60 protein-coding genes and 1 tRNA gene (2 of these 61 running past the window's edge) are annotated in these 53983 nt (G+C 71.9%); 31 read left to right on the top strand and 30 right to left on the bottom strand.

What is annotated here, in order from left to right; translation table 11 throughout:
• A protein-coding gene (locus tag AB0E91_RS16275; protein ID WP_361781248.1) for an NUDIX domain-containing protein crosses the window boundary here: on the bottom strand, window positions 1–132 show its 5' portion. The gene continues 378 nt to the left of window position 1, outside the view; 132 of the gene's 510 nt are visible here — the first part of the coding sequence; it begins with the start codon at window positions 130–132; the stop codon falls past the left edge of the window.
• Between the two features lie 210 nt (window positions 133–342).
• On the opposite strand from AB0E91_RS16275, the gene AB0E91_RS16270 reads away from it, so the two are divergent.
• From AB0E91_RS16270 to AB0E91_RS16260, 3 genes are all read left to right on the top strand, one after another.
• Window positions 343–837 (top strand): helix-turn-helix transcriptional regulator, encoded by a 495-nt coding sequence (locus AB0E91_RS16270; protein ID WP_361781245.1) that lies wholly within the window; start codon window positions 343–345, stop codon window positions 835–837.
• 81 nt (window positions 838–918) lie between these two features.
• Entirely contained in the window at window positions 919–1536 is a 618-nt protein-coding gene (locus AB0E91_RS16265; RefSeq protein ID WP_361781242.1) for a hypothetical protein, read from the top strand.
• Between the two features lie 103 nt (window positions 1537–1639).
• Entirely contained in the window at window positions 1640–1987 is a 348-nt protein-coding gene (locus AB0E91_RS16260) for a DUF2516 family protein (RefSeq protein ID WP_361781239.1), read from the top strand.
• A gap of 41 nt (window positions 1988–2028) precedes the next feature.
• On the opposite strand, the gene AB0E91_RS16255 is transcribed toward AB0E91_RS16260, so the two are convergent.
• The 3 genes from AB0E91_RS16255 to AB0E91_RS16245 form a co-directional block, all read right to left on the bottom strand.
• A complete protein-coding gene (locus tag AB0E91_RS16255) occupies window positions 2029–3336 on the bottom strand; it encodes a fused response regulator/phosphatase (protein ID WP_361781236.1) in 1308 nt (435 codons plus the stop codon).
• Window positions 3337–3700: 364 nt separating this feature from the next.
• On the bottom strand, window positions 3701–4837 hold the full coding sequence (locus tag AB0E91_RS16250) for an NlpC/P60 family protein (protein WP_361781233.1): 1137 nt from the start codon (window positions 4835–4837) through the stop codon (window positions 3701–3703).
• A gap of 278 nt (window positions 4838–5115) precedes the next feature.
• Complete coding sequence (locus AB0E91_RS16245; RefSeq protein WP_361781230.1) at window positions 5116–5931, bottom strand: class I SAM-dependent methyltransferase; 816 nt, start codon at window positions 5929–5931, stop codon at window positions 5116–5118.
• A gap of 311 nt (window positions 5932–6242) precedes the next feature.
• On the opposite strand from AB0E91_RS16245, the gene mshA reads away from it, so the two are divergent.
• A complete protein-coding gene (gene mshA, locus AB0E91_RS16240) occupies window positions 6243–7580 on the top strand; it encodes a D-inositol-3-phosphate glycosyltransferase (RefSeq protein WP_361781227.1) in 1338 nt (445 codons plus the stop codon).
• 250 nt (window positions 7581–7830) lie between these two features.
• Window positions 7831–8331: a YbjN domain-containing protein gene (locus AB0E91_RS16235; RefSeq protein WP_361781356.1), complete on the top strand. Its 501-nt coding sequence runs from the start codon at window positions 7831–7833 to the stop codon at window positions 8329–8331.
• Window positions 8332–8338: 7 nt separating this feature from the next.
• Here the strand turns inward: AB0E91_RS16235 and AB0E91_RS16230 are convergent, their stop codons facing one another.
• Window positions 8339–9136: an AraC family transcriptional regulator gene (locus AB0E91_RS16230; protein WP_361781224.1), complete on the bottom strand. Its 798-nt coding sequence runs from the start codon at window positions 9134–9136 to the stop codon at window positions 8339–8341.
• A gap of 49 nt (window positions 9137–9185) precedes the next feature.
• Between AB0E91_RS16230 and AB0E91_RS16225 the strand changes: the two genes are divergently transcribed.
• Window positions 9186–9632 carry a DUF2000 domain-containing protein gene (locus AB0E91_RS16225; RefSeq protein WP_361781221.1) on the top strand — a complete coding sequence of 149 codons (447 nt, stop codon included), beginning with the start codon at window positions 9186–9188 and terminating at the stop codon, window positions 9630–9632.
• Between the two features lie 24 nt (window positions 9633–9656).
• Here the strand turns inward: AB0E91_RS16225 and AB0E91_RS16220 are convergent, their stop codons facing one another.
• A complete protein-coding gene (locus tag AB0E91_RS16220) occupies window positions 9657–10991 on the bottom strand; it encodes an MFS transporter (protein ID WP_361781218.1) in 1335 nt (444 codons plus the stop codon).
• 205 nt (window positions 10992–11196) lie between these two features.
• On the opposite strand from AB0E91_RS16220, the gene AB0E91_RS16215 reads away from it, so the two are divergent.
• On the top strand, window positions 11197–11958 hold the full coding sequence (locus AB0E91_RS16215; RefSeq protein WP_361781215.1) for a phosphoglyceromutase: 762 nt from the start codon (window positions 11197–11199) through the stop codon (window positions 11956–11958).
• Between the two features lie 123 nt (window positions 11959–12081).
• Here AB0E91_RS16215 and AB0E91_RS16210 read toward each other — a convergent pair whose 3' ends face one another.
• The 7 genes from AB0E91_RS16210 to phoU form a co-directional block, all read right to left on the bottom strand.
• A complete protein-coding gene (locus AB0E91_RS16210; RefSeq protein WP_361781212.1) occupies window positions 12082–12753 on the bottom strand; it encodes a YdcF family protein in 672 nt (223 codons plus the stop codon).
• Window positions 12754–12830: 77 nt separating this feature from the next.
• Window positions 12831–13646, bottom strand: a complete 816-nt coding sequence (locus AB0E91_RS16205) for a methyltransferase domain-containing protein (protein WP_361781209.1) — start codon at window positions 13644–13646, stop codon at window positions 12831–12833.
• A 132-nt stretch (window positions 13647–13778) separates the two neighbouring features.
• Window positions 13779–14513 (bottom strand): hypothetical protein, encoded by a 735-nt coding sequence (locus AB0E91_RS16200; RefSeq protein WP_361781206.1) that lies wholly within the window; start codon window positions 14511–14513, stop codon window positions 13779–13781.
• On the bottom strand, window positions 14513–14986 hold the full coding sequence (locus AB0E91_RS16195; protein WP_361781203.1) for a hypothetical protein: 474 nt from the start codon (window positions 14984–14986) through the stop codon (window positions 14513–14515). Before AB0E91_RS16195 ends, AB0E91_RS16200 begins: the two co-directional genes overlap by 1 nt.
• A 444-nt stretch (window positions 14987–15430) precedes the next feature.
• A complete protein-coding gene (locus AB0E91_RS16190; RefSeq protein ID WP_361781200.1) occupies window positions 15431–15772 on the bottom strand; it encodes a hypothetical protein in 342 nt (113 codons plus the stop codon).
• A gap of 126 nt (window positions 15773–15898) precedes the next feature.
• Complete coding sequence (locus AB0E91_RS16185) at window positions 15899–16051, bottom strand: hypothetical protein (RefSeq protein ID WP_361781197.1); 153 nt, start codon at window positions 16049–16051, stop codon at window positions 15899–15901.
• A 222-nt stretch (window positions 16052–16273) separates the two neighbouring features.
• Window positions 16274–16969, bottom strand: a complete 696-nt coding sequence (gene phoU / locus AB0E91_RS16180) for a phosphate signaling complex protein PhoU (RefSeq protein ID WP_361781194.1) — start codon at window positions 16967–16969, stop codon at window positions 16274–16276.
• 245 nt (window positions 16970–17214) lie between these two features.
• Here phoU and AB0E91_RS16175 point away from each other — a divergent pair, with 245 nt between their 5' ends.
• Window positions 17215–18513 (top strand): ATP-binding protein, encoded by a 1299-nt coding sequence (locus AB0E91_RS16175; RefSeq protein WP_361781191.1) that lies wholly within the window; start codon window positions 17215–17217, stop codon window positions 18511–18513.
• Entirely contained in the window at window positions 18510–19190 is a 681-nt protein-coding gene (locus tag AB0E91_RS16170) for a response regulator transcription factor (RefSeq protein WP_018548425.1), read from the top strand. The genes AB0E91_RS16175 and AB0E91_RS16170 overlap by 4 nt, the downstream gene beginning before the upstream one ends.
• Before the next feature lie 73 nt (window positions 19191–19263).
• On the opposite strand, the gene AB0E91_RS16165 is transcribed toward AB0E91_RS16170, so the two are convergent.
• On the bottom strand, window positions 19264–19962 hold the full coding sequence (locus tag AB0E91_RS16165; RefSeq protein WP_361781187.1) for a DUF461 domain-containing protein: 699 nt from the start codon (window positions 19960–19962) through the stop codon (window positions 19264–19266).
• 809 nt (window positions 19963–20771) lie between these two features.
• Between AB0E91_RS16165 and AB0E91_RS16160 the strand changes: the two genes are divergently transcribed.
• The 7 genes from AB0E91_RS16160 to AB0E91_RS16130 all read left to right on the top strand — a co-directional run bounded on the left by AB0E91_RS16160 (window position 20772) and on the right by AB0E91_RS16130 (window position 27620).
• Window positions 20772–21254, top strand: a complete 483-nt coding sequence (locus tag AB0E91_RS16160; protein WP_003953493.1) for a CarD family transcriptional regulator — start codon at window positions 20772–20774, stop codon at window positions 21252–21254.
• Between the two features lie 333 nt (window positions 21255–21587).
• On the top strand, window positions 21588–22352 hold the full coding sequence (gene ispD, locus AB0E91_RS16155; protein ID WP_361781184.1) for a 2-C-methyl-D-erythritol 4-phosphate cytidylyltransferase: 765 nt from the start codon (window positions 21588–21590) through the stop codon (window positions 22350–22352).
• Window positions 22342–22848 carry a 2-C-methyl-D-erythritol 2,4-cyclodiphosphate synthase gene (ispF, locus tag AB0E91_RS16150; protein WP_361781181.1) on the top strand — a complete coding sequence of 169 codons (507 nt, stop codon included), beginning with the start codon at window positions 22342–22344 and terminating at the stop codon, window positions 22846–22848. The genes ispD and ispF overlap by 11 nt, the downstream gene beginning before the upstream one ends.
• A 73-nt stretch (window positions 22849–22921) precedes the next feature.
• Entirely contained in the window at window positions 22922–23326 is a 405-nt protein-coding gene (locus tag AB0E91_RS16145) for a PPOX class F420-dependent oxidoreductase (RefSeq protein ID WP_361781178.1), read from the top strand.
• A gap of 78 nt (window positions 23327–23404) precedes the next feature.
• Complete coding sequence (gene cysS, locus AB0E91_RS16140) at window positions 23405–24808, top strand: cysteine--tRNA ligase (protein WP_361781175.1); 1404 nt, start codon at window positions 23405–23407, stop codon at window positions 24806–24808.
• Between the two features lie 85 nt (window positions 24809–24893).
• Window positions 24894–25835, top strand: a complete 942-nt coding sequence (gene rlmB, locus AB0E91_RS16135; protein WP_361781172.1) for a 23S rRNA (guanosine(2251)-2'-O)-methyltransferase RlmB — start codon at window positions 24894–24896, stop codon at window positions 25833–25835.
• A 129-nt stretch (window positions 25836–25964) separates the two neighbouring features.
• Window positions 25965–27620 (top strand): DoxX family membrane protein, encoded by a 1656-nt coding sequence (locus AB0E91_RS16130; protein ID WP_361781169.1) that lies wholly within the window; start codon window positions 25965–25967, stop codon window positions 27618–27620.
• Window positions 27621–27735: 115 nt separating this feature from the next.
• Here AB0E91_RS16130 and AB0E91_RS16125 read toward each other — a convergent pair whose 3' ends face one another.
• From AB0E91_RS16125 to ugpC, 3 genes are all read right to left on the bottom strand, one after another.
• Window positions 27736–28470: a nucleotidyltransferase family protein gene (locus AB0E91_RS16125; protein ID WP_161180918.1), complete on the bottom strand. Its 735-nt coding sequence runs from the start codon at window positions 28468–28470 to the stop codon at window positions 27736–27738.
• A gap of 115 nt (window positions 28471–28585) precedes the next feature.
• Window positions 28586–29068, bottom strand: coding sequence for a hypothetical protein (locus AB0E91_RS16120; protein ID WP_361781166.1), 483 nt, complete (start codon window positions 29066–29068; stop codon window positions 28586–28588).
• Between the two features lie 214 nt (window positions 29069–29282).
• Window positions 29283–30422 carry a sn-glycerol-3-phosphate ABC transporter ATP-binding protein UgpC gene (ugpC, locus tag AB0E91_RS16115; protein WP_161180916.1) on the bottom strand — a complete coding sequence of 380 codons (1140 nt, stop codon included), beginning with the start codon at window positions 30420–30422 and terminating at the stop codon, window positions 29283–29285.
• Between the two features lie 215 nt (window positions 30423–30637).
• On the opposite strand from ugpC, the gene AB0E91_RS16110 reads away from it, so the two are divergent.
• Window positions 30638–30711, top strand: a tRNA-Thr gene (locus AB0E91_RS16110).
• A 54-nt stretch (window positions 30712–30765) separates the two neighbouring features.
• On the opposite strand, the gene AB0E91_RS16105 is transcribed toward AB0E91_RS16110, so the two are convergent.
• Window positions 30766–31035, bottom strand: coding sequence for a hypothetical protein (locus AB0E91_RS16105; RefSeq protein WP_361781162.1), 270 nt, complete (start codon window positions 31033–31035; stop codon window positions 30766–30768).
• A gap of 89 nt (window positions 31036–31124) precedes the next feature.
• Between AB0E91_RS16105 and AB0E91_RS16100 the strand changes: the two genes are divergently transcribed.
• The gene (locus AB0E91_RS16100; RefSeq protein ID WP_361781159.1) at window positions 31125–31898 is read left to right on the top strand and encodes a glycosyltransferase family A protein; all 774 of its coding nucleotides are present in this window, start codon (window positions 31125–31127) and stop codon (window positions 31896–31898) included.
• A gap of 81 nt (window positions 31899–31979) precedes the next feature.
• On the opposite strand, the gene AB0E91_RS16095 is transcribed toward AB0E91_RS16100, so the two are convergent.
• Window positions 31980–33620, bottom strand: a complete 1641-nt coding sequence (locus AB0E91_RS16095; protein WP_361781156.1) for an FAD-dependent monooxygenase — start codon at window positions 33618–33620, stop codon at window positions 31980–31982.
• Window positions 33621–33820: 200 nt separating this feature from the next.
• On the opposite strand from AB0E91_RS16095, the gene AB0E91_RS16090 reads away from it, so the two are divergent.
• From AB0E91_RS16090 to AB0E91_RS16060, 7 genes are read left to right on the top strand one after another with little or no spacing between them, the layout of a single operon-like run.
• Window positions 33821–34909: a SchA/CurD-like domain-containing protein gene (locus tag AB0E91_RS16090; protein WP_361781153.1), complete on the top strand. Its 1089-nt coding sequence runs from the start codon at window positions 33821–33823 to the stop codon at window positions 34907–34909.
• Window positions 34910–34966: 57 nt separating this feature from the next.
• A complete protein-coding gene (locus tag AB0E91_RS16085) occupies window positions 34967–35422 on the top strand; it encodes a cupin domain-containing protein (protein ID WP_361781150.1) in 456 nt (151 codons plus the stop codon).
• On the top strand, window positions 35419–36678 hold the full coding sequence (locus AB0E91_RS16080; protein WP_361781147.1) for a beta-ketoacyl-[acyl-carrier-protein] synthase family protein: 1260 nt from the start codon (window positions 35419–35421) through the stop codon (window positions 36676–36678). The genes AB0E91_RS16085 and AB0E91_RS16080 overlap by 4 nt, the downstream gene beginning before the upstream one ends.
• A 7-nt stretch (window positions 36679–36685) precedes the next feature.
• Complete coding sequence (locus AB0E91_RS16075; protein ID WP_361781144.1) at window positions 36686–37924, top strand: ketosynthase chain-length factor; 1239 nt, start codon at window positions 36686–36688, stop codon at window positions 37922–37924.
• 22 nt (window positions 37925–37946) lie between these two features.
• Window positions 37947–38204 (top strand): phosphopantetheine-binding protein, encoded by a 258-nt coding sequence (locus tag AB0E91_RS16070; RefSeq protein WP_361781141.1) that lies wholly within the window; start codon window positions 37947–37949, stop codon window positions 38202–38204.
• A gap of 1 nt (window position 38205) precedes the next feature.
• Entirely contained in the window at window positions 38206–38685 is a 480-nt protein-coding gene (locus AB0E91_RS16065) for an SRPBCC family protein (protein WP_361781138.1), read from the top strand.
• A gap of 32 nt (window positions 38686–38717) precedes the next feature.
• A complete protein-coding gene (locus tag AB0E91_RS16060) occupies window positions 38718–39041 on the top strand; it encodes a TcmI family type II polyketide cyclase (RefSeq protein ID WP_361781135.1) in 324 nt (107 codons plus the stop codon).
• A 134-nt stretch (window positions 39042–39175) separates the two neighbouring features.
• Here AB0E91_RS16060 and AB0E91_RS16055 read toward each other — a convergent pair whose 3' ends face one another.
• The 3 genes from AB0E91_RS16055 to AB0E91_RS16045 form a co-directional block, all read right to left on the bottom strand.
• The gene (locus tag AB0E91_RS16055) at window positions 39176–40204 is read right to left on the bottom strand and encodes a methyltransferase (protein WP_361781132.1); all 1029 of its coding nucleotides are present in this window, start codon (window positions 40202–40204) and stop codon (window positions 39176–39178) included.
• A 45-nt stretch (window positions 40205–40249) separates the two neighbouring features.
• The gene (locus AB0E91_RS16050) at window positions 40250–41317 is read right to left on the bottom strand and encodes a right-handed parallel beta-helix repeat-containing protein (protein WP_361781129.1); all 1068 of its coding nucleotides are present in this window, start codon (window positions 41315–41317) and stop codon (window positions 40250–40252) included.
• Between the two features lie 111 nt (window positions 41318–41428).
• Window positions 41429–41614 (bottom strand): hypothetical protein, encoded by a 186-nt coding sequence (locus AB0E91_RS16045; RefSeq protein WP_361781126.1) that lies wholly within the window; start codon window positions 41612–41614, stop codon window positions 41429–41431.
• Window positions 41615–41645: 31 nt separating this feature from the next.
• On the opposite strand from AB0E91_RS16045, the gene AB0E91_RS16040 reads away from it, so the two are divergent.
• Both AB0E91_RS16040 and AB0E91_RS16035 read left to right on the top strand, forming a co-directional pair.
• Window positions 41646–42317: a rhomboid-like protein gene (locus AB0E91_RS16040; protein ID WP_361781354.1), complete on the top strand. Its 672-nt coding sequence runs from the start codon at window positions 41646–41648 to the stop codon at window positions 42315–42317.
• Window positions 42318–42327: 10 nt separating this feature from the next.
• Window positions 42328–42810: a GNAT family N-acetyltransferase gene (locus tag AB0E91_RS16035; RefSeq protein WP_361781123.1), complete on the top strand. Its 483-nt coding sequence runs from the start codon at window positions 42328–42330 to the stop codon at window positions 42808–42810.
• Here AB0E91_RS16035 and AB0E91_RS16030 read toward each other — a convergent pair.
• Together AB0E91_RS16030 and AB0E91_RS16025 are read right to left on the bottom strand one after the other, a co-directional pair.
• A complete protein-coding gene (locus AB0E91_RS16030) occupies window positions 42799–44313 on the bottom strand; it encodes an MFS transporter (RefSeq protein ID WP_361781120.1) in 1515 nt (504 codons plus the stop codon). The two genes, AB0E91_RS16035 and AB0E91_RS16030, sit on opposite strands and share 12 nt — an antisense overlap.
• A 77-nt stretch (window positions 44314–44390) precedes the next feature.
• On the bottom strand, window positions 44391–45365 hold the full coding sequence (locus AB0E91_RS16025; protein WP_361781117.1) for a zinc-binding dehydrogenase: 975 nt from the start codon (window positions 45363–45365) through the stop codon (window positions 44391–44393).
• 113 nt (window positions 45366–45478) lie between these two features.
• Here AB0E91_RS16025 and AB0E91_RS16020 point away from each other — a divergent pair, with 113 nt between their 5' ends.
• Window positions 45479–46183, top strand: a complete 705-nt coding sequence (locus AB0E91_RS16020) for a pentapeptide repeat-containing protein (protein WP_361781114.1) — start codon at window positions 45479–45481, stop codon at window positions 46181–46183.
• An 18-nt stretch (window positions 46184–46201) separates the two neighbouring features.
• On the opposite strand, the gene AB0E91_RS16015 is transcribed toward AB0E91_RS16020, so the two are convergent.
• The 3 genes from AB0E91_RS16015 to AB0E91_RS16005 form a co-directional block, all read right to left on the bottom strand.
• Window positions 46202–46702 (bottom strand): hypothetical protein, encoded by a 501-nt coding sequence (locus AB0E91_RS16015; RefSeq protein WP_161180900.1) that lies wholly within the window; start codon window positions 46700–46702, stop codon window positions 46202–46204.
• A 238-nt stretch (window positions 46703–46940) separates the two neighbouring features.
• Window positions 46941–47915, bottom strand: coding sequence for a bifunctional GNAT family N-acetyltransferase/NUDIX hydrolase (locus tag AB0E91_RS16010; RefSeq protein WP_361781109.1), 975 nt, complete (start codon window positions 47913–47915; stop codon window positions 46941–46943).
• A gap of 91 nt (window positions 47916–48006) precedes the next feature.
• Window positions 48007–48582: a TerD family protein gene (locus AB0E91_RS16005; RefSeq protein ID WP_361781106.1), complete on the bottom strand. Its 576-nt coding sequence runs from the start codon at window positions 48580–48582 to the stop codon at window positions 48007–48009.
• 186 nt (window positions 48583–48768) lie between these two features.
• Here AB0E91_RS16005 and arfB point away from each other — a divergent pair, with 186 nt between their 5' ends.
• Window positions 48769–49197 (top strand): alternative ribosome rescue aminoacyl-tRNA hydrolase ArfB, encoded by a 429-nt coding sequence (gene arfB / locus AB0E91_RS16000; RefSeq protein WP_361781103.1) that lies wholly within the window; start codon window positions 48769–48771, stop codon window positions 49195–49197.
• A 33-nt stretch (window positions 49198–49230) separates the two neighbouring features.
• Here arfB and AB0E91_RS15995 read toward each other — a convergent pair whose 3' ends face one another.
• Window positions 49231–49752, bottom strand: a complete 522-nt coding sequence (locus AB0E91_RS15995; protein ID WP_361781100.1) for a hypothetical protein — start codon at window positions 49750–49752, stop codon at window positions 49231–49233.
• 42 nt (window positions 49753–49794) lie between these two features.
• Complete coding sequence (locus AB0E91_RS15990) at window positions 49795–50379, bottom strand: flavin reductase family protein (RefSeq protein WP_361781097.1); 585 nt, start codon at window positions 50377–50379, stop codon at window positions 49795–49797.
• A 352-nt stretch (window positions 50380–50731) separates the two neighbouring features.
• Between AB0E91_RS15990 and cdgB the strand changes: the two genes are divergently transcribed.
• Window positions 50732–52387: a diguanylate cyclase CdgB gene (gene cdgB / locus AB0E91_RS15985; protein ID WP_361781094.1), complete on the top strand. Its 1656-nt coding sequence runs from the start codon at window positions 50732–50734 to the stop codon at window positions 52385–52387.
• A 152-nt stretch (window positions 52388–52539) separates the two neighbouring features.
• Entirely contained in the window at window positions 52540–53466 is a 927-nt protein-coding gene (locus AB0E91_RS15980; protein ID WP_361781091.1) for a carbohydrate-binding protein, read from the top strand.
• Between the two features lie 22 nt (window positions 53467–53488).
• Here the strand turns inward: AB0E91_RS15980 and AB0E91_RS15975 are convergent, their stop codons facing one another.
• A protein-coding gene (locus tag AB0E91_RS15975) for a 1-phosphofructokinase family hexose kinase (RefSeq protein ID WP_361781088.1) crosses the window boundary here: on the bottom strand, window positions 53489–53983 show its 3' portion. 435 nt of this gene lie beyond the right edge of the window; the window shows 495 of its 930 coding nt (coding positions 436–930); its start codon lies off the right edge, out of view — the gene reads right to left on this strand; it ends in the stop codon at window positions 53489–53491.

Genomic DNA, 53983 nt, shown 5'->3' with positions numbered 1-53983 from the left:
ACGCGCATCACGACACACCGTCACGGCGACCCGGTGCAGCCAACCCTCCCGGATGGCCTCCCGACGGCTGACCACCCCCAGCACACGATCTTGACCGTCGACACGCTCCACCCATTCATCCACGACGCACACCCTGGCAGAGCCCACCGACAACGCCGTTTCTCGGCGACTCGCGGAGGCCGGCCCCCAAGGCGCCTGCACCAGGAGGCTGCACCCGGATGGCGACAGTTGTCCTGCACATACGACACCTGTCGTGCTCGGACTCACCCGCGCCGACGACACACGCACACTCCTGCTAGCGGATGCTTGCAATAGTTAGCAAGGGTGAGGCATGGTGGAGGCATGGCATCGCTCAACGTCGGCAATCTCGGTGAGTATCTGCGCGAGCAGCGGCGCAACGCACAGCTGTCGCTGCGGCAGCTCGCCGATGCCGCCGGGGTGTCCAATCCGTACCTGAGCCAGATCGAGCGCGGGCTGCGCAAGCCGAGCGCGGAGGTGTTGCAGCAGGTCGCCAAGGCGCTGCGCATCTCCGCCGAGACGCTGTACGTCCGCGCCGGAATCCTCGACGCCGAACGGGACCGGGACGAGGTCGAGACGCGCGCCGTCCTCCTCGCCGATCCCTCGCTGAACGAGCGGCAGAAGCAGGTGCTGCTCCAGATCTACGAGTCCTTCCGCAAGGAGAACGGATTCGGGGTCGGCGTATCGGAGCCGGAGGCAGGGGCAGAGGGGGAGGAGCGGCCCGGCAGCGCCGAGGACGACACGGGCGACACCACCGCACGCGGCACCCGCACGGCCGGCGGCAGTGATGCCGGTCCGCGGCGGACGGCCGGACAGTAGCCGGACCAGGGCTTCGGTCGCCGCACGCGGACCAACAACAACCTCAGCCGAACGCGAATCGAATCCGGGAGGACCATCACCATGGCCATCACCGACGACCTGCGCAAGACCTTCAGCGACCCGACTCCGCTCTACTTCGCCGCCGGAACCGCCGATCTCGCTCTGCAGCAGGCCAAGAAGGTGCCCGCACTGGTCGAGCAGCTCCGCGCCGAGGCCCCGGCGAAGATCGACAAGGTGCGCGCCACCGACCCCAAGGAGGTCCAGGCGAAGGCCACCGCGCGCGCCAAGGAGGCGCAGGAGGGCCTGCAGACCCGGCTCAACCAGCTCATCGGCACCCTCGACGTGGACATCAAGAAGCTCGGTGAGTCCGCCCAGGACCTCGCCCTGCGCGGTGTCGGCGTCGCCGCCGAGTACGCCGTCAAGGCCCGCGAGACCTACGAGAAGGTCGCCGAGCACGGCGAGCAGGCCGTGAAGACCTGGCGCGGCGACGCGGCCGAGGAGATCGAGGACTTCGCCATCGCCGTCGAGGGCGCGCCCGAGCCGGCCCCGGCCCCCGCCGCGACCCCGCTCACGGCGCAGCCCACGCCGGTCACCCCCGAGTCGGCCGCCGCCGCGAAGAAGCCGGTCGCCCCGAAGAAGTCCCCGGCTGCCCGCAAGACGCCGCCGACCGCGAAGAAGACCACGCCGCCGGCCAAGTGACACCGCCGGACACCATGGGGAACGGGCCGGGCACCTTCGGGGTGCCCGGCCCGTTCTCTGGGTACGGTGGCTTTACCGACGATTCGAACCGGGTGGTGGCATTGTGCTGATGACGGCGTTCGGCGACGTGATGTGGCTGATCTACACCGCCATGCTCGTCCTGGCCGTGGTGGCCTTCGTCCTGGCACTCCTGTTCCGCGAGGACGCCTACCGCGCGGCCGACAAGCAGAACAAGGGCTTCTGGCTGATCATCCTGGGCGTCGCCGTCGCGGTGAACCTGCTCGTCCCGATGCTGTTCCTCCAGCTCGCGGGCCTGGTCGCCACGATCGTCTTCTTCGTGGACGTCCGCCCCGCCCTCACCCGCGTCTCCGGCGGCCGCGTCTGGAGCCGGAACCGCCGCCGCGGCGGCAACAGCGACGGCCCGTACGGCCCGTACAACGGCGGCCGTTGACCACACGCGGGAACCGCACGCGGGGAGCCCCGGCGGCAGCGTTACCGCTGCCGCTCCAGCAACACCACCGCCACGTCGTCGGTGAGGTCGCCCCCGTTGAGGTTCCGTGCCTCGTTGACGGCCGCGCGCAGCAGTTCCTCGCCGCGCAGGCCCTCACAGAGCTGGCGGTGGATCATCGCCGTCATGCCGTCCTGGCCGAGCCGGTCGCCGTCGGTGCCGACGCGGCCCTCGATCAGACCGTCGGTGTAGAGCATCAGGCTCCACTCGGCACCCAGCTCGACCTGCATCCGGGGCCAGCGGGCGCCGGGCAGGAGGCCGAGGGCGGGGCCGTTGTTCTCGTACGGCAGCAGGCGTGGCACGGGGGCGGTGCCGCCGGGGCGTACCAGCAGCGGGGAGGGGTGGCCGGCCAGGCACAGGCCCGCGCGGCGGCCGTCCGGGGAGATGTCCACCGTGCAGAGGGTCGCGAAGATCTCCTCGTGGGCGCGCTCGTGGATCAGTACCTCTTGGAGGGTGTCCAGGAGCTGGTCCCCGCACAGCCCGGCCAGGGTCAGCGCCCGCCAGGCGATGCGCAGCTCCACGCCGAGCGCGGCTTCGTCCGGGCCGTGGCCGCAGACGTCGCCGATCATGGCGTGCACGGTGCCATCGGGGGTGCGCACCGCGTCGTAGAAGTCGCCGCCCAGCAGCGCGCGGGAGCGGCCGGGGCGGTAGCGCGCGGCGAAGCGCAGCCCGGAGCCCTCAAGCAGCGGGGTCGGCAGCAGGCCGCGCTCCAGGCGCCGGTTCTCCTGCGCGCGCAGCCTGCCCTCGGCCAGGCGCCGCTCGGCGGTGTCGGAGCGCTTGCGCTCGACGGCGTAGCGGATGGCGCGGTTGAGCAGCCGGCTGTCCAGCTCGTCGCGGAAGAGATAGTCCTGGGCGCCCACGCGTACGGCCTCGGCGCCGCGCTCGGCGTCACCGGAGGCGGTCAGCGCGATCACCGCCTGCCGGGGGGCCAGCTCAAGGACCTGGCGCAGTACGGCCAGCTCGTCGGGGTCCTCCGGACGGCCCGGGACGGGCAGCGCGAGGTCCAGGAGGATGCAGTGGACGTCGTCGGTGAGCAGCCGTCCGGCCTCGGTGAGGTTGCGGGCGGTGCGGACGCGGATCGGCTTGCCGGAGGAGTCCAGCAGCTCGGGCACGATCGGCCCCGCCGGGTCGTCCTCGATCAGCAGCAGGGTGAGCGGTGCGGCGGTGGCGCCATGGGGCGTGGTGTCGCGGCCGGCCTCCTGTTCGAGGGGGCCGCCGAGCACGGTGGCGGCCCGAGCCTGACCACTTTCCACGGCCGGGATCGCCCTCTGCCGCGGTATGGGTACGGGCATCTTCCTGGGTTCCTTCGCTCCCCCCGAGGGTGGTGGTGTCGAGGGGTCTCGATCCACCGTCGGGTGACCATAGCGGTTGCGGCGGTTCCGGCGGAATGGTGTGAGCCGCGTCGCTCGGGTGCGAGGGGCAGCCATGTGCCGTGCCGCGCAAGGGGGTTCGGGGTGCGCGGGGCCACGCCGGGATGACGAAGCTCACTCGGCGAACGGGGGCTCGCGTGGAGTCGGTCACACGGGCGCGGGGGTGCTCGGCGTGACGGGGGTCACGGGTGCGGGCGTACGGCGGTGCGGGTCACGGGTACGGGCGTACGGCGGTGCCGGCCGCGGGTTGCGCGTCCCGGCCGTACGGCGACGCCCGGGGCCCCGATCAGGCGTGCGGCCGTACGACGCCCAGGATCGGCATCGTCCCCGCCCCGGTCACCGTCACCGTGCGCCCGGGGCGCGGCGCGTGGATGATCTTGCCGTCACCGGCGTACATCGCGACGTGCGTGGCGTCGCCGAAGTAGATGATCAGGTCCCCGGGGCGCATGTCCTTCACCGCCACGTGGGGGAGCTGCCGCCACTGCTCCTGCGAGGTGCGCGGGATCGGGTGCCCTGCCGCGGCCCACGCCTGGGAGGTGAGCCCGGAGCAGTCGAAGGAGTCGGGGCCCTCGGCGCCCCACACGTACGGCTTGCCGAGCTGGGCGGTGGCGAACGCGACCGCCTTCTTCCCCTCGGCGGAAGCCTTGTCGCTGATGCCGTCGAGGACGCCGCTGTCCAGCCAGGCGGTCTGCGCCGCGCGGGCGGCCTGCCGCTCCAGCTCGGCCAGCCACTCCTTCTCCTTCTTCTCCAGCCGGGACTCGAGGAGTTCGGCGTCCGCGATCCGCTTCTCGATCTTCTTCTTCGCCGCGTCCTTGGCCGCGCGGTCGGCCTCCAGCTTCTTCATGCGGGCGGCGGCGTCGTCCGCGTATCCCCGCAACTCGTCCTGGGTGCGCGCCGTTTCGGTGAGCAGCTTCCTGGTCGCCCGCTCGCCGTTGAGGATCGTCGCCGCCGAGTCCGCGAACCGCTGCGGGTCGTCGGTGAGCAGGAACCGCGCCATGGGCGGCAGGCCGCCGTCGCGGTACTGGGCCCGCGCGGTCGCGCCCGCCTGGTCCTTGAGCCGCTCCAGCTTCGCCTTGCCCTCCGCGATCCGCGCGTTGAGGTCGTCGAGCTCGGCGGACTGCTTCTCGGCCTTCTCCTCGGCCGCGTTGTAGGCGTCGGTGGCGACGGCGGCGTCGTGGTAGAGCCGGTCGAGCTGCTCGCGGATCTTCTCCAGATCCTTGTCGGGGGTGGGCGCGGGTGCGGGCGTCGTACCCGGCGTCGTGCCCGGCACCGGGCTGCCCGCGGGCGCGGGTGAGCCGGACGCGGTCGCCACGGACGGTTCGGGCGGCACCGACGCGAACGCCGTACCGGCACCCGCCAGCACGGTCACCGCGCACACCACGGTCACGGCGGCGGCGAGCAGGCCGCGCTTGCCCGAACCCATACATTCCCCCAAGCTGATTTACCGTCAGTAATGCGTGCTGCCCGAGGGATCGTGTCACGAATGGGCTCGAAGTGACAGAGGTGGTACGAAGTCGCACTCCCTGTTGCCTCTTTCGGCCCTTTGCGACTCCCGCCCCTCCCGTACTCCCCCCGGCGCGGGCGGTTGACGACGATCTTCCGCCGGTGTGACGTACGGCGCGCGGAGATCGTTCCCCCGCGATCGTTCCCCCGCGATTCCGGAGGGGACCGGCGGCTCAGTACGGGCGGGGAGTCGGCGGCTCAGTGCGTGCGGGGCGCCAAGGCCGCCCAGTCCACGGTGACTTCGCCCTGGCGCCAGCGCGCGGGGCCGTCCGTCACCGGCCAGTCGGCCGTCAGGTCCCGGACCGTACGCAGCCAGCGCTGACGGGCGCCGTAGGAGGCGAAGGGTGCGGCGGCGGCCCACGCGCGGTCGAAGTCGCGCAGGAAGGCGTACACCGGTTCGCCGGGCACATTGCGGTGGATCAGCGCCTTCGGCAGCCGCTCGGCGAGGTCGGAGGGGCGCTCCAGGGAGCCGAGCCGGGTCGCGAAGGTCACCGTGCGCGGGCCCTCGGGGCCGAGCGCGACCCACACGTGCCGCCGCCCGATCTCGTCGCACGTCCCCTCGACGAGGAGCCCGCCGCGCGAAACCCCAGCAGCCGGGGCGAGCCGCGCGCACAGCCGCTGCCACACGGCCGCGACCTGGTCCTCGTCGTACTGCCGCAGCACGTTCGCCGCCCGGATCAGGGCCGGCCGCCCGGGCACCGGGATCTCGAAGCCGCCGTGCCGGAAGGTCAGCCCCTCGCGCTCGTACGGCCGCGCCGCCGCGACCCGCTCCGGCTCGATCTCGACGCCGACCACCTGGGCGCGGGGTGCGGCGGTCCGCAGCCGTCCGAGCAGCTCGACGGCGGTCCAGGGCGCGGCGCCGTACCCGAGGTCGACGGCCACCGGCGCGTCCGCGCGGCGCAGCTCGGCGCCGTGCGTGGCCGCGATCCAGCGGTCCATGCGGCGCAGCCGGTTGGGGTTGGTGGTGCCGCGCGTCACCGTGCCTACGGGTCGGGAGGTCGCGCGGGTTGCCATGGATACGAGGGTAAGCGGGCGCGGAGGGCCTCCGGCCGGGTGCGTGCCGGTTTGGGCCGGTGCCGGTCCGGGGCGTGTGCTGGTTTGGGGCGCGTGCCGGTCCCGGAGGCGCGTGCCGGTCCCGGAGGTGCGTCGGTCCTGGACTCACACCAGGCCCGAACGGTTGAGCGAATCATGGTCATGATTCGGTAAAGCCGCTTGATCGGGGCCGTCAACGGGAAATGGCCGGATACCCGTCCGGTGTTGCACGTCCGGGAGGGCTGGGTCGGTCCTCCGGTCGTCATGGCCGCGCCGAGGAGGAGGAACGCCACGTGAGCCAGTACGTCAGCAGGCTCGGGCGTCGCTCCCCGGCGGCTCCGCCCCGGCTGAGACTGCACCGCAAGCCCCGCCGGGTCGCCATGCTCTCCGTGCACACCTCGCCGCTCCACCAGCCCGGCACCGGCGACGCGGGCGGCATGAACGTCTACATCGTGGAGCTGGCCCAGCGGCTCGCCGCGATCAACATCGAGGTCGAGATCTTCACCCGGGCCACCTCCGGCGACCTCGCCCCCACCGTCCAGCTCGCCCCCGGCGTCCTGGTCCGGCACGTGGACGCGGGCCCCTACGAGGGCCTGGCCAAGGAGGACCTGCCCGCCCAGCTGTGCGCCTTCACCCACGGCGTGATGCAGGCCTGGGCCGGACACCGCCCCGGCCACTACGACCTCGTCCACTCCCACTACTGGCTCTCCGGCCACGTCGGCTGGCTCGCCGCCCAGCGCTGGGGCGTCCCGCTGGTCCACGCCATGCACACCATGGCCAAGGTCAAGAACGCCAGCCTGGCGGTCGGCGACACTCCCGAGCCCGCCGCGCGCGTGATCGGCGAGACCCAGATCGTGCACGCCGCCGGGCGGCTCATCGCCAACACCGCCGAGGAAGCCGCCGAACTCGTCCGGCACTACGAGGCCGATCCCGCCAAGGTCGCCGTCGTCCACCCCGGCGTGAACCTCGCCCGTTTCCGCGTGGCGACGGGCCGCGCCGCCGCCCGCGCCCGGCTCGGGCTGCCGCAGGACGCCCTGATCCCCCTCTTCGCCGGCCGGATACAGCCCCTCAAGGCCCCCGACGTGCTGCTCCGCGCCGTCGCCCATCTCCTGGACGAGCGCCCCGACCTGCGGCCGAGGATCGTCGTACCCGTCGTGGGCGGGCCCAGCGGCAGCGGCCTCGCCAAGCCCGAGGGGCTGCAGAAGCTCGCCGCGCGGCTCGGCATCACGGACGTCGTACGGTTCCGGCCGCCGGTCGGGCAGGAACAGCTCGCGGACTGGTTCCGGGCCGCGTCCGTCCTGGTCATGCCGTCCCACAGCGAGTCCTTCGGCCTCGTCGCCATCGAGGCGCAGGCCACCGGCACACCGGTGATCGCCGCCTCGGTCGGCGGCCTCCCGGTCGCCGTGCGCGACGGCGAGACCGGCTTCCTGGTCGACGGCCACGACCCGGCCGCCTACGCCCACGTGCTCCGCCGCTTCGCCGACGACCCCACCCTCTCCGACCGCATGGGCGCCGCCGCCGCCCACCACGCCCTCGCCTTCGGCTGGGACGCCTCGGCGGCGGCGACGGCGGACGTCTACACGGCCGCGATGGCGGCACACCGGCGTCGCGTACGCTCGCCGCATGGGTGAGGCGGACCTGGGGCCGGCCGACATGGGCGCTGCACACATGGGCGTTGCGCACATGGACGTCGCCGACATGGGCGGGACGGACACGGGTCCGGAGGACATGGGCGGTGCCCACATGGAGGCCGCCGACATGGGCGGGACGGACATGGGTCCGGAGGACACGGGCCGAGCCCACATGAGGGCCGACGACATGGGCGAGTCGAACATGGGTAGCGGGGCGGACATGGGTGAAGCGCACACGGGCGAGACGCACATGGACGATTCCGACAGGCCCGCGCGCGTGATCGAGGACGCCCTCAAGGACGCCGAGCTGGAGTGGGAGAGCCCCGAGGCCGGGTCCTACGTCGTCAAGCTCCCCGGCACCCGCAAGCTCTCCACCACCGTGTCGTTCCTCGTCGGCCGCCACACCCTCTCCGTGAACGCCTTCGTCATCCGGCACCCCGACGAGAACGAGGCCGGCGTCCACCGCTGGCTCCTGGAGCGCAACCTCAAGCTGTACGGCGTGAGTTACGCGGTCGACCACCTCGGCGACATCTACGTCACCGCCCGCCTCCCCCTCGCCGCCGTCACCCCCGACGAGATCGACCGCCTCCTCGGCCAGGTCCTCGAAGCGGCCGACGGCGCCTTCAACACCCTCCTGGAACTGGGCTTCGCCTCCGCGATCCGCAAGGAACACGCCTGGCGCGTCGCCCGCGGCGAGTCCACCCGCAACCTGGACGCCTTCGCGCACCTGTTCCGCCGGGAAGAAGGCTGACGATTCGTCAGCTCCGGCCCCGGTAGCGCCCCGGCGTCACCCCCACCAACCGCTTGAAGTGCCGCGTGAGATGGGACTGGTCGCAGAAGCCGGTCGCCGCCGCGACCTCGCTCGGGGTCAGGCCGTCGAGCAGGAGGCGGCGGGCCCGGCCGACGCGGCGGGAGGTCAGGTACTGGTGCGGGGGGATGCCGTAGGCGGTGCTGAACGTCCGTACCAGGTGGGCGGGATGGGCGTGCAGGAGCCGGGCGGCGTCCGCGAGGGTGAGGCGGCCGGCGACCTGTTCGTCCAGCAACTCCCGTAGCTGCCCGGCCAGTAGGGGGTCGGGCCGGGAGGACGGCCGTTCCCGGCGCCGGAGATGGTCCCGCAGGCGCTCGCCGACCAGTGCGAGCCTGCTCTCCGCCTCCAGTTCGTCCCCGGCCCGCCGCAGTGCCCCGTGCAGCCGTCCCACCCGCTCGCGCAGCAGGGCGTCCGCGAGGTCGGGGCCGTCGACGGCGGCGCCGATCAACTCGGCGCCGAGCAGGCTCTCGTCGAGGTACAGCACCCGCTTGCGGAAGCCGTCCGGGGTGGCGGCGGCGCCGTTGTGCGGCACATGCGGGGGCAGCAGGGTGACCGTGTCGCGCGGGGTGCCGTGCTCGTGCCGTCCGAGGTCGTACCGCACCGCGCCGTCGTCCACGATCAGCAGCGTCCAGGCGTCGTGGACGTGCATCGGATACGCGTACTCCGTGAAACGGGCGTGGAAGACCTCCACGACACCCGGTACGCGCGGGCGCCAGGCGGCGACGTCACCACGTCGGTCGGAGACCATGCAAACAACGTACAAGACGGCTCCGCGCCCCGGTCGGCAGTCTCGGGGCATGAACGAACAGCCCCTCCCCGCCGACGGCCCCGTCACCCGGTTCGACACCAAGATCGCCGTACTGCTTCGGGACGACCTGGAACCCTGGCAGCGCCTCAACGTCACCGCGTTCCTGGTCAGCGGCCTGGGCAGCCAGGTCCCCGAGGTGGTGGGCGCGCCCTACGAAGACGCCGACGGTGTGGGTTACCTCCCCATGTTCCGCCAGCCCGTCCTGGTCTTCGAGGGCTCCAAGGAGACCCTGTGTGCGGCCCACACACGTGCGCTCGCCCGCGCCCTGCCCCGCGCCCTCTTCACCGCCGACCTCTTCGCCACCGGCAACGACCACGACAACCGGGCAGCCGTACGGGCCGTACCCACGGCGGAACTCGACCTGGTCGGTCTCGCGGTGTACGGCCCGAGGAACGGGGTGGACAAGGTGACGAAGGGGGCGCGGATGCATCCGTAGGGGACGCGGGGCGCCCCAGGAGGGTCAGGCGGTACGCAGCCCGGCGGGGGCGTCGGCGTCGGTGTCGGCGTCCTTGCCGACGGTGTCCGCCGGGGCGGATTCCGCCTGACTCTTCGGGGCAGCGTCGGTCTGAAGGGCGATGCTCTCCTCCTTCGGCAGCCTCCGCATCAGCACCCCGTACCCGATCCCCGCGACCGTGCCGACCGCCGCGCACCCGGCCCACAGCCACGCCGCCCCGAACCGGTCGATCACCGTGCCGGACACCAGCGGGGCGACCAGGGCGGCCGCGGACCAGGACAGGCCGTAGACGCCCTGGTAGCGGCCGCGCCCGTGGACGGGGGAGAGGCGTACGACGAGCCCGGTCTGGGTCGGCGCGTTCACGATCTCGGCGAGGGTCCACACGACGACTGTCAGCGCGAAGAGCCCGACCGATCCGGCGAAGGCGGTGAGCCCGAAGCCGTAGCCCGCGAGGAGCGAGGAGACGACCAGTAGCATGCGGGCGTCGCGGTGCTTGATGAAGCGGGTGACCGGGATCTGGAGGACGACGATGAGGATGCCGTTGACGGCGATGGCCATGCCGTAGTCGGCGGGGGAGAACCCGGCGCGGCCCATGGCCACCGGCAGACCGACGGAGCCCTGCTGGAAGACCAGCGCGATGAGGAAGGACAGCCCGACGACCGCCATGTACCGCCGGTCGCGCAGCACGGTTCCGAGGCCGACCTCGCTCCCGGCCTCCTTGGCGGTGGGCGCGGGGCGGGACTCGGGCAGCTTGAGGAAGACGACGATCGCGCAGACCAGCGTCATGCCGGCCTCGATGAGGAACCCGGCGCGGTAGCTGTAGCGGGCGATGAAACCGGCGCCCATGGAGGAGACGGCGAAGCCGAGGTTGATCGCCCAGTAGTTGAGCGAGAAGGCGCGGACCCGGTCCTCGGGGCGCACGATGTCGGCCATCATCGCCTGCACGGCGGGCCGGGAGGCGTTGGAGGCGGCGCCGACCAGGAAGGCGACGCCCGCGATGGCGACCGGGTCGCGCATGAAGCCGAGCAGGGCGACCGAGGCGGCGGTGGCGAGCTGCGCGACGAGCAGGGTGGGCCGCCTGCCGAACCTGTCCGCCATCACGCCGCCGCCCAGCGAGGAGACGACGCCGCCGAGCCCGTGCAGGGAGGCGACGAGACCGGCGTACGAGGCGGAGTAGCCGCGGTCGAGGGTCAGATAGAGCGCCATGAAGGTGGCGACGAAGGCACCGAGCCGGTTGATCAGGGTGCTGGTCCACAGCCACCAGAAGGCGCGGGGCATGCCGGAGACGGAGGCGCGGGCGGCCGATGTGAGACGGCCGACGGGCGCGGCGAGCGCGGACATGTGGACGAGACCCCCCGGTAAGTGGTGCTTTCGGTGTGCGCAACTTACTCCGGGCGCGTTGTCGGGGGCCACTCAATTAACAGATGCCGTCAACTGTGGGTGTCTTTCGGCTCCTGTGGGCGGCTGGGACGGTCGTCGTGGGCGGGCGGGGCGGTCGTCCGGGCGGCTGGGACGGTCGTCCGGGGGGTGGATTACGCTCTGACTCATGGCCGACGCACCGTACAAGCTGATCCTCCTCCGCCACGGCGAGAGCGAGTGGAACGCGAAGAACCTGTTCACCGGCTGGGTGGACGTCAACCTCAACGAGAAGGGCGAGAAGGAGGCGGTCCGCGGCGGTGAGCTGCTGACGGACGCCGGCCTGCTGCCCGACGTGGTCCACACGTCGCTCCAGAAGCGCGCGATCCGCACGGCCCAGCTGTCGCTGGAGGCCGCGGACCGCCACTGGATCCCGGTCCACCGCAGCTGGCGCCTGAACGAGCGCCACTACGGCGCGCTCCAGGGCAAGAACAAGGCGGAGACGCTGGCCGAGTTCGGCGAGGACCAGTTCATGCTCTGGCGCCGCTCCTACGACACCCCGCCGCCGCCGCTCCCGCGCGACGCGGAGTACTCCCAGTTCAACGACGCCCGCTACGCCGACCTCCCCCCTGAGCTGCGCCCCCAGACGGAGTGCCTCAAGGACGTCGTCGTCCGGATGCTCCCCTACTGGTACGACAACATCGTCCCCGACCTCCTCGACGGCAACACCGTCCTGGTCGCCGCCCACGGCAACTCCCTCCGCGCCCTGGTCAAGCACCTGGACGGCATCTCGGACGAGGACATCGCGGGCCTGAACATCCCGACGGGCATCCCGCTGTACTACGAGCTGGACGCCGACTTCAAGCCGGTGACGCGCGGCGGGAAGTACCTGGACCCGGAGGCGGCCGCGGCTGCGATCGAGGCTGTGAAGAACCAGGGCAAGAAGAAGTAACGCGGTCCTTGGCTTTTCCGGAGGCCCCCACCGGCTGTTTTGCTGCCGGTGGGGGCCTTCTCTCATGCTCTGGGGCGCCCATGGTCCGATACGGCTGCCTTCGGTCTTCGGCCTTCGGGCAGGTCAGGGAGCGATGAGTCGACTCGTGAAGCCGTCACGGATGAGGGATTCGTACGCTCCGAGCACGTTCTCTGGGACCTCTTGCTCGATGGCGAATCCGAGCTGCGGGTATTCGATGACTCGCTGGAGGTCGCCGACGAGCATGTCCAGGACGAGTTTCTCGTCGCCGATGGACTTCACGTAGTCGGCGAGCTCCAGTGGCTCCGAGGCGCAGAGGATCTCGACGTCGGGCCACAGCTTGCGGGCGGTCGCGTAGGAGCGGCGTTCCATGTAGGGCTTGGAGACGAGCAGGACCGTGGTCGGGGTGATGCCTGCGGCGGCGAGGACCTCGCGGGAGAGGGTGATGTTCTGGCCGGTGTTGCCCGCAACCGGTTCCAGGAGGATCGCCTCGGCGGGAACGCCGAGATCGATGGCGTGCTCGCGGAAGTGGACGGCCTCGCCGCGGGGGAAGACCTTGGCGGTGGTGGGGCTGTTGCCGCCGGTGAAGACGAGGGTGGGGAACAGTCCGGCGCGGTACAGCTCGGCGGAGTGGGTGGCGACGCCGAGGTCATGGCTGCCCAGGCCGATCGCCACGTCGACGGGGCGCAGTGGGTGGTGCATCTGGTGGTACTCCCAGATCAGCTCGGCCCGCTGCCACTGGTCCTCGGTGATGGCCTGCTGGCTCTCGCCGCTCACGTGTCTCTCCCTGGTCACCGTCGCCGGGCCCGACCGGCCCCGCGCTCATGGCTTTGATGCCTGCAAACCGCAGGTGCTCAGGCCGGTCGACGCCCGATGCTCAGGAGATGCGAGCTGGCCGCCAGGAGCTCGGGGTACGGCTCGGCCAGGCGCGCTGCGGTCAGTGCTGATTCGAAAAGCGGGGTGTCCCGGAAGTCGCCGCCGGTGTTCCGTTCGGCTGCGGCGAGCATGGACCAGGCCGGTCCTTCGATGCCGAAAACCTGGGTCTCGGCGAAGCCCGCGGCCGCCACTTCGTCGCGCAGTTGCTCGCCGGTGTGGAAGTAGGCCGCGGTGAACGCCTTCTTCCCGTCGTGAATCTGCGAGGCCAGGATCTGGCCGATGCTCTTCCGCATCGGTTCCTTGTGGAGGTGTCCGAACGCGGCGTGCTCGAACAGGCTGGCGTACCGGTTGATCCCGGCCGCCGCCAACAGGCCGCCCGGCTTGAGCACACGGTAGGCCTCGGCGAGTGCCTGGTCGCGATCGGTGCGAGCGACCAGGTGGTACAGCGGTCCGAGCAGCAGGACCACGTCGAATGAGGTGTCGGCGGCCGTAAGACTGCGGGCATCGCCGATTTCGACGACGGCGCCGGTCGCCCTGGCCTGATCGACGTGCTGGGGGATCGGGTCGACGAGGTGCACGCTGTAGCCGTCCTCAACCAGCCAGCGGGCGTGGGCGCCGGGGCCGCCTCCGACATCCAGGACGCGGGCCGGCGGTGTCGGCAGGTACCGGCGCAGCAACTCCCGGGTGCGCACCATCTCCAGGCGGCCGTCTGCCGTAGTGGTCAGCCTGTCCGCCTCGTCGACGGTCTCGGTGTAGAACCTCGTGATCTCCGGCGCTAGCTCGGGATGCGTCATGCGGGCATTCTGGTTCGTGGCAGGCTGCTCGACCATGGTGTCGCCAGGAAGTGGTGGGACATGGAGGAGGGCTGCGTCACTGCGCGATGGCGGGCGGTCTCCGCGGGCTGACGCCGTTCACAGGAACCCAGGTCATCCAGTCGTCAGTGCGACCGCGATCTCCGTCTCCCCGCGGACGCCATCCGCTCGGAGGGCGTCGATCACGATCTCCGTGATCCAGGCTGCCGCCTGGGGCGTCCACTCCGGGGCGGTGCCCTGAAGGAGCAAGGGGCTGGGCGACGGGCTGAGGCGTACGTGCCCTTGAGACAACCGTACGACTTGGGCGGCGAGTTGCTCGGCGGCGAAGGGCGGCTGCGGGGAGACGCTCAACGTGATGTCCGTCCTGGCCACAGGGTCGCAGAGGGCGAACCAGTCCGCGTCGCCCCGTAGATCGAAGCCTGTGTCGGGAGCCAGGGCTACAGGGACGCGAGACCGCAGGCCGGTGAAGCGGACCTCGCCGATCCGGTGCAGGGCGTCTGTCAGGACCTGGGTCATCGGGAGCACCGGGAGGTGCTGGGCCGGGAGATCCGTGGCGGGGTAGACCGTCAGCCAGGCCAGTTGGCGGACCGCGCCGTCCTGGGACCAGTCGCCTCCGGCGTCCGCGTGCTCCCAGCGCAGGGCGCCGAACTCCCGGCGCGGGCTCAGGTTCGTGGAGCTCCAGCCGTACGCCGCCGCCCGCTTCACGGCCAGGCTGTACACATCCTCGTCCAGATCGTGATCCACACTGACCTGGCCGATCCACGGGTGCCGCCGCAGCACGCCGTGGATCTCCACGGTCATGGTGAGGCTGTCGGCGTCTTCCGTCGCGCTCTCGCTCTCCTCGTTCATCAGGCGCCGCAGCTGAACGACTTGGCAGGGGTGGTCAGTTTGTTCGGGGAGTCGGCGACTCCGATGATGTCGACGTCGACTCTGCTGCGCCACTTGGTTCTCGCGTCGCCCACACACGTCTTGCGGGCGTTGGCACGACGTGAGCTGCCGCCTCCCTGCTTGATGACCTTGGAGCCCCTGGCCACGGTCCGCCAGTGGCCGCCTCGATCCTGGACCTGGAGTTCCACGGTGACCTTCGCCTTGTGACCTCCGCTGTTCTTGTCGAGCCACCAGCCGTGGGCCGAGATGGTGGGAGGCGGTGTGCTGGAGTAGTGCACGGAGTCACCCGCGGTCAGGAATCCGTCGACCGATCCGCTCCGACCGCTGGCCGACACGACAGGTCCGGGCGTGTCTGCCCAGGCCGGAGGCGCCGCGGAGAGGCCGCCGACCAGGGCCGCCGCGAGAGTCACCAGGGCGAGGGGCTGTGCGCGCAAGGAGCACTCCAGAGGGAACGGGGTGTCTACGTCTTCCTGGATCTTCCCCAGGAGGCCCCACGCACCGAGCCCGCCGCCCCTAGGACATCCGCTCGAAGGGTGAGGTCGTTGCCGCACCTGGCAGGTTGCCGCTGCGGTCGCCCGGCAAGGAGACCGCGGAGATGGACGCGACGTACCGACTGGCCCGTCAGGCGCACTGTTGGGCACGGTTCGCGCAGGTGAGTGTCGAGGTGACGCCGACCGACGAGTGCGCTGTTGGTGCGGGAGCCGACTCCTTCCACCGGCGGCGGACACCGGTCCCGGTGATGTGAAGTTCGTGGCGGCGTACGCAGTCTGGCGTGCGGTGGGGTTCGAACCGGCCGACCCTCCGCGCATTGACCGTGACGGGACGCCGGTTTCTCGCACGGGGACGGGGACGGGGATCGTGGGTAAGACGGCTTGGCACTACGGCTGTTTCCGCCGCACACCCGTACAGGCCACCAGATCCGCAGCGTCCTCGGTGAGCAAGAGCATGTAGATCCACGCCCCGTCCACGGAGTCGATCCGCCCCAGGCGCACCGGACCGCCATGTCCGGTCAGGAGTCCTACGGCGCGTTCCAGGCCGAGGGTCGCCGTGCCGTCGCGACGGGTCAGGCGGAGGCGGCGGGCGTAGGTGTGGGCGAGAACCTGGGCAGGAGTGGTGCCGTCCCAGACGACGTACGAGGCGCCCTCGCGAAGAGCGGACAGCGCGGCCGCGGCAGCGTCGTCCGCCGTGGTCAGGAGCCGTTCGAGTTCGGCGCGTTCCATGGGGCCATCATCCATATGGCTCAGCACCATGGTGTCGCTCTCACCGCACCCGCCCGGCATCGCCGCACAGGCAAGTGAGAAGGCCCCGCCCCCGGAAGAGCCGGCCCCCTCACCGCCCGTGCATCCTCAGCCGCACTGGCAAGGCGCCCCCGACTGGCAGCCGCAGCCGCAGCCCGAGCCGCAGCCGCAGGCGGCGACGAGGGGGAGGTTCTTCAGGGTGGCGGGCTGGTCGGTCGGCTCGGGCTGGGTGGGGTCGGGTGTGGTGGGGGATTCGGGCATGGGTCCTCCTCGACACGGGGGCCAGGTGGCCCCGACCGTTCCATGCCCAATTCCAGGGCCGTCCCTACGGGGTATCAACGGCGCATTCAGGGCGCATGGGGGCGTCCGCACGCCCCCGGGCAAGTACCGGCACGGGCAACGTGGTTCACCGTGTCTCGCCCGGCCCACCAACAACCCCCGCCCCACCAGCACCCCGCGCCCTGCCGACAACCCCCGCCCCCCTCAGCCCTGTTCTGTCCCGCCCACCGCCGGAGGCACATCCTGCTGCTGGAGTTCGTCCGCGTGCTCGCCCGTCACCAGGTACACCACCCGCTTGGCGACGGCGACCGCGTGGTCCGCGTACCGCTCGTAGTAGCGGCCCAACAGCGTGACGTCGACCGCCGTCTCGATGCCGTGCTTCCAGCGGTCGTCGATGAGGTGCTGGAAGAGGGTGCGGTGGAGGAGGTCCATCTCGTCGTCGTCCTGCTCCAGTTGGAGCGCGAGGTCGACGTCCTTGGTGATGATTACCTCCGCCGCCTTCGCCATGAGACGCTGCGCGAGCTGGCCCATCTCCAGGATGGTGGCGTGCAGGTACTGCGGGACCGCGCGCTCGGGGAAGCGCAGCCGGGCCAGCTTGGCCACGTGCTGGGCGAGGTCGCCCGAGCGCTCCAGGTCGGCGGACATGCGCAGCGACGTGACGACGATGCGCAAATCGGTGGCCACCGGCTGCTGGCGGGCCAGCAGGGCTATCGCCCGGGCCTCCAGGTCGTGCTGGAGTTCGTCGACCTTCTGGTCGGCCTCGATCACGCTCTCGGCCAGCTTGAGGTCGGCGTCCAGGATGGCGGTGGTGGCGCGTCCGATCGCCGAGCCGACCAGCCGGGCCATCTCCACCAGACCGTCGCCGATCGAGTCCAGTTCCTCGTGGTACGCGTCCCGCATCAGATCCCTCTCCTACGTACAGTCCTACGTACAGTTCTTCGCACAGTCCTACGTACGGCCGGGGGCCAGCCGTGCGGACCCCGTGTCCACACCGCCCCACGCTCCCACGTTCCGCCCCGTACGCGTCCGTTTCCGCCACCCGGTGTGAACGTCCACTGGCCTGAAGGTGAACTCTGGGCGACGAGTGTCCGAGGTCGCACTCCGGTGGCTGTGGGCAGGTCGTACCCCATGCCTAACCTGGTCACATGGACGTGAACGCGGCGGTCGCCGCAGCGGCGGCGATCGCCGGGGTGCTCACCGGCGTCATCGCCGTGCTGGCGTTCCGCTGGAGCGAGCGCGACCAGAAGCGGCACACCCGGACCTCTCTGCACACCGACGCGGTGCTGCCGCCCGGCGTGGACACCGTGCTGTCGGTGCTGCGCTCCTCGGCGGTCGTGCTGGACGAGGCGGACGCCGTGGTCAAGGCCAGCTCCGCGGCGTACGCCCTCGGCCTGGTCCGGGGCGGCAAGCTCGCGGTCGAGCCGATGCTCCAGATGGCCCGGGACACCCGGCGCGACGGCGAGATACGCCAGGTCGAGCTGGATCTGCCCCGGCGCGGCACCGGACGCGGCGAGGCCCTCGCGGTCTCCGCCCGCGTCGCCCCGCTCGGCTCCCGGCTGGTCCTGCTGCTGGTCGAGGACCTGACCGAGGCCCGCCGCATCGAAGCCGTACGACGCGACTTCGTGGCCAACGTGAGCCACGAGCTGAAGACCCCGACCGGCGCCCTCTCCCTGCTCTCCGAGGCCGTCATGGACGCCTCCGACGACCCCGAGGCGGTCCAGCGCTTCGCGGGCCGGATGCAGATCGAGGCGACCCGGCTCACCAACCTGGTCCAGGAACTGATCGACCTCTCCCGGGTGCAGAACGACGACCCGCTGGAGGACGCCGAACCGGTCCGCGTGGACGAGCTGGTCGCGGAGGCCGTCGACCGCTGCCGCCACCAGGCCGGTACGAAGCAGATCACCATGGCCGCCGCGATCCAGGGCCCCGAGCGCCCCGCCTCCGAGGGCGGCGGCCGCCGCGCCGGCACCGAACTGCGGGTCTGGGGCAACCGCGGCCAGCTCGCCGCGGCCCTCGGCAACCTGGTCGAGAACGCCGTCAATTACTCCCCGGCCCGTACCCGCGTCGGCATAGCCGCCCGCCGGGTCGCCGCGCCCGGCGGCGACCTCATCGAGCTCGCGGTCACCGACCAGGGCATCGGCATCTCCGACAAGGACAAGGAGCGCATCTTCGAGCGCTTCTACCGCGTCGACCCGGCCCGCTCGCGCGCCACCGGAGGCACCGGCCTCGGACTCGCGATCGTCAAGCACGTGGTCGCCTCGCACGGCGGCGAGGTCTCGGTCTGGAGCGCCGAGGGCCAGGGCTCCACCTTCACCCTGCGACTGCCGGAGGCGGGCGCCGCCCGCGCCCGCGCGGCACAGCCCCCCGGTCTCGACGACGAGGACGGGGACATCGACGACTCATCCCCTTACGAACCGCTTCCCGCCCCGGAGGTCCTTCCGTGACCCGAGTGCTCGTCGTCGAGGACGAGGAGTCCTTCTCCGACGCCCTGTCGTACATGCTCCGCAAGGAGGGCTTCGAGGTCGCCGTGGCGGCGACCGGCCCCGACGGACTGGAGGAGTTCGAGCGCAACGGCGCCGACCTCGTCCTCCTCGACCTGATGCTGCCGGGGCTGCCCGGTACGGAGGTGTGCCGTCAGCTGCGCGGCCGCTCCAACGTCCCGGTGATCATGGTGACCGCCAAGGACAGTGAGATCGACAAGGTCGTCGGCCTGGAGATAGGGGCCGACGACTACGTGACCAAGCCCTTCTCCTCGCGCGAGCTGGTCGCCCGTATCCGCGCGGTGCTGCGCAGGCGGGGCGAGCCGGAGGAGGTCACCCCGGCCGCGCTGGAGGCGGGCCCGGTCCGCATGGACGTGGACCGTCACGTGGTGACCGTCGGCGGCGCGAAGGTCGACCTCCCGCTGAAGGAGTTCGACCTGCTGGAGATGCTGCTGCGCAACGCGGGCCGGGTGCTCACCCGCATGCAGCTGATCGACCGGGTGTGGGGCGCCGACTACGTGGGCGACACCAAGACCCTCGACGTCCACGTCAAGCGCCTGCGCGCCAAGATCGAGCCGGACCCGGGCGCGCCGCGCTTCCTGGTGACCGTGCGCGGCCTGGGCTACAAGTTCGAGCCGTAAGCCGTACCGCCGTATGACAAAGGGTGGGCCCCCGGTTTTCCGGGGGCCCACCCTGCGTCCGTCGTACGACCGCTCAGTGACCGGCGGCCGACTGCGAGGCCGAGTCGCTCGGGGTCGCGCCCTCGGCCGGGGCGCCGGAGGTCTTGTCGTCCGGCTTCGCGCTCGCGGAGGCGGTGCTGCCCGGCTCGCCGGCGGCCGGGGCCGAGGCGGAGGAGGAGGCGGTGGCGGACGGGGAGGACGTGGCGGCCGGGGCCGACGGGATCTCGCTCGGGCCCCACTTGGTGAAGTAGCTGGTCGCCGGGACCACGAAGGCACGCAGGCTGACCGCGCCGGTCTGGCTGAAGGTGAAGGTGACCTTCTGCGCATTGCCGTTGCGGACGATCTCGCCGCCGCTCGCGAGCATCGCGGAGGCGTTGTCCTTGCCACCGATGACCAGGGAGCCGTGGGCCGGGACGGTCAGGCTCTGGCCCTTGGCGGCCTTCAGCTCGACGCTGTCGTTCGCACCCGGGACGGTGATCGACTGGAGCGTCTGGGCGGTCTTGCCAGAGTTGAAGAGCGTCGCGGAGATGGCGAGCGGACCCGTGGCCTTGGCGTCGGGCTGGGTGATCACCAGGGCGTTCTGGACCTTGATGGTGCCGACGCTGGTCGCCGCGTTGTCGGGCCTGATCTCCAGGGTCTGGGCGTCGTTGCCGGCGCCGCAGGCGGCGAGCATGGCCAGCGGGAAGGCGATGGCGGAGGCGGCGAGGGCGCCGCGTCGAAGGCTGCTGCTCACGGCGGCGGCAACTCCTTGAACGCACGGACGGCCTTCTTTGTAAAGCCGCCCTAAGTATCAGTCAGCGGACTTAGGCTACCGAGCCGTTCCCGGGCGGCCGCACCCGACCCTCCCCAAGGCCGCGGCGTCCCTCCGGGTGGGCGAGCGGGAGACCCTCCCCGGCATGCCGACGACATGCCGCCGCCCGTGACGCACCGCCCGTGACGTGGCGCCCGTGACGCACCGCGTGTGCCACACCCCGTGACACGGCGCGCGAATTTCCGGTGAAGGAATGTGGTGCCCGAGATTTCGGCCGGCCGATTGACCCGCGTGATTGACCAGGATTGAGCCACTTGATTGAGCCACTTGTTTGACCGGCTCCTATTGGCGCGCCGTATTGCCGGACGGCATTGAGCGTTCCGGGTGATCCTTCGGATCATCGGAGTGCCCCATCCGTCTCTTCATCCGCTTCATCATCATCAGCAACATCCGCCACTGATCCACCGCGCGCCCGGCCCCCTGTGATCAATTCCGGATTCGTCTCGTACCGGCCCCTCGCCGTCGAACGGAGCGCTGGAAGTCGTACGCTTGAGAGTGGGCAAACCGGGACATTCGTCCGCTCGGGGCGGGTCTGGGGAGCGTGTGACGTACGCGTTTCATGCCGCCCAGAGAGCCGCTCCGACCTGCGAATACCCGGTTCCGCAGGTGGCCCGCAGCACGTTCCGGTCGCTGTTGTCAAGCCCCGAGATATGCCCTGACCTGCGAAAACGCCATTCAGAAGACGCCGTATCCGTGTTACCCTGGATAGCCACGGAAGGGGTACCTGTCACATGACGTTCAAGGTTGGCGACACCGTGGTCTATCCCCATCACGGGGCCGCGCTGATCGAGGCCATCGAAACTCGCCAGATCAAAGGCGTGGACAAGACCTACTTGGTGCTGAAGGTCGCCCAGGGTGATCTGACGGTACGTGTGCCAGCGGACAATGCGGAGTTCGTCGGCGTACGTGATGTGGTCGGTCAGGACGGGCTGGACCGGGTCTTCGAGGTGCTGCGCGCGCCGTATGCCGAGGAGCCCACGAACTGGTCGCGTCGTTACAAGGCAAATCTGGAGAAGCTCGCCTCCGGCGATGTCATCAAGGTCGCGGAAGTCGTGCGTGACCTGTGGCGTCGCGAGCGCGAGCGCGGTCTCTCCGCCGGTGAGAAGCGCATGCTCGCCAAGGCCCGCCAGATCCTGGTGAGCGAGCTGGCTCTCGCGGAGAACACGAACGAGGACAAGGCCGAGGCGCTGCTCGACGAGGTACTCGCCTCCTGACGTCCCGGCAGGCAGTCCCCTGTCTGCTTCCGACGCGCGCACTTCTGAGCCGCCGCTCACGAGTGGGCGCGCCAGGCACAGCCACGATGCCGCGGTGCCCGACGACACTGAACCTGTCGCGGGTGCTGCGGCGTTTTCGTACCCCTCCGCCGCCAAGGCCCGCCACGCCGTGCGCAGAGCCTGCTCCACGTCTCGGAGAACCCCCGATACTGGTGTGCCGGGTCCGGGCGATGGCTCGACCAGGGTCACGGAAGGGTCCGGTCAAGGCGTCCCGCCCGGCACTCCTCCAGGCCATACCCACCCAGGACGAGCACACAAACCTGACAGGAACCGATGTCTGACGAATCGCGTCCCGCACCCGCCGAGTCCCCTTCCGGGAGCCGTGTCGCCGCCGTGATCCCCGCCGCAGGGCGGGGCGTACGCCTCGGTCCGGGCGCCCCCAAGGCGCTGCGCGCGCTGAACGGCACGCCGATGCTGATCCACGCGGTCCGTGCCCTGGCCGCCTCCCGGTACGTCTCCCTGGTCGTCGTCGTGGCCCCGCCGGACGGCGCCGCCGAGGTCAAGTCCCTGCTCGACGCGCACGCGCTGCCCGACCGCACCGACTTCCTGGTCGTCCCCGGCGGGGAGAGCCGCCAGGAGTCCGTCCGGCTCGGCCTCGACGCGCTGCCGCCGGAGTACGACGTCGTCCTCGTGCACGACGCGGCCCGTCCGCTGGTCCCGGTGGACACCGTGGACGCGGTCGTGGAGGCGGTGCGCGGCGGTGCTCCCGCCGTGGTCCCGGCCCTGCCGCTCGCCGACACCGTCAAGGAGGTCGAGCCCGCGGCCGTGCCCGGCGAGCCCGAGCCGGTGCTCGGCACGCCCGAGCGGGCCCGGCTGCGTGCCGTGCAGACCCCGCAGGGCTTCGACCGGGCGACGCTGGTGCGCGCCCACGAAAGCGTCACCGAGGACGTCACCGACGACGCGTCCATGGTCGAGCGGCTCGGCGCGCGGGTCGTGACCGTCCCCGGCCACGAAGAGGCCTTCAAGGTCACCCGCCCCCTCGACCTCGTCCTCGCGGAGGCGGTCCTGAACCGCAGGAGGCTCAACGATGGCTTCTGACCGCCCCCCGCTCATCCCGGCCCTGCCCCAGGTCGGCATCGGCACCGACATCCACGCCTTCGAGGAGGGCCGCGAGCTGTGGTGCGCGGGCCTGAAGTGGGAGAACGCCGGTCCGGGCCTGGCCGGACACTCCGACGCGGACGTCGTCGCGCACGCCGCCTGCAACGCGCTCTTCTCCGCCGCCGGTCTCGGTGACCTCGGGCAGCACTTCGGCACCGGGCGGCCCGAGTGGGCCGGCGCCTCCGGGGTCGCGCTGCTCACCGAGGCGGCCCGGATCGTGCGCGAGGCCGGATTCGCCATCGGGAACGTCGCCGTTCAGGTCGTGGGACCGCGCCCGAAGATCGGCAAGCGCCGGGACGAGGCGCAGCAGATCCTGTCCGCCGCCGTCGGCGCCCCCGTCTCGGTCTCCGGCGCCACCACCGACGGCCTCGGCTTCCCCGGCCGCGAGGAAGGGCTGATGGCGGTCGCCACCGCACTTGTCGTGCGCGCGGCCTGACCGATTCGTCGTGCGGGTGGGCGGAGGGCGTGCGAGGGTACCCGCAGAGTCATCGCCGACCCAGGAGGTACCCATGTCCGCCGCCCTGTCCGACCGGCTCAAGGCCCTGCTGGACGGTCCCGTCTTCATCGTCGTCGGAACCGTCCAGCCCGACGGCAGCCCCCAGCTGTCGCCGGTATGGGTGAAGCGGGACGGCGACGACGTGCTCTTCTCCACCACCGTGGACCGGCGCAAGAAGAAGAACCTGGACCGCGACCCGCACGTGTCCGTCGTGGTCATGGATCCCCAGCGCCCCTACGAGTACGCCGAGATCCGCGGCACCGCCGAGATGACCACCGGCGGCGGCCAGGAGCTGATCGACGAGCTGTCCGAGAAGTACACCGGCAAGAAGTACGCGGACTTCAACCCGGCCTCCGTCCAGGACGCCGAGCGGGTGGTCGTCCGGATCACCCCGCGCAAGGTGGTCGGCAGCCTCTGACGGCGGCGGGCGGCACGGTACGGCGCCTTCACCGCCGTACTGTGCATGGCACGGTGACACGCCCACTACCCTGGGGGGGTGACTATTCGCCTGTACGACACCAACGCCCGGCAGATCCGCGACTTCACCCCGGTCACGCCGGGCTGTGTCTCGATCTACCTGTGTGGTGCCACCGTGCAGGCGGCCCCCCACATCGGGCACATCCGCTCGGGCCTGAACTTCGACATCATGCGCCGCTGGTTCGCGTACCGCGGCTACGACGTCACGTTCATCCGCAACGTCACCGACATCGACGACAAGATCATCGCCAAGGGGCGTGAGCAGAACCGCCCCTGGTGGTCGATCGGGTACGAGAACGAGCGCGCCTTCAACGACGCGTACACCGCCCTCGGCTGCCTCCCGCCCAGCTACGAGCCCCGCGCCACCGGCCACATCACCGAGATGATCGAGATGATGCAGGGCCTGATCGAGCGCGGTCACGCCTACGCGGCGGACGGCAACGTCTACTTCGACGTGCGTTCGTTCCCGGACTACCTGGAGCTGTCCCGGCAGGAGCTGGACAACCTGCTCCAGCCCTCGGGCGACGGCGAGACCGGCAAGCGCGACCCGCGCGACTTCGCCATGTGGAAGGCGGCCAAGCCCGGCGAGCCGAGCTGGCCGACCCCGTGGGGCCCCGGGCGCCCCGGCTGGCACCTGGAGTGCTCGGCCATGGCGCACAAGTACCTGGGCTCGGTCTTCGACATCCACGGCGGCGGCCTGGACCTGATCTTCCCGCACCACGAGAACGAGATCGCGCAGGCCAAGGCCTACGGCGACGAGTTCGCGCGGTACTGGGTGCACAACGCCTGGGTCACCATGGCGGGCGACAAGATGTCCAAGTCGCTGGGCAACAGCGTGCTGGTCTCCGAGATGGTCAAGCAGTGGCGCCCGATCGTGCTGCGCTACTACCTCGGCACCCCGCACTACCGCTCGATGATCGAGTACAGCGAGGAGTCGCTGCGCGACGCCGAGACCGCGTTCGCGCGCATCGAGGGCTTCGTGCAGCGCGTGCTGGAGAAGGCCGGGGGCACGGTCGAACCGGCCGCCGAGGTGCCGCCCGCCTTCGCGGAGGCCATGGACGACGACCTGGGCGTCCCGCAGGCGCTCGCCGTCGTGCACACCACGGTCCGCCAGGGCAACAGCGCCCTGGCCGCCGACGACAAGGAGGGCGCCGTCGCCCGCCTCGCCGAGGTCCGCGCGATGCTCGGCGTGCTCGGCCTCGACCCGCTGGACCCCCAGTGGGCCGGGGAGGGCGGCGAGCGCGGGGAAGACCTCCACGGCGTGGTGGACAGCCTGGTCCGGCTCGTCCTCGACCAGCGCGAGTCGGCCCGCGCCCGCAAGGACTGGGCCACCGCCGACGCCATCCGCGACCAGCTCGGCCAGTCCGGACTGGTCGTCGAGGACAGCCCGCAGGGTCCGCGCTGGAGCCTCGGCGCGCGCTGACCTCTGCTTGATCGAGTGTGCCGCCCGGCTCTCCGGGCGGCACACTGCATACATACGTACGAAAGCTCACGGAGACGGGTAACTCATGGCGAACAACCGCCGCATGTCCGGCAAGAAGGGTGCGCAGGTCGGCAGCGGCGGCAACCGGCGCCGCGGCCTCGAGGGCAAGGGCCCCACGCCCCCCGCCGAGATGCGCAAGGGCCACGTCAAGCAGCGCGCCGCCGCCGCCAAGGCCCGCCGCGCCCAGGGCGCCCGCCCGCAGCCGCGCCGAGGTGGCGGCAAGTCCTCCTCGGAGCTGGTGGTCGGCCGCAACCCGGTGTACGAGGCGCTGCGCGAGGGTGTGCCCGCCAACACGCTCTACATCCAGCAGTTCATCGACAACGACGAGCGGGTCCGCGAGGCCATCCAGCTCGCCACCGAGCGCGGCAACATCAACCTGATGGAGGCCCCGCGTCCCGAGCTGGATCGCATGACGAACGGCCTGAACCACCAGGGCCTCGTCCTCCAGGTCCCGCCGTACGAGTACGCGCACCCCGAGGACCTCACCGCGGCCGCGTACGACAACAACGAGGACCCGCTGATCGTCGCCCTGGACGGGGTCACCGACCCGCGCAACCTCGGCGCCGTCGTCCGCTCCGTCTCCGCCTTCGGCGGTCACGGCGTGGTCGTGCCCGAGCGCCGCTCGGCCGGGATGACCGCCGGTGCCTGGAAGACCTCCGCCGGTGCGGCCGCCCGTACGTCGGTGGCCCGCGCCACCAACCTGACGCGCGTCCTGGAGCAGTACAAGAAGGAGGGCATCACGGTCGTCGGCCTGGCCGCCGACGGCGAGGCCGAGCTGGGCGACGTCGAGGCGCTGGGCGGTCCGGTCGTCGTCGTGGTCGGCAGCGAGGGCAAGGGCCTGTCCCGGCTGGTCGGCGAGACCTGCGACGTCCGGGTGCGCATCCCGATGCCGGGTGGCGCGGAGTCCCTGAACGCCGGTGTCGCGGCCGGCATCGTGCTCTACGAGGCGTCCCGCCGCCGCTCCTGAACGCGCGTTCGTCACTTCACTCTGATGCGGTAATTCCGGGGTCCACCCGGAGTTCAGGACGACCTTGACGCGGCCCGGACACTTCGGGCCGCGTCGGGGCAGTGTCCTAACTCCACATCACTCGGTTAGATGAGTGTGGACACCAGAACACCCCGCACACCCACGGGGGACCGCTCGTCGGGCTTCGACGACGTTCCCGCGCTGAGCATGGTGAAGGTGCCGAGCGATCCGGCGCAGGTCATCGTCAACCACGCCAGCTTCCGCGTGCAGCTGGGCGCGGCGGCCAGGCGCAACCAATCCGCCCGGATCGCCCGGCAGTTGAGCACCGCTCAGACCTCCCACCTGTCGTCCGGGTCCGTGGGTACGGCGGCCCGGGCCGGAGCGGGGCGCCGCCGTCCCGTCGTCTGGACCGGCCGGTCCGCGCCCGACGACACCGGCGCCCACCGGCTGCTCCAGGCCGTTCGGGGCAGCAGCGTCCGCCACCCCGACGAACCGGCCGGGGCCACTCAGGTCATCCCGCGCGTCGGCACCACCCCCGGTGACGGCTACGACGACGGCTACGACCGCCTCGACGCCACCGTCGAGACCCCCGTCCTCGGCCACCAGCGCACCTCCTCCGACGGCGGCCCGCTGCTGCCCCCGCTGCGCGGCGGAGGCGGCGCCTACGACGAACCGGGGTACGACAGCGGCGAGTTCGAGGCGTACGACGACACCGCCGCACCCCCGGGACCGCGCGTCTCCCGGCGCCACGGCGACGAGGCCGCCCGGCACGCCTACTACCCCGGGCGCCGGCTGAACCTCGGCGTCGTCCTGCTCCCGCTGCGCGTCTTCCTCGGCTTCATCTCCACCTACGCGGGCATGGGCAAGCTCTGCGACCCCGTCTACTTCGACGGCGGCGAGCGCGGCTCCATGGTCAAGTGGCTCAACACCCTGCACCCGTGGGACGTGGCCGAGCCGCTGCGCCAGTTCGCGCTGCACCACCCGGTCGGCTCCGGCCTGGTGATCGCCTTCCTCCAGGTCGTCGTCGGCGTGCTGACCATCCTCGGCTGCTGGCAGCGGGCCGCGGCCGTGGTGGGCGCGCTGCTCTCCGCCGCGCTGATCGTCACGGTGAGCTGGAAGACCGTCCCGGCCTACGACGCGCCGGACATCATCTACCTCGCCGCCTGGTCCCCGCTGGTCATCGCGGGCGCCCCCGTCTACTCCGTGGACGGCCGCCTCGCCGCGGGGGCCTGGCGCACGCTCGGCCCGCGCGCCGCCATCTGGGACCTGCGCCGCTACGTGCTGCGTCGGGGCGCGCTCATCACGGCCGTCACCATCGGCCTCACGCTGCTCATCGGCGCGGTGCTCGGCGGCGCGGTGCGCGCCTCCAGCCGGGTGGTCGTCCCCGGCCCCGGGGAGGCCCCGCGCAACAACCTGCCCGGCTCCGCGCTGCCGCAGGAGCCCAGCCGGAAGCACTCCGCCACACCGTCCGCGACCGGTGCCCCCACGGGCGGCGCCACGGTCGAGGCGAGCCCGTCGGCCGTGGCACCGGCCGCCGGACGCACCGCCGGTGCCGCCACCGCGGCGCCCAGCCAGACCCAGGGCACCACGGGCCAGGCCCCGCCCAGCCGGACCGAGCCCTCGACGAGCGGCGGCGGTGGCGCGCCGAGTACGTCGGCGGGCCCGACGAGCACGGGCGGTACGGCCACCGGGGGCACCGACTCGGCCCCCTCGGGCGCCGACCCGGCCACGGGCGGCACCTCCACCGGTGAACCGGGGCTCGTGGGCGGCCTGTTCGGCGACTGAGCGCCTGTCAGGACGTACCAGGGACATACGACAGGGCCCGTACCGTTTCGGCGGTACGGGCCCTGTCGTATGCCTGTGTGTGCTGCGTGCTGCCTGGTGACCGGCGTGCGGGGGCTCAGGCGCCGCGCTGGCCGTCCAGCTCCTTGGCGGCCTCGGTGAGGTCCTTGGCGGTGTCGATGGCCCGCCAGTAGGCGCCCTGCGGCAGCGGGAACCCGGCGAGCCTGCGCTCACGGGCCAGCCGGGGGAAGGTGGTCCGCTCGTGGTCGCCGCGCTCGGGCAGCAGCTCGCGGAACTCGGGGGAGAAGACGTAGACGCCCGCGTTGATCTCGAACGTGGACGGGGGCGCCTCGATGAAGTCGGTGATGTGTCCGAAGCCGTCGGTCTTCACCGCGCCCCAGGGGATGCGCGGCCGGGCCAGCGCGAGGGTGGCCACCGCGTCCCGCTCGGTGTGGAAGTCGGCCATGTCCCGCAGCGAGAAGCGGGTCCAGATGTCGCCGTTGGTGGCGTACCAGGGCCGGTCGGGGTGCGGGAGGTGCGCGGCGGCGTACTTCAGGCCGCCGCCGCGGCCCAGCGGCTCCGTCTCGACGACGGTGCTGACGGACAGCGGCAGATCGGCCGTGGCCAGCCACTTCTCCAGGACCTCGGCGAGATGGCCGCAGGAGACCACCACATCGGTGACGCCCTCTTCGGCCAGCCAGGTCAGCTGGTGGCCGATGATCGGGGTGCCCGTGCCGGGGATCTCGACCATCGGCTTGGGCCGGTCGTCGGTGTAGGGGCGCAGCCGCGAGCCCTGGCCACCGGCCAGGACGACGGCTTGCGTGGGGCGCGACGCGGCGCTCGGGTGGGTCATGCCCCGAACTGTACGTGGCGCCCCGGCGGGTGACGGGGGTCGGCCGCCGGGGCGCTGTGTGTCTGCCGTGGACCGACCGTGGATGGACCTCGGGTGGGCCTTGACCGGTCTCGGGTCAGCCGCGTGCGGTCAGGACGCCGGAGGCGAAGGACGTGTCGCAGACGGGGCGGGCGTACGACTGGGCGCGCGAGGCGCCGTAGATGCGTACGGCGGCCTTGCCGAGGGCGCGGGCGATGTCGGAGCAGTGCGCGGCGAGCCCGGGGCGGCCGTTGACCGCCTGCTGGAGGTGGGTGAGGACGACGCCCGGGTTCTTGTGCTGCAGTTCGCCCATCAGGCGGTCGCGCAGCGCGTCCTCGGGGGCGGACCGGTGCGCGGCCGGGCGGGCGGCGGGCGCCTTGTCGGAGACCTCAGCCGCGGAGACGTCCGACGCGGTGAGCACGGAGCTGGAGGGGCTTCCCGTCCAGTTGACCCGGGTGACCGCGAGGGTTCCGGAGAGCACCAGGACGACGGGCAGGACGAGGGCGAGCGTACGGCCGGCCCGGCGGGCGGGTCCGCCCCGGTGGCCGGGGCGCGTCTGAGAGGTGGTGGAGTGCTTCACGCGAGTGAGGGTAGCGCCCGGTGATGATTTGGCGACATTCAGTCACCCTTATGGGGGATGAAGTGGTGCCGCTTTCTGGGTAGGGGGTTGACGGCGGGGCCCGGAATGGTCGCTGTGCCGGGGTTTTTCAGCCGGGGCGGGACGGTGGGTCGTACGCGGAAGAGGGGGCCCTTTCGGACCCCCTCTCTGCTGATGCTCCTGCCGCGACCGCGGGTCAGTCGGAGAGGCGCTCGCCGGTGGAGCTGGAGAAGACGTGGATCTCGCCCGGACGCGGGACGACGTGCAGCGTGGAGCCCTTCTCGGGCACCTGGCGGCCGTTCACGCGGACGACCAGGTCCTTGACCTCGCCGCCGACCTCGACGGCGCCGTAGACGTAACCGTCGGCGCCCAGCTCCTCGACGACGTTCACCGAGACGGCGAGACCGGCCGGGGCGTCGGCGCTGTCCTTGGACAGGGACTTGGCCGCCTCGCCGCCGCCCAGCTCGACCACGTCGAAGTGCTCGGGGCGGACGCCGACGGTGACGGTGGTGTCGCCCTTGTCGGCGGCGGCCGAGAGGGCCTCGCGGCTGACCGGCACCACGCTGTTGCCGAACTTCACGCCGCCGTCGGCGATCGCGACCTCGACCAGGTTCATGGCGGGGGAGCCGATGAAGCCGGCGACGAAGAGGTTGGCGGGACGGTCGTACATGTTGCGCGGGGTGTCCACCTGCTGCAGCAGGCCGTCCTTGAGCACGGCCACCCGGTCGCCCATGGTCATGGCCTCGACCTGGTCGTGGGTGACGTAGACCGTGGTGATGCCGAGACGGCGCTGGAGGGAGGCGATCTGCGTACGGGTGGAGACGCGGAGCTTGGCGTCCAGGTTGGACAGCGGCTCGTCCATGAGGAAGACCTGCGGCTCGCGGACGATCGCGCGGCCCATGGCGACACGCTGGCGCTGACCGCCGGAGAGGGCCTTGGGCTTGCGGTCCAGGTACTCGGTGAGGTCGAGGATCTTGGCGGCCTCCTCGACCTTGGCCCGGATCTCCGCCTTGTTGACACCGGCGATCTTGAGCGCGAAGCCCATGTTGTCGGCCACCGTCATGTGCGGGTACAGGGCGTAGTTCTGGAACACCATGGCGATGTCCCGGTCCTTGGGCGGCAGGTGCGTGACGTCGCGGTCGCCGATGCGGATGGCGCCGCCGTTGACGTCCTCCAGGCCCGCGAGCATGCGGAGCGAGGTGGACTTGCCGCAGCCGGACGGGCCGACCAGGACGAGGAACTCCCCGTCCTCGATCGCGATCTCGAGCGCGTCGACGGCGGGCTTGGTGGAACCCGGGTAGATCCGGGTCGCCTTGTCGAACGTGACAGTGGCCATGCTGAAGGCCCCCTTCTACCGGCAGGAACGTGCCGGACGATCCGTTGTAGGAAGGTGGTTGACGTAGTCCACCTGGGTGAACTGCCTCGGACCGTACCTGCCGCCCCCGCGTCCTGTCAGCACCTGGGCCCCCGGATCTTCCAGGGAATTCCCTCCGGCCCCGCCCCCGCTCGTGGGTACACTTCACAGGCACGAGCGCCCCGAGCGCCCGTCCCGCCTCCTTAGCTCAGCTGGCCAGAGCAACGCACTTGTAATGCGTAGGTCGTCGGTTCGAATCCGACAGGGGGCTCTGGCGAGGCCCAGGACAGATGTGATCTGACCTGGGCCTTTGTGGTCTTCTGGATCAGGTCTGGCGCTCGGGGGCGCCGTGACGGTCGCGTCGTCGCGCCAGCAGAGTGGTGCCGGTGATCACCAGGCCGACCGCCACGATCTTCGCCGCCTGGTGGATCAGCGAGGGGCTGGAGCCGGACCGCCCGAGGAACCCCCACAGGAGCAGACCGGCTCCGGAGAGTGTCAGGAGGACACCGCCGACCGGGCCCAGGCCCGCCCAGCTCCACGAGGAATCCTCCAACTCGCCCTCTGTGTAAGGCTTTTCACGTTCATCGGCTGTCATGGACCGCACGTTAACAAGGTGCATGACAGCCCCGGCCGAGCGCGATGCTTGAATGGAACGTCGTTACCGTCCCTGCAAGGAGAAGCGCTGTGCCCCTGGTGTCAGTCGTGATGCCCGTCTACAACTCGGAGGCCACGCTCGGGGCGGCGGTGCGGTCGGTTCTCACGCAGACCCACAGTGACCTGGAGCTGCTGATCACCGACGACAGGTCCACCGACGGCTCCATGGACCTGCTCATGGAGTTCGCCCGCCAGGACGAGCGCGTGCTGCCGCGGTCGGCGCCCGAGCAGGGCGGTGCCGGACGGGCGCGCAACCTCGCGATCGAGCGGGCCCGGGGGGACTACGTCGCTTTTCTCGACAGCGACGACATGTGGCTGCCGGAGAAGACCGAGCGGCAGGTCGAGTTCGCCGCCGGGGGCGACGCGCCCTTGACGTTCACCTCCTATTTCAAGATGGACGCCGATTACGCCGGTGACAGCACCGACTTCGTCCCGAACGGGCGGGTGGTTCAGGCCCGAGGACATGTGGACTACCGCGCGATGCTGGTGCGGGACTACATCGGTGCCCTGACCGCGATGTACGACCGTAATGTCCTGGGCACGAGGCTGATGCCTGAGATGCGGAAGCGCCAGGACTACGCCCTGTGGCTGTCGATCATGCGTGACGGCGCCGACGCCCGGGGCCTTTCCGAGCCGCTCGCGGTGTACCGGGCCCACCAGGCGGGATCCCTGTCCTCCAACAAGCTCTCGCTCGTGCAGTACAACTGGGAGCTGTACCGCCGGCACGAGGGGCTGTCGGTAACGCGGTCGGCGCGGTCACTGGCCGGCGCGGTGTGGCAGTCGCTGCGCAACTCGCGGATCTAGAACCCGCGCGAATCCCGCCCGTACGCCGAAGGCCACCCCCACACACCGTGAGGGGTGGCCTTTCGCCGGTTCCCGGCCGGGTCAGTGCGTGCTCAGCAGTGTCCCGAGGACCTCGCGGAGGACCCCGTCCGGGTCCGGTGCCGCCGCTGTCGCTCGCCAGGCCACGAAGCCGTCCGGGCGGATCAGGACCGCGCCGTCGGCTGTGGTGCCGTGGAGGGTGGCCCAGTCGACGCCCTCCGTGTCGTAGGTGAGGTCGGCGTCGGGGCCGGGGCCGATGCGGTACGCCTCCAGGGGGACGGAGTCTTCGGCCGCCACGCGGCGGGCCGCCGCGTGCCAGCCCGCGTCGTCGGGGGCGTCGGTCAGGAGGACCAGGGAGCGTTCGTAGAGGTCGAGGGTGGAGAGGCGGAGGCCGCCGCGCTTGAGCCAGAGGTGGGGGGCCCGGGTGCCGGGGCTGCCGTCGAGGGTGAGGGTGTCGCCGACGACCGGGTGGGCGGGGTCGGTGTCGAGGACCGCGCCGGTGGGGTAGCGGTAGCCGAGGACGACGTTCAGGATGCCGCCGCGCCTGGCCCCGCCGACGCCGGGGGCGGGCGCGAAGCCGGGGTGGCTGTGCTCGACGGAGCGGGCGGAGGCGCGGGCGCTGGTCGCGCGGGCGACGGGGCGGCGCTCGGCGTCGTAGGAGTCCAGGAGGGCGGGGGACGCCCAGCCGGAGAGGACGGCGGAGAGCTTCCAGGCCAGGTTGTGGGCGTCCTGGATACCGGTGTTGGAGCCGAAGGCGCCGGTGGGGGACATCTCGTGGGCGGAGTCGCCGGCGAGGAAGACCCGGCCGGAGGAATAGCGTTCCGCGACGCGTTCGGCGGCACGCCAGGAGGCCATCCCGGTGGTCCGCACGTCGAGCTCCGGGACGCCCACGGCGCGCCGGATGTGGTCGCGCAGCCGCTCCTCGGTGAAGTCGTCCAGGGTCTCGCCGCGCTCGGGGTGCCAGGGTGCGTGGAAGACCCAGTGCTCCTTGTTGTCGACGGGGAGCAGGGCGCCGTCGGCGTCCGGGCCGGTGAGGTAGCAGCAGATGAAGCGGCGGTCGCCGACCACGTCGGCCAGCGTGTCGGAGCGGAAGGTGACGCTGACGTTGGCGAAGAGTTCGCCGGGGCCCGTCTGCCCGATGTCGAGGGCCTCGCGGACGGGACTGCGGGGGCCGTCGGCGGCGACGAGGTAGTCGGCGCGGACGGTGTACCGCTCCTCGGTGGCCCGGTCGGTGATCGTCGCCGTCACCCCGTCGGCGTCCTGCTCGAAGGACTCCATCCGGTGGAAGTACCGCAGGTCGCCGCCGAGTTCGCGCGCGCTGTCCATCAGGACGGGTTCGAGGTCGTTCTGGCTGCACAGGCGCCAGGCCGTGGGGCTGAACCTCGCGAGCCCGCCGCCCGGGTCGATCTCCTTGAAGAGCCACTCCCCGGCGTCACCCACAAGAGTGGGCGTCTGGAGGATGCCGTGGTTGTCGGCGAGGAGCGCCGCCGCCGCCTTGATGTCCGACTCGATGCCGGCGACCCGGAACAGCTCCATGGTGCGGACGTTGTTGCCACGCCCGCGCGGGTGCGTCGAGGTTCCGGAGTGCCGCTCGACGAGCAGGTGCCGCACACCGAGACGGCCCAGGAACACGGACATGGACAGGCCCACCAGTGAGCCGCCCACGATGAGGACGGGCACGTGGTGGTCGGCTTTTTGACGCATCGAAGCCTCCAGTGACGGGGGTGCGCGCGTGAGGCGCCTGTGACTTCTCATGCCCGGTGCCGCCCGCTCCGCCCGCCCAATCACCCACGTGGTTCATACGAGTCGCGGGCCGCCCCGGGTCGTCACAGGATCAAGGAACGCTGCCGTGCCCAGTCGCGGCCGGCGCCGGCTGAAGCCCCCGCGAAGGAGATGTGTGCAGGATGACCACGACGTCTGAACGTCCATCGGAAACGCTGACCCGCGAGGTCTCGAAGCGTGTCTCCCAGTCCGTGTTCGACGGCTCCCCGCTGCGGGTCGTCCTGCTGGTCGACGTGTACGACGGCGCGCAGCAGCAGTTCCTGGAGGCGTACGAGCTGCTGTGCGCGCAGGTCGCCCAGGTGCCCGGACACGTCAGCGACCAGCTCTGCCAGTCCATCGAGAACCCCTCGCAGTGGCTGATCACCAGCGAGTGGGAGAGCGCCCCGCCGTTCCTCACCTGGGTGAACAGCGAGGAGCACGTGCGGATGGTGGAGCCGCTGCACTCCTGCGTCCGTGACACCCGTTCGCTGCGCTTCCACGTCGTCCGCGAGACGAGCGGCGCGGCGGCCGCCTCCCAGGCCACCGGCCGCCGCCGTCTCCAGGCGCACCCGCGCATCGGCGACGGTGTCATCCGGCACGCGCTCACCTTCACGGTGAAGCCGGGCACGGAGGACAAGGTCAGGAAGATCCTCGCGGACTACGCCTCGCCCGAGGCCCGCGTCGACGACACCACCCGGCTGCTGCGTACCTCGCTGTTCATGGAGGGCAACCGCGTGGTGCGCGCCATCGAGGTGCGCGGCGACCTGCTGGCGGCGCTGCGTCACGTGGCCCGGCAGCCGGAGATCCGCGCGGTCGAGGAGGCCATCAATCCCTACCTGGAGCAGGACCGCGACCTGGACGACCAGGAGTCGGCGCGGATGTTCTTCACCCGCGCGGCCCTGCCCGCCGTGCACCACGTGACGGCGGAGGCCGCCGGTGCCGAGAGCGCCCGGCTCGCCCTGTGCTACCCGGCCCGCACCGACCAGGGCATGCGACTGGCCGAGCTGCTCGCGCAGAGCGACCAGGCCGCCGCCGACGACCCGCGGAGCGCGGTGCTGCGCAGCACCGTCTTCCAGCGCGACGACGTGGTGGTCCGTCTGGTGGACGTGCGCGGCGACGACGTCGACGCCCTGCCGCGTGACGCGGGCGCCGCCGCCGAGGTGCGCGCACTGCTCGCCGGCGAGCCCGCCCGGATGGACCTCGTCACCGACCGCCGGTCGCAGGGCGCCTGATCGGTGTCCGTCTCCCACCCCGAAAAAGCCGACGCGGCACATTCCACGGAGGAAGCTGTGATCCAACCCCGTCCGAAGATCGTGAACCTGATGGACGCCGAGCCCAACACCCGGCGCGGCGGTGACCTGCGCGCCATGCTGACCCCGGCGACGGTCGGCTCGACCAGCGGTTTCATGGGCGTGGCCCTCATCCAGCCCGGCGACCGCATCGGCGAGCACTACCACCCGTACTCCGAGGAGTTCGTGTACGTCATCTGCGGCCGTCTGGAGGTGGACCTCGACGGCGAGGCGCACCCCCTCCTGCCGGAGCAGGGCCTGATGATCCCGATGAACATGCGGCACCGCTTCCGCAACGTGGGCGACGACGAGGCGCGCCTCGTCTTCCACCTGGGTCCGCTGGCCCCGCGCCCGCAGCTGGGGCACGTGGACACCGAGGAGACGGACGTCATCGGCGCCGCCGCGGTGGTGACGGAGGCGGGCGCCCGGCCCGGCCGGGAGCAGGTGCCCTCATGAGCCGCCGGGTGGCGGTCACGGGCATAGGCATCGTGGCCCCGGGCGGCATCGGCGCGCCGGCCTTCTGGGACCTGCTGTCGAGCGGCCGTACCGCGACGCGGGGCATCACTTTCTTCGACCCCTCCGGACTGCGCTCGCGCATAGCCGCCGAGTGCGACTTCGACCCGGCGGCGTACGGGCTCGACGCGGAGCAGGTCGAACGGGCGGACCGGTACATCCAGTTCGCCCTGGTGGCCGGCGACGAGGCGGTGCACGACTCGGGCCTGGACCTCGCGCGGGAGAACCCGTGGCGGATCGGGGTCTCGCTCGGCACCGCCGTCGGCGGCACCACCCGCCTGGAGAACGACTACGTCCTCGTCAGCAACGGCGGCCAACGCTGGGACGTGGACCACGAGAAGGCCCGACCGCAGCTGCACCGGGCGTTCTCCCCGAGCACGGCCGCCTCCTCGGTGGCCGAGCGGTTCGGGGCCAAGGGCCCGGTGCAGACGGTGTCGACGGGCTGCACCTCGGGTCTGGACGCGGTGGGCTACGCCTTCCACACCGTGCAGGAGGGGCGGGCGGACATATGCATCGCCGGAGCCTCCGACTCGCCGATCTCGCCGATCACGATGGCGTGCTTCGACGCGATCAAGGCGACCTCCCCGAACAACGACGACCCGGCGCACGCCTCCCGCCCCTTCGACAACAACCGTGACGGGTTCGTCATGGGCGAGGGCGGCGCGGTCCTGGTCCTGGAGGAGCTGGAGCACGCACGGGCCCGCGGCGCGCACGTGTACTGCGAACTGAGCGGGTACGCCACGTTCGGCAACGCGTACCACATGACCGGTCTGACCCCCGAGGGCCTGGAGATGGCCCGCGCGATCGAGGCGGCCCTGGACCAGGCCCGGCTCGACCCGACGGCGATCGACTACGTGAACGCCCACGGCTCCGGCACCCGGCAGAACGACCGCCACGAGACGGCGGCGGTCAAGCGGGCGCTCGGACAGCACGCCTACGACACCCCGATGAGCTCCATCAAGTCGATGGTGGGGCACTCCCTCGGGGCGATCGGGGCCATCGAAGTGGTGGCGTGTGTGCTGGCCCTGGCCCGGCAGACCGTCCCGCCGACCGCGAACTACGAGACGCCCGACCCCGAGTGCGATCTGGACTACGTACCGCGCGAGGCCCGGGAGCGGAAGCTCAACGGCGTGCTGTCGGTGGGCAGCGGGTTCGGCGGGTTCCAGTCCGCGGTGATCCTGACCCGGCCGAGGGAGTGAGGACACGATGAGCGCAACCGAGGAACGTCGGGCGGCCGTCACCGGCATCGGTGTGGTCGCGCCGAACGGCATCAGCACCGAGACCTTCTGGAAGTCCACCCAGGAGGGGCTCAGCCTCCTGGACCGGGTGACCCGGGAGGGCTGTGAGCACCTGCCGCTGAAGGTGGCGGGAGAGGTCCGCGAGTTCGACCCGTCGGTGGTCGAGGAGCGGTTCCTGGTGCAGACCGACCGCTTCACGCACTTCGCGATGGCGGCGGCGGACCGCGCCCTGGAGGACGCCCGGCTCGGCCAGGCCGACACCGACGCGGACCCGTACGCCATCGGCGTGGTCACCGCGGCCGGTTCCGGCGGCGGCGAGTTCGGCCAGCGCGAGCTCCAGCAGCTGTGGGGCAAGGGCAGCCGGTTCGTCGGGCCGTACCAGTCCATCGCCTGGTTCTACGCGGCCAGCACCGGCCAGATCTCCATCCGGCGCGGGTTCAAGGGCCCCTGCTCGGTGGTCGCCTCCGACGAGGCGGGCGGTCTGGACGCACTCGCGCACGCGGCGCGTGCCGTGCGCCGGGGCACCGACCGGGTGGTGGCCGGCTCCACCGAGGCGCCGCTCGCGCCGTACTCGGTGGTTTGCCAGCTCGGGTACGAGGAGCTGAGCGCCGAGGCCGATCCGGCGCGCGCGTACCGGCCGTTCACCGAGGCCGCGTGCGGGTTCGTGCCGGCCGAGGGCGGCGCGATGCTCGTCATCGAGGCGGAGTCGGCCGCGCGGGAGCGTGGTGCGGACGTCCGGGCGATCGTCGCGGGCCACGCGGCGACCTTCACCGGCGCCTCCCGCTGGGAGGAGTCCCGGGCGGGGCTCGCCGAGGCGATCCGGCAGGCGCTGGCCGAGGCCGCGTGCGCCCCGGAGGAGATCGACGTGGTCTTCGCCGACGCCCTCGGGGTGCCGGCGGCGGACCGCGCCGAGGCGCTGGCCCTGGTGGACGCGCTCGGTGAGCACGGCCGCCGGGTGCCGGTGACGGCCCCGAAGACCGGCATCGGGCGGGGCTACTGCGCCGCGCCGGTGCTGGACGTGTCGGCCGCCGTGCTCGCCATGGAGCACGGCCTGATCCCGCCGACGCCGAACGTGTTCGACGTCTGCCACGACATCGACCTCGTGACCGGGCGCGCGCGGGTCGCCGAGCCGCGCACGGCGCTGGTCCTCAGCCGGGGACTCATGGGGTCGAACGCGGCGCTCGTGCTGCGGCACGGTGCCGCGTAGGCGAACAGCAAAGGAGAACGGCATGAACGCGCAGATCACCGAGGAAGAACTGGCCGCCCTCATGAAGAAGGCCGCCGGGATCACCGTCGCTCCGGAGGTGCTGCGGGAGCAGCCGGAGACCCTCTTCGAGACGCTCGGGCTCGACTCGCTCGGCCTGCTGGGCATCGTCGGCGAGCTGGAGAACCGGCACGGCACCCCGATGCCGCCCGACGCCGAGCGCTGCAAGACCCCCAAGCAGTTCCTCGACCTCGTCAACAGCGCACTGATGGCAGGAGCCTGAGATGGCAGGACACACCCAGAACGAGATCACGATCGCGGCCCCGCTCGAACTGGTCTGGAACATGACCAACGACCTGGAGAACTGGCCGCGGCTGTTCAGCGAGTACGCCGCCGTCGAGGTCATCAAGCGTGAGGGCCGCAAGACGACCTTCCGGCTGACCATGCACCCCGACGAGAACGGCACCGTCTGGAGCTGGGTCTCGGAGCGCGAGCCGAACCGCGACAACCTGGAGGTCCACGCCCGCCGCGTGGAGACGGGCCCCTTCGCCCACATGAACATCCACTGGCGGTACGAGGAAGTGCCCGCCGGTACGCGGATGGTGTGGACGCAGGACTTCGCGATGAAGCCGGAGGCGCCGGTCGACGACGACTGGATGACCGACAACATCAACAAGAACTCCAAGGTCCAGATGGCCCTCATCCGGGACAAGATCGAGAAGGCCGCCGCCGGTCACCGGCCCGCGCCGGCCCTGGCCGACTGAGCCCTCCCCGAGAGACGAGAGGACTTGAGTCCATGCACCAGGGACTGATCGTGGCCCGGATGGCGCCGGGTTCCGCCCAGGACATCGCGAAGATCTTCGCGGAGTCCGACCGGGGCGAGCTGCCGCACCTCGTCGGGGTGCGCCGCCGCAGCCTGTTCCGGTTCGGCGATGTGTACATGCATCTCGTCGAGTCGGACACCGACCCCGCCCCCGCCATCGCCAAGGTGGCCGGACACCCGGAGTTCCGCGGCATCAGCGAGCGCCTGTCGGCGTACGTCAGCGCCTACGACCCGGAGACCTGGCGCTCCCCGAAGGACGCCATGGCGCAGCGCTTCTACGTGTGGGAGCGCGACTAGTCACTCCGGTTCGCACCGGACCGTCACCGGGGACCGCCCCGGACAGCAACCGGCCGCCGGGCCCGCAGCGTCGCGGGCCCGGCGGCCGGTTTTCCGGTGTGCGCCGGTCGAGTCGGTCGAGTCGGTCGAGCAGGTCAGCGGACGACGTGGCACTCGAAGGCGTGCAGATACGGGTTGACGGGACGGATGTCGTCCACGGCCAGGCCCGCCGCCGTGAGCCGTCCGACCATGCTCTCGGTGGTGTGCTTGGCGCCGCCGACGTTGAGCAGGAGCAGCAGGTCCATGGCGGTGCTGAAGCGCATCGAGGGCGTGTCGTCGACGAGGTTCTCGATGACGATCACCCGGGTGCCCCTGCCGCCCGCCTTCACGACGTTGCCCAGGAGGCGGGCCGTGCTCTCGTCGTCCCACTCCAGGATGTTCTTGATGACGTAGACGTCGGCCTTGACCGGGACCGAGGAGCGCACGTCACCGGGCACGATCTCGGCGCGGGAGGCCAGGTCGCCGCCCTCGCGCAGCCGGGGCAGCGCGTTCTCGACGACGCGGGGCAGGTCGAGCAGGCTGCCGCGCATGGTGGGGTACTTGTCCAGCAGGCAGGCCACCACATGGCCCTGGCCGCCGCCGAGGTCCGCCACCGAGGCGGCGCCGGAGAGGTCCAGGAGGGCGGCGACCTCGCGGGCCGACTGCTCGCTGGAGCGGGTCATGGCCCGGTTGAAGACGTCCGCGGACTCGGGGGCGTCCTCGTTGAGGTACTGGAAGAACTCCTTGCCGTAGAGGGACTCCACGACGTTGTTGCCGGTGCGCACGGCCTCGTCCAGCTTGGGCCAGGCGTCCCAGGTCCACGGCTCGGTGCACCACAGGGCGATGGCGCGCAGGCTGTTGGGGTCGTCCTCGCGCAGCAGGCGGGACATGTCGGTGTGGACGAAGGTGCCGTCCGGCTGCTCGGCGAAGACGCCGTAGCAGGACAGGGCCCGCAGCAGCCGGCGCAGCGGTTTGGGCTCGGTCTTCACCGCGGCCGCCAGGTCCTCCACGGCGGTGGGCCGGTCGGTGAGGGCGTCGGCGACGCCGAGCCGGGCGGCGGCCCGGACGGCGGCGGCGCAGGCCGCCCCGAACACCAGCTCGCGCAGGCGCATGGGGGGCGGTGGGGCAGTCTCAGCGGTCGTCATCTGCCGCCCTTTCTGGTTCCTCGGTGTTCGCTGGTCCTCGGGCGGTCAGCACAGGCCCGCGGGCTTGGAGGCCCGGCAGGAGTTGCGCTCGAAGACGTTGGTCCTGGCCGCCTCGGTGTTCACGATGTCGGCGGGGGAGTTGTCCTCGAGGGTGTTGCGGTCGATGCGGTTGTTCACGCCCTTGGCGCCGACCATGCTCTTGAACAGCACGATCCCGCCGGACAGCGGGGACTTGCCGTGGTGGCCCGCGACGTAGTTGCCGGTCACGCGGGTCTTCTCGGCGCCGGTGAGGACGATGCCCGAGCCCTGGATGACGGGGAGGCGGGCGGTCTTCGCGCAGAACTTGTTGTTCTCCACGACCTCGTTGGAGGAGACGGTGAGGTTTCCGCCCTGCGGCTTGTTCTCGTCGCCGACGACGAAGACACCGCCGCAGTTGCCGGAGATGTAGTTGTCCGTGACGGTCAGGTTCCGCAGGCGGCGCACGGTGATGCCGATGCGGTTGTTGTCCAGGCGGTTGCGCTCGACGAGCGTCCGGCCGGCGTCGTAGGCGCCGCCCTCCTCGTTGATGGTGTTGGCGAGGAAGACGCCCGCGTCGCCGTTGCCGCGGACCTCGTTCTCCCGGATCGCGCTGTGCGCCGAGCGCTCGGTGGCGATGCCCCAGACCTTGTTCTTGACGGCGTGCACCCGGCGGACCGTCAGGGTGTCGGTCGCCATGCCGAACACCCCGGCGTGGCTGAAGCCGGTGACCTTGAGGTCGGCGACGGTGACGCCCTCGACGTCCTTCTTCTTGGTGCCGAGCACGCAGATGCCGTCACCGTGCTGGGCGCAGGTGTTGGCGACCTTGCCGGTCTTGGTGGCGGCGGGCTTGACGACGGTACGGGCCCCGACGCCCCGCAGGGTCACCCAGGGCTTGCTGACGACGACGCTCTCGTGGAAGGTCCCGGCGAGCACGAGCACGGTGTCGCCGGGCTGCGCGGCGTTCACCGCCTTCTGGATCGACTGACCGGGACGGACCACGAGGGTCTGGTGCGCCGCAGAGGCAGGCGCGGCGCCGAGACCGCCGCCGAGGAGGGCGGCGGTGCAGGCGAGATATGCGAGGTGACATCTCTTCATACCGCGTACGGTATGACCGGATTATCCGAAAGGTCTGATATAGGCCGTCCGGCGGCGTGTCAACGCAGACGTGGACGCGGTCCCGTCGGCGGCCCGGACCGAGCGCACCGGTCAGTGCGCGGTCGAGCATCCCCGTGCGATGTCACCCAGTCGGCGTACGGCACCGTCGCCGGACCAGGCACGCGACGCGGCGGCCTCGCTCGCGCCCCCGGCGTCCGGGCTCCGGGGGCGGAGGAACCGCGCGGACCGCGCGTACGGCTCCTCCCGGGCCCCGTGCTCGTCAGGCACCCCGGTCACCCGTGCGACCATACTGGCCCGTGTGAGCCGGGTGACCCGTGTGCGACGTGGGCTCGGGGTGGTCGTGGATCATCTGCGGTCGGCCCCGGGCACCTATGTGTGGCTGACCATCCTTTTCTTCACCACAGTGGCGCTGCACCATATGTCGCCGGAGTTCGAGAAGGAGTTTCTGCGGCAGCGGTCCACCAATATCCACGAGCTGTCGCAGAACCCGGTGCGGGTGCTGATCACCAGCGCGATGTGGATCGACAGCGGGCGCTGGCTGCCGTACGCCGTGCTGTACACCCTCTTCCACGCCCGGGCCGAGCGCTGGCTCGGCACCCTGCGCTGGCTCGCGGTGTGCGCCGCCGCGCATGTGCTGGCCACGCTGATCAGCGAACTGGCCCTGCTGGTGGCGATCAACGGCGGACACGCCCCGCCCTCGGCGGTCAACACCCTCGACATCGGCGTCAGTTACGCCCTCGCCGGGGTCATGGCCGTCCTCACCTACCGGATCGCCCCGCCCTGGCGGTACGCCTACCTGGCCTTCCTGGCCGTCGTGTACGTCGTACCGCTCGTCACCGCCCGCACCTTCACCGACTTCGGCCATGTGCTGTCCGTCCTCGTCGGGCTCGCCTGTTGGCCGCTGGTCCGGGGGCGGGGGAAGGCGTGGAGCCCGCGCGGGGGCCCGACCGCCCTGCGGGAGCGCGACGCCCCGCACTAACCTGCCGTCCATGATCCGTACCGCGACCCCCGACGACGTCCCCGCGATCCACCGCATGGTCCGCGAGCTGGCCGCCTACGAGAAGGCCGCCGACGAGGCGCGGGCCACCGAGGAACAGCTGCGCGAGGCGCTGTTCGGGGAGCGCCCGGCCGCCTTCGCGCACCTCGCGGTGGACGACACCACCGGCGAGCCCGCGGGGTTCGCCCTGTGGTTCCTGAACTTCTCCACCTGGCGCGGGGTCCACGGCATCTACCTGGAGGACCTCTACGTCCGCCCCGAGGCACGCGGCGGCGGCCACGGCCGCGCCCTGCTCACGGAGCTGGCCCGGATCTGCGCCGAGCGCGGTTACGAGCGCCTGGAGTGGTCGGTGCTGGACTGGAACACCCCCGCGATCGGCTTCTACGAGTCCCTCGGCGCCCGCCCCCAGGACGAGTGGACGGTCTACCGCCTCACCGACGCCCCGCTCGCGGAACTGGCCCGCTCAGCCCACTGACTCCCGGACCCGGGGCTTCGTCGCCGCGCCCCGCCCGGCCGGCCGGGCCGTCACCATCAGGCCCGCGACCAGGGCGGCGAGGAGCATCACGCCGACCGCCCACCAGATGGCGACGGTGTAGCCGTGCACCACGCCCACCGGGACGACGGCGGCCCGGTCGGCGGGGGTGCGCAGGTGCGCGGCGATGTAGGCCGCGCCGCTGGTGGTGGCGATGGTGTTGAGCAGCGCCGTGCCGATGGAGCCCCCGACCTGCTGGGCGGTGTTCACCGTCGCCGAGGTGACTCCGGCGTCCCTCGGCGCGACCCCGGCCGTGGCGGTGGCGAAGACCGGCATGAAGGTGAGGCCCATGCCGAGGCCCAGCAGGATCAGGGCGGGCAGGATGTCCGTGGCGTAGGAGGAGTGGACCGTCATCCGGGTCAGCAGCATCAGGCCGACGGAGGCGAGCAGCAGGCCGGGGACCATCAGCAGACGGGGCGCGACCCGGTTCAGCAGACGGGCCGCGATCTGGGTGGAGCCGGTGATGATCGCGGCGGTCAGCGGCAGGAAGCCGAGGCCCGCGCGGACGGGGGAGTAGCCGAGGATGACCTGGAGGTAGTAGGTCATGAACAGGAACAGCCCGAACATGCCGATCACCGCGAGCATCATCGTCAGGAAGCAGCCCGCGCGGGTGCGGTCGCGGACGATGTGCAGCGGCAGCAGCGGGCTCGGGGCGCGGCCCTGCCACCACACGAACAGCGCGAGCAGCGCGATCCCGGCCGCGAACAGGGCGAGCACCAGCGGGTCGGTCCAGCCGCGCGGCTGGGCCTCGCTGAAGCCGTAGACGACGGCGACCAGACCGCCGCAGCCGAGGAGGACGCCGGGCACGTCGAGCCGGGACTCCCCGTGCCCCGGACGGTCGTGCAGCAGGGCGAAGGCGCCGATCACCGCGAGGATCGCGATGGGCACGTTGACGTAGAGGCACCAGCGCCAGTTCAGGTACTCGGTGAGCAGGCCGCCCAGGATGAACCCGATGGCCGAGCCGCTGCCCGCGAGGGCGCCGTAGATGCCGAAGGCCCTGCCGCGTTCGCGCGGGTCGGTGAAGGTCGTCGTCAGCAGGGAGAGCGCGGAGGGCGCGAGGACGGCCGCGAAGACGCCCTGGAGGGCGCGGGCGCCGAACAGCATGGCCGGGCCGGTGGCCGCGCCGCCGAACGCGGAGGCGGCCGCGAAGCCGATCAGCCCGACGACGAAGGTGCGTTTGCGGCCCACCAGGTCCGCGACCCGCCCGCCGAGGAGGAGCAGGCCGCCGAAGGCGAGGGTGTAGGCGGTGATCACCCACTGCCGGTTCCCGTCGGACATGTGCAGATCGTGCTGGGCGGAGGGGAGCGCGATGTTCACGATCGTCGCGTCCAGCACCACCATCAGCTGGGCGAGGGCGATGACGACCAGGCCCCACCAGCGGCGGGGATCGACCGCCTCGGCCCTCGCGGGTATCGGTACGGACTCACCCGTTCGGCCGCTGCTCATCTCGCCAGAAGAGCACGGATCGGTGCATGTCGCATCCGCGTTGGCGGGCCCTTTCCGCCCGGTTCGCGGGCGCTCCTTCACGGCTCCAGCACCAGCTTTCCGACCGTGCCGCGGGTCTGGAGCGCCCGGTGCGCGGCGGCCGCCCCGGACAGTGGCGAACGGGTGACGGCCGGGCGCAGCCGCCCCCGCGCGGCCTCGGCGAGCGCCCGCTCCTCCAGGGCGCGCAGACCGCCCGCCCGGCGCAGCATCTCCGGGCCGAGCACCGACTCGGAGACGCCCTCGACGAAGTGGCCCCGGACCCCGTCCCCGATGCCCTCCGCCGACCAGCCGAAGACCAGGTGCCGGCCACCGGGACCGAGCAGGGCGACGGCCTCGCGGGCGGCCTCGCCGCCGACGCCGTCGTGGACGAGCGTGGCGGGGCGTCCGGCGAGGAAGGCGCGGACCTCGTCCGGCCAGCCGGGGACGGTGTAGTCGACGGCGAGGTCGGCGCCGTTCGCGCGGACCAGGGCGGTCTTCTCCGGGCCGCCCGCGAGCCCGACGACCGTGGCCCCGGCGTTCTTCGCGTGCTGCGTGAGCAGGGTGCCGATGCCGCCCGCCGCCGCCAGTACGACCACCACGTCGTCCGCCCCCGGCTCCGCGAACCCGGCGATCCCGAGCGCGGTGCGGCCGGTGCCGATCATCGCGACGGCCGCCGCGAAGTCCAGGTTCGCCGGGATCTCGTGCAGGCGGTCCGCGCCGGTGACGGCGAGTTCGGCGTAGCCGCCGGGTACGGGGCCGAGGTGGGCGACGACGCGCCTGCCGAGCCAGGACGCGTCCGTGCCGTCGCCCAGGGCGTCCACGACCCCCGCGACTTCGCGGCCGGGAACGGTCGGAAGCTCCGGCAGCGCGGGCAGCGGACCGTGCCGGCCCTCGCGCAGAGCGGTGTCCAGGAGGTGCACTCCGGCGGCGGCTACGGCGATCCGCACCTGGCCCGGTCCGGGGACGGGGTCCTCGGTCCTCTCGTAGACCAGGTTCTCGGGCGGTCCGAAGGAGTGGAGCCGGACGGCGTGCATGTGATCCCCCTGGTCGTCGTTCCCGTGGCTGCCGCAGGGGGCCCACTCTCCGACCTCGACCGGACTTGAGGTCAAGGGAGGCGCTGTCAGTGGCCAGGTGCAGCATGAGGGGCATGGTGAGGAAAGTGGTGGGTGCGGGCGGTACGGGTACGGGTACGGGTCGTACGGCGGTGAAGGGCGCGCGGCGGCCGGAGGTGCGGCTGCCGCCCCTGCGGCCGTGGACGGAGCGGGAGCTGGAGCCCGACGGGGACTACGACGGGCTGGAGTTCCGGGACGCGGACCTGTCCGGGCAGCGGGGCGCGGGGGCGCGCTTCATGGACTGCGCGCTGACCGGCTGCGCGGTGGACGAGGCGGCGCTCGGCCGGGCCCGCTTCCTGGACTCGGTGCTCACCGGACTGCGGGGCGTCGGCACCCATCTCGCGGAGGCCACCTTCCGGGACGTGGAGCTGAGCGCGCCCCGGCTGGGCGGGGTCCAGTTGCACGGGGCGGTGCTGGAGCGGGTCGTCGTGCGCGGCGGCAAGCTCGACTTCCTCAATCTGCGCGAGGCCCGGCTGAAGGACGTGGTGTTCGAGTCCTGTGTGCTGGTCGAGCCGGACTTCGCGGGGGCGCGTCTGGAGCGCGTGGAGTTCGTGGACTGCGCGCTGAAGGGGGCGGACTTCGGGGGCGCCACGCTGAAGGACGTGGATCTGCGTGGGGCCGCCCCGCTGGAGGTCCAGCGGGGGCTCGACCGGCTGTCCGGCGCGGTGATCAGCACCGGTCAGCTCCTGGACCTGGCCCCGCTGCTCGCGGCCGAGCTGGGGATCAGGGTGGAGGGCTGAAGGGCGGCCTGGTCCGGTTCAGGAAATCCGGGGATAGCGGGCCTGGAGGGTCCAGATCACCGGGTTCTCCGCCAGGTCCTCGTGCATGTCGGTGAGGTCCGCGATGACGTCGTGCAGGAAGTCGCGGGCCTCACGGCGCAGTTCGGCGTGGGAGAAGGTGATCGGCGGTTCCTCGGCGCGCATCCAGTCCGCCTCGATGTCGACCCACCCGAAGCGGCGCTCGAAGAGCATCCGGTCGGTCGACTCGGTGAAGTCCAGCTCCGCCCGCTGCGGCCGGGACGCGCGGGAACCCATGGGGTCCTGGTCCAGCTGCTCCACGATGTCGCACAGCGCCCACGCGAAGTCCAGCACCGGGACCCATCCCCAGGCTGTGGACACCTCGTGGTCGCTCTTGGTGTCGGCCAGATACACGTCCCCGCAGAACAGGTCGTGCCGCAGCGCCCGCGCGTCCGCGCGGCGGTAGTCGGTCTGGGGCGGGTCCGGGAACCGGTTGGAGAGGGCATAGCCGATGTCGAGCACGTCGCCGATCGTCCCACGCCGGTGGCCGCGCTCCGCTCAGCCCCGCGCGTCCGGCGGACCTGCCCGGCCCGCGCGCCCGGCGTCCTGCTCCCCGCGAGCCCGGCGTCCTCCTCGGCCCACGTGTCCGGCGTCCTGCGTGGCCCCACGTGTCCGGCGTCCTGCTTGGCCCCGCGCGTCCGGTGTGCTGCTCGGCCCGCGCGGTCGGCGCCCCGCTCACCCGGCGCGCCTGGCGCCCCGCTCACCCGGCTCGCTCGGCGTCCTGCTCACCGGCGCCCTCGTCCGCCCGCTCGGCCAGCAGCCGGTGCAGGTCCGGGGGCCACACCGGCTCGTCGGTGGCGGCCAGTTCCGCCCCGCTCCACCAGCGCCAGGCGAGGATGCCCTCGGCCGGGTGGCCGGCGAGCGCGCACGGGGTGGGGGCGCGGTGCGGGCCGGGGGTGACGTAGATGTGCTCGTGCTGGCGGACCGGGATGCCCGCCCGGGTGAAGTCGTGCTCCCAGACGCACAGCAGCGGGCCCGGCTCCAGGTCGGTCCAGCCGGTCTCCTCGGCCAGCTCGCGCGCTGCGCCCTCGCGGGGGCTCTCGCCGGGTTCCAGTCCGCCGCCGGGCAGCGCCCAGTGCGGTCCGGTCTCGACGTTGTCCTGGCGGCAGAGGAACACCGTGCCGTCCGGCGCGACCACGGCCGTGCGCGCCGCCTGTCGCGGGGTACGCAGCAGCACCTTGCGCAGGACGGTGCAGGGGCGGCCGAGTTCACGGTCCCGGCGGTGGCCCAGGAACGAGTAACCCAGCGCGGTCCAGAAGGCGAGGCCGGGCATGTTGTCGTCGAGTACCGCGAGCCGTACCGCGCGGCGTCCCGCGGCACGGAAGCGCTCCTCGACGAGCGTGGCGGCACGGCGCCCGTGTCCGTTGCCCTGCTCGGCCGCGTCCACCAGCAGCAGGCCGATCCACGGGTCGGGGTCGGCGGGGTCGGGGTGGCGGGCGAGGGTGATGACGACCGCGACGAGCCTGCCGTCCACGCGCGCGAGCAGCACCTCGGCGTCGGGATGGGCGAGTTCGGCGGCCAGGGCGTCGGCGACGTGCCCGGGGCGGATGTCCGCCGGGTCCGGGAACTCCCCGCTGATCGCGTGGAAGCCCGCCTGGGAGGCGTACAGCGCGGTCAGCTCCGTGAGCAGGGGCGCGGGGACGGGCGTACCTGCGGGCAGGGGTTCGAGGATCACCGGGACACGCTAACGTCCCGGGTCCGACGGTGACTTGGACTTCGCGGACCCCGGGGCCGGTGAGGCGGCGGGGTCCGCGGTCCGGGGTGTGTCAGACGTTGACGCCGAAGTCCTGGGCGATGCCGACCAGGCCGGAGGCGTAGCCCTGGCCGACGGCGCGGAACTTCCACTCCGCGCCGTTGCGGTACAGCTCGCCGAAGACCATCGCCGTCTCGGTGGCCGCGTCCTCGGAGAGGTCGTAGCGGGCGATCTCGGCGCCGCCGGCCTGGTTGACGATGCGGATGTAGGCGTTGCGGACCTGGCCGAAGTTCTGGCCGCGGTTCTCGGCGTCGTAGATGGAGACCGGGAAGACGATCTTCTCGATGTCGCCCGGGAGGGCGGCGAGGTTGACGTTGATCGCCTCGTCGTCGCCCGCGCCCTCGCCCGTGCGGTTGTCACCGGTGTGGACGATGGAGCTGTCCGGCGTCTGCTTGTTGTTGAAGAAGACGAAGTGCTGGTCGGAGTAGACCTTGCCCTGGCCGTTGACCGCGATGGCGGAGGCGTCCAGGTCGAAGTCCGTGCCGGTGGTGGTGCGGACGTCCCAGCCGAGGCCCACGGTGACGGCGGTCAGGCCCGGAGCCTCCTTGGTGAGCGAGACGTTGCCACCCTTGGACAGGCTTACAGCCATGATTGGGAGTCCCTTCCCTTAATGCGTACGTGGCGGAGTACTTGTCGCTCCGTCGGTCCCGACGAAGCTACGTCACCCGGAAGAACGCCGGGAGGGGTACCAAGGGTTCCTGCTCGCTTTACCTTTTTTACCGAGGTGGGGGAAAACGGGGTGACGCGGGCCGTCCGCACCGGCGACCATGGAGTCATGTCCGGGCCCTATCTCATCCGTGGCTCGGTCTCGCTTCCCGAGGCCGAGCTGACGTGGCGTTTCTCGCGTTCCTCCGGGCCTGGCGGGCAGCACGTCAACACCAGCGACTCCCAGGCCGAGCTGCGCTTCGACCTCGCACGCACCGAGGCGCTGCCCGAGGTGTGGAAGCGGCGCGCGCTGGAGCGGCTGGCGGCCCGGCTGGTGGACGGCGTCCTGATCGTCCGCGCCTCCGAGCACCGCTCCCAGTGGCGCAACCGCGAGGCGGCGGCCGTCCGCCTGACCGCCCTCCTCGCCGAGGCCACCGCACCCCCGCCCAAGCCGCGCCGCGCGACCCGCATCCCACGGGGCATCAACGAGCGCCGCCTCAGACAGAAGAAGCAGCGCTCGGACACCAAGCGGGGCCGCTCGGGGCGGGACTGGGGCTAGAGAACCGGCCAGTCGGCGCCGTCCGCGGCGGCGTCAGGAGTCCGGCCGGTTCGCGCCGCCCCCGCCCGCCGGGGCCGCGTCGGGCCCCCGCATCCCGTCCCCGCGCCGCCGCCGGGCCGCCACCACCCCCGCCGTCGCCGCCACCGGGCACACCGCGAGGGACATGAGGATGAGCGGGTTCACCCAGAACGGGACCAGTTCGGTGGCCGCGCCGTCCTCGGTGACGCACTCCGCGCCGACCGGCAGCGTCATGTGCGTCACGATGCTGTCGCCGGGCACGCCCTTGGCCGCGCACATCTGGTCCGGGTCCAGGATGTAGAAGCCGAGCCCCACCCCGTACCCGTAGAGGCCGAAGGCCGTGGCGGCCGCCAGCAGCACCACCAGCACGGTCGGCGCGGGGTCCGGCGCGTACCAGGCGCGGCCCCAGGTGCCGGTGTACGCGCGCACCGCGAGTGCGAAGGCCAGTGGGAGGGCCACGCAGGGCATCAGGAACGGGGCGAAGACCGAGGTCATGTAGAAGGCCGGGGCCAGATCGTCCAGGGCGAGAGTCGTCACGCGGTGGCGGACGGCAGCGGCGCCCGTTCCGGTTCCCGGCGCTCAGCCCAGGTGCCGGTACCGCCCCCGGAAGTACAGCAGCGGGCCGCCCTCCGTGCTCGGCACGTGGGCGGTGAGGACGCGGCCGATGACCAGGGTGTGGTCGCCCGCGAGCACCCGCTGTTCCGTACGGCACTCCAGCGTCGCCAGCGCGCCGGAGATCAGCGGAGCGCCCGTCGCCTCGCCCCGGGTGAGGTCGAGGTCGGCGAAGAGGAGGCGGTCGCTGATGCGGCCCTTCATCGAGAAGCGGCCCGCGATCTGGCGCTGGTGGTCGGCGAGGACGGAGACGGCCCAGAGGGGCTGTTCCTCCAGGAGCTCGTCCATGCGGCCGCCGGTGCGCAGGCTGACCATGACCAGCGGGGGGTCCAGGGAGACCGACAGGAAGGCCGTGGCGGTCATGCCCACGTCCTCCGTGCCCGGCGCGTACGGGTCGTCGGGGTCCAGCGGCGGCTCCTGCGCGGTCACCAGGACCACTCCGGCGGCCAGCCGGGACATCGCGGCCCGGAACTCGTCGTCGCTCACCCCCTCAGGATGCCCGGAAGCGGTCCGGGCGGTGGGGGACGGGGCGGAGGCGGAGATGTTCAGCACGCCGGAAACGCTAATCCGCCACACCGGCCCGCCGCATCGGCCCTTCGTCCGAGAGCGGTCCTAGGACCCCGGCCGCACGCCCGGGAGCACCCGGACCGGGGTCCCGGACAACCGTCCCGACCCGCCCGCCTGCCGATTCGTACGGCATATGCGCATGTTCACTCACTTTGCGTTCAAGAACAGTGCTGGGAAAACACAGAAACTCCACTCAATTGTTCACGTTCTGCTGTGACTTGAGTCACAAGGGGCAATAATTGTTGACCCTGTGTACCGAGTGGGGAGCGCGCTGTGATTCAGTGGCGAGAAGAAGCCTTGATTCGCAGCGAGGTCTCGGGGGAGGGGGAGGGCGAGCATGGAGACAGAGGCGGAGCCGTACGTCCCGCTCACATCCCTGCGTCAGCTGCATCAGGTCATGGCCGAGATGAACACGGCCCGCAGCCTGGCGGACACGTTGCAGATCGTCGCCGACGGCGCGGTCGGCGCGCTGGGGTACGAGATGGCGTGCGTGAACCTCGTCCGCCCCGACGGCGACCTGGTGGTCGCCGCCTTCTCCGGGAACCCGGCGGCCGAGGCCCTGATCATGGGCCGGGTCGGCGCCCGCGAGTCCTGGGAGCGGCGCCTGCGCATGGGCGAGCTGTGGGGCGACCTCGTGTTCATACCCCACCACGAGGGCTGGGTCCTCGACGACGACGACGTCCCCCAGTGGTACACCGAGGCCCCCGTCCCCCGCATCGACGAGGAATGGCACCCCGGCGACCGCCTTTTCGCGCCGATGTACACGCCCGGCGTCCAGGGCGGGGCCCGCGGCGAGCTGATCGGCGTCATATCCGTCGACCGTCCGCACGGCGGCCGCCGCCCCGGCGCCTGGGGCCGCGAGGCCCTCCAGATGTACGCCTTCCAGGCCGCGATCGCCCTCAGCAACGCCCATCTGCGCGCCAACATGCAGCGCGCCCTGGTCCGCCTGGAGCGCGACCAGCAGGCTCTTCGCGCCAGTGAGGAAAGCTTCCGCCAGGCCTTCGAGTACGCCCCCTCCGGCATGGCCATCGCGGAGATGGACGGCGACCACCACCAGGGCCGCGTCCTGCGCGCCAACGACGCCCTGTGCCGGCTGCTCGGCCGCCCCGCCGCCGCGATGCGCCGCTACTCCTTCGCCGACCTCGTCCACCCCGAGGACGTCACCACCCTGCGCCGTACCTCCCCCGAGGGCGGCCGGGGCGAGCTGCGCCTCGCCCGCCGGGACGGCTCGTACGTCTGGGTGTCCCTGCGCAACTCGGTCGTCGCGGACACCACCGACGGCCCCCGCTTCCTGCTCACCCACGTCGAGGACATCGAGGAGCGCAAGCGCCGCGAGCTGCAGCTCGCCCACCGCGCCTCCCACGACTCGCTGACCGGGCTGCCCAACTCCGCCGAGCTGCGCGCACGCCTTGCCGCCCGGCTGTGCCGCCGCCAGGCCCGGGCGGACGGCCTGGACTCGCTCGACGCGGCCTACGGTCACCCGGGCGACGCGGACGGCGGGCACGGCTTCGACTTCGCCTCCGGCGCCGAGGCGTACGACGCCTTCGACCACCATGTCCACACCATCGCCCCGGAGGGCGCCCACGACGACGGCGCCAAGGGTCTCGCGGTGCTCTTCTGCGACCTGGACGGCTTCAAGTCGATCAACGACCGCTTCGGGCACAACGCGGGCGACGCGGTGCTGATCGAGGTGGCCCGCCGGCTGAGCAACGGCGTGCGGGACGGCGACACGGTCGCCCGGCTCGGCGGCGACGAGTTCGTGATCCTCGCCGACGGGCTCGGCCGGGCCGACGCGCAGGACCTCGCCGGACGGCTGCGCGGCGAGATCATCCAGCCGATCCGGGCCGAGGGGCGGGCCGTGCGGGTGGGTGCCAGTTTCGGCATCGGCTGGGCGCACTGCGGGATGACGGCCGACGAGGTGCTGAAATCGGCCGACGAGCGGATGTACGTAGAGAAACGATCTCGTCCCAAACAGCACCGGCGCGCGGGGTGATTCGCAGGTCAGTGGGCTGAGACAGGCTGACTCGCCCGATTTGAGGGGCCCGTCGGTGTCCCCCGATCGAGCGAATTCGGCTATGCGGGAAGGTAGGCTCGCCATGCCTACCCGTACCCCATCCGCCCGCACCTGCTTGAGGAGTACCAGGGATGACGCCCGGCGACAACGGCGCGAGCACGCCCGAGGAAGACGACCCGTTCGGCTACCTGTACGCCGACGGCCAGGCCAGAGGTGCCCAGCCGCCGTCCGGCGGTTACGGCTACCCGAACGCGGTCAGCCGGGTGCGCGCGGTCGGTGAGCGCCAGTACCCCCAGCAGCAGACGTACGGCCAGCAGGTCCCGCAGCAGCAGGGCGCCTACGGGCAGCCGACCGCCCAGTACCCGGCCCCGGAGCAGCAGCCGCAGCCGGGCGGCCTCCCGACGGGCAGCCGGATGCAGCAGAACGCGGGTCGTGGCGGCCCCAACACCAAGGGCCTCCTGATCGGCGCGATCGCGGTGGTCGCCGCGGTCGTCATCGGCATCAGCGTGGCCATGTTCAACGGCGACTCCGGCGACGAGGCGAAGGGCGGCGCGAGCCCCGGCCCGACCCAGTCCCAGAGCGCCGAGCCGCAGCCCAAGGCCACCGCCTCGGCGCCCCCGGGCGAACTCCCGAAGGCCGACGCGGCCGACAGCTCCGTCCAGTTGGCGGGCGGCGCGGCCAAGGCGTCGGACGTCAAGGGCGCGCAGGCGGCGGGCGGCACGTACGTGGGCGGCCTCAACCAGGTCGGCGCGTCGGTCACTTGGAGCGTGAGCGTGCCGGAGGACGGCCCGTACACCTTCTTCATGCGCTACAGCGCGACGGGTGAGGACCAGTCGATGACGGTCACCGTCAACGGCAAGGACTTCGGCAGCAAGGCGGGCCTGGAGAACTACCGGCACGTGGCCGACGGCGACTTCGAGAACGGCTGGGTGACCTCCTTCGTGTACCCGGACCTCAAGAAGGGCGCCAACACGCTCTCCGTCTCCTGCCAGGCGGGCGACAAGTGCAATGTGCTGATGGACCAGTTCTGGATCAAGAAGGGTCACGTCAAGCGCTAGTCCCGGTCCTCCGGGACCGGGCTCAGGCCGCCTCCGCCGCGCCGGTGACCTCGATGCGGCCGCACAGCTCGTCGTAGGCGGCGCGGTCGAACTCCCCGGCGGCCGGGGCCAGTACGGCCGCCGCCGACAGGGCGACCGCGCGGGTCAGGCGGTCCGGCCAGGGGAGTTGTTCCACCAGGCCCGACAGCAGGCCCGCGACCGCCGCGTCGCCCGCTCCGGTCGGGTTGCCGCGCAGGGGGGCGGGTGGGGTCGCGCGCCAGTGGCCCTCGGGGGTCGCGGCGAGGAGGCCCTCGGGGCCGAGGGAGGCGACCACCGCGTGGGCGCCGCGGCGGCGGGCGTCGCGGGTGGCGCGCAACGGCTCGTGGGAGCCGGTGAGTTCGGCCAGTTCCCCGGCGTTCGGCTTGACGAGGTCGGGGCGGGCGGCGACACCGCGGCGCAGCGGCTCGCCGCTGGTGTCCAGCAGGACCGGCACTCCGGCCGAGCGGGCCACGCGTATCAGGCCCGCGTACGCCCCCAC

The sequence above is a fragment of the Streptomyces sp. NPDC026659 genome (assembly GCF_040638245.1).
GTDB lineage: Bacteria > Actinomycetota > Actinomycetes > Streptomycetales > Streptomycetaceae > Streptomyces.
This window is presented reverse-complemented; position numbering and strand designations above follow the sequence as displayed.

Coding starts and splice junctions, on each gene's coding strand:
- AB0E91_RS16220 (WP_361781218.1), bottom strand. CDS start 10,991: ATGTCCGCGCTCGCCGCGCCCGTCGGCCGTCTCACATCGGCCGCCCGC.
- AB0E91_RS16090 (WP_361781153.1), top strand. CDS start 33,821: ATGACCACGACGTCTGAACGTCCATCGGAAACGCTGACCCGCGAGGTC.
- AB0E91_RS16035 (WP_361781123.1), top strand. CDS start 42,328: ATGATCCGTACCGCGACCCCCGACGACGTCCCCGCGATCCACCGCATG.
- AB0E91_RS16185 (WP_361781197.1), bottom strand. CDS start 16,051: ATGCCCGAATCCCCCACCACACCCGACCCCACCCAGCCCGAGCCGACC.
- AB0E91_RS16245 (WP_361781230.1), bottom strand. CDS start 5,931: ATGGCAACCCGCGCGACCTCCCGACCCGTAGGCACGGTGACGCGCGGC.
- cdgB (WP_361781094.1), top strand. CDS start 50,732: ATGGAGACAGAGGCGGAGCCGTACGTCCCGCTCACATCCCTGCGTCAG.
- arfB (WP_361781103.1), top strand. CDS start 48,769: ATGTCCGGGCCCTATCTCATCCGTGGCTCGGTCTCGCTTCCCGAGGCC.
- AB0E91_RS16160 (WP_003953493.1), top strand. CDS start 20,772: ATGACGTTCAAGGTTGGCGACACCGTGGTCTATCCCCATCACGGGGCC.
- AB0E91_RS16175 (WP_361781191.1), top strand. CDS start 17,215: ATGGACGTGAACGCGGCGGTCGCCGCAGCGGCGGCGATCGCCGGGGTG.
- AB0E91_RS16225 (WP_361781221.1), top strand. CDS start 9,186: ATGAACGAACAGCCCCTCCCCGCCGACGGCCCCGTCACCCGGTTCGAC.
- AB0E91_RS16025 (WP_361781117.1), bottom strand. CDS start 45,365: ATGCACGCCGTCCGGCTCCACTCCTTCGGACCGCCCGAGAACCTGGTC.
- AB0E91_RS16235 (WP_361781356.1), top strand. CDS start 7,831: ATGGACGATTCCGACAGGCCCGCGCGCGTGATCGAGGACGCCCTCAAG.
- AB0E91_RS16250 (WP_361781233.1), bottom strand. CDS start 4,837: ATGGGTTCGGGCAAGCGCGGCCTGCTCGCCGCCGCCGTGACCGTGGTG.
- AB0E91_RS16060 (WP_361781135.1), top strand. CDS start 38,718: ATGCACCAGGGACTGATCGTGGCCCGGATGGCGCCGGGTTCCGCCCAG.
- AB0E91_RS16080 (WP_361781147.1), top strand. CDS start 35,419: ATGAGCCGCCGGGTGGCGGTCACGGGCATAGGCATCGTGGCCCCGGGC.
- AB0E91_RS16190 (WP_361781200.1), bottom strand. CDS start 15,772: ATGGAACGCGCCGAACTCGAACGGCTCCTGACCACGGCGGACGACGCT.
- AB0E91_RS15980 (WP_361781091.1), top strand. CDS start 52,540: ATGACGCCCGGCGACAACGGCGCGAGCACGCCCGAGGAAGACGACCCG.
- AB0E91_RS16265 (WP_361781242.1), top strand. CDS start 919: ATGGCCATCACCGACGACCTGCGCAAGACCTTCAGCGACCCGACTCCG.
- AB0E91_RS16270 (WP_361781245.1), top strand. CDS start 343: ATGGCATCGCTCAACGTCGGCAATCTCGGTGAGTATCTGCGCGAGCAG.
- AB0E91_RS16075 (WP_361781144.1), top strand. CDS start 36,686: ATGAGCGCAACCGAGGAACGTCGGGCGGCCGTCACCGGCATCGGTGTG.
- AB0E91_RS16050 (WP_361781129.1), bottom strand. CDS start 41,317: ATGAAGAGATGTCACCTCGCATATCTCGCCTGCACCGCCGCCCTCCTC.
- AB0E91_RS16125 (WP_161180918.1), bottom strand. CDS start 28,470: ATGACCCACCCGAGCGCCGCGTCGCGCCCCACGCAAGCCGTCGTCCTG.
- AB0E91_RS16230 (WP_361781224.1), bottom strand. CDS start 9,136: ATGGTCTCCGACCGACGTGGTGACGTCGCCGCCTGGCGCCCGCGCGTA.
- ugpC (WP_161180916.1), bottom strand. CDS start 30,422: ATGGCCACTGTCACGTTCGACAAGGCGACCCGGATCTACCCGGGTTCC.
- AB0E91_RS16020 (WP_361781114.1), top strand. CDS start 45,479: ATGGTGAGGAAAGTGGTGGGTGCGGGCGGTACGGGTACGGGTACGGGT.
- AB0E91_RS16215 (WP_361781215.1), top strand. CDS start 11,197: ATGGCCGACGCACCGTACAAGCTGATCCTCCTCCGCCACGGCGAGAGC.
- AB0E91_RS16255 (WP_361781236.1), bottom strand. CDS start 3,336: ATGCCCGTACCCATACCGCGGCAGAGGGCGATCCCGGCCGTGGAAAGT.
- rlmB (WP_361781172.1), top strand. CDS start 24,894: ATGGCGAACAACCGCCGCATGTCCGGCAAGAAGGGTGCGCAGGTCGGC.
- AB0E91_RS16130 (WP_361781169.1), top strand. CDS start 25,965: ATGAGTGTGGACACCAGAACACCCCGCACACCCACGGGGGACCGCTCG.
- AB0E91_RS16205 (WP_361781209.1), bottom strand. CDS start 13,646: ATGACGCATCCCGAGCTAGCGCCGGAGATCACGAGGTTCTACACCGAG.
- ispD (WP_361781184.1), top strand. CDS start 21,588: ATGTCTGACGAATCGCGTCCCGCACCCGCCGAGTCCCCTTCCGGGAGC.
- AB0E91_RS16065 (WP_361781138.1), top strand. CDS start 38,206: ATGGCAGGACACACCCAGAACGAGATCACGATCGCGGCCCCGCTCGAA.
- ispF (WP_361781181.1), top strand. CDS start 22,342: ATGGCTTCTGACCGCCCCCCGCTCATCCCGGCCCTGCCCCAGGTCGGC.
- phoU (WP_361781194.1), bottom strand. CDS start 16,969: ATGCGGGACGCGTACCACGAGGAACTGGACTCGATCGGCGACGGTCTG.
- AB0E91_RS16200 (WP_361781206.1), bottom strand. CDS start 14,513: ATGAACGAGGAGAGCGAGAGCGCGACGGAAGACGCCGACAGCCTCACC.
- AB0E91_RS16055 (WP_361781132.1), bottom strand. CDS start 40,204: ATGACGACCGCTGAGACTGCCCCACCGCCCCCCATGCGCCTGCGCGAG.
- AB0E91_RS16005 (WP_361781106.1), bottom strand. CDS start 48,582: ATGGCTGTAAGCCTGTCCAAGGGTGGCAACGTCTCGCTCACCAAGGAG.
- AB0E91_RS16030 (WP_361781120.1), bottom strand. CDS start 44,313: ATGAGCAGCGGCCGAACGGGTGAGTCCGTACCGATACCCGCGAGGGCC.
- AB0E91_RS16145 (WP_361781178.1), top strand. CDS start 22,922: ATGTCCGCCGCCCTGTCCGACCGGCTCAAGGCCCTGCTGGACGGTCCC.
- AB0E91_RS16070 (WP_361781141.1), top strand. CDS start 37,947: ATGAACGCGCAGATCACCGAGGAAGAACTGGCCGCCCTCATGAAGAAG.
- AB0E91_RS16105 (WP_361781162.1), bottom strand. CDS start 31,035: ATGACAGCCGATGAACGTGAAAAGCCTTACACAGAGGGCGAGTTGGAG.
- AB0E91_RS16095 (WP_361781156.1), bottom strand. CDS start 33,620: ATGCGTCAAAAAGCCGACCACCACGTGCCCGTCCTCATCGTGGGCGGC.